This window comes from Blautia marasmi (assembly GCF_900258535.1).
In the GTDB taxonomy this organism is placed as follows: Bacteria; Bacillota; Clostridia; order Lachnospirales; family Lachnospiraceae; genus Blautia; species Blautia hominis.
Genome location: NZ_OIWX01000001.1, coordinates 1 through 57671 on the forward strand (window position 1 = coordinate 1; position 57671 = coordinate 57671).

Here is a 57671-nt window from a genome sequence, read left to right on the forward strand (position 1 = left end):
AAACTCCGCTTTAGGGGGAATGGCAATACAAATCGGTAGGGTTACACTAACACCAAAACCCAATGTACCCACCAAGGAGAAGGTAACGTTCCCAAAACCATTCAAAAGTCAGCCTGGCGTTGTACTCACTCCAATAACATCGGTACCTGGTACTTTTATACTAGGGTGTGGTACGAGTAATAATACATTAAATGGATTTGATGCTTATGTCACAAGGAAAGATGATATAGAGACTATCTTGGTCTGGATCGCAATAGGGCAAATGTAACCAATACTCTATACAGGCCCGATAGCGGTCCAAGCAATTACAGTCTCTGTGGTTTCCGTTCTCGTTAAAATAACATCACATCCATCACTGGTGTTATTTAATGTACCTACGCCAAGCACCTTTTGACCTGGTACTCCTGAAACAGGGGTCAACAAGACTATCGCCTGCCCTTTAAAGGGTTTTGGAAAAGTCAAATGCTTTGTAGTAGGCGTATTTGCTTTAGGTGTAATGCTTATTCTTCCTACCTGGATTCCCATTTCCCCTAAAGCGGAGTTTAGTACATTTTCTACCGTGGTTTCTGTGCCGTCGCTCTTTTTGTGCTTTACCTGGGTACTATCTGTCTCAAAATGATAAGTGTCCCAATCCGTCCCATTGTTAATCTTAAACTGTGATTTTTTTGTTGTAGCCATATTCTATTCTCCTTTCAGACTTTGATCCACACTTCGCCCTTTGCTGGGCTGCTCGGTGCGGCAGTTGCTGCAGTTATCTTCGTTCCGTTACCATCTGTGATTTTTTGGTCTACCTGGGCCTTTGTGTATGTTCCAACGTCTGCAGCGGTCGGCTTATCACCAGCATGGTAGACCTTATATCCATTGTAGGTGAACTCCTTGCCAAATATCCTCATAGCCGCCTCCTATCCGGTCACCGTAACCCTGTACTTCCCTGCCGCAGGAGCTGTCGCGAACAGTAGTGTCACCACATTAACACCTGTCACCTGTATGTCGCACAATACGACATTATAGGGGCTTGCCTTCTCACGTACAGTAACAGTCACATCCTGGGTATTCAGATTGTGCGTGATAGCTGCTGAAGCGCTGGCCGGCACATCCGCACTGTACTTCTTCGGCCTGGCATTCCAAGCTGCTTTTTCCGTATCAGTTGTGAACCGATGTGTGGCATCCTGTGTTATCATACTGGCTGCATGGGTAGACGGGTGTGTGTATACCACCGTCTCAGTCCCATTGATCTTCACGTTTCCATTTGTGGTAGATTTCTCTGTTTTAGTGGCGTCTGTCCTGGCATGGGCGCTCTGACTATGGTCATACGCAATTTTTCCTCTGTCACCGCGATAGGCAGTGGATGCAGTTTCACCAAGGGCTATCGTATCGGAAATGACTACATATGCTGTGCCTGACCACCGGTATGTCTTGTTTGAGGGAATATCCACATATATTTTTCCGGTCTCCCCGGCAATTTCAGTGGTGTGCGCAGCCTCTTTATAAAACTTGCTGCTATAGTAATACCCTTCCAGAACGTCATCCACAAAGGACGGTAACTGTGCCGCCGGAACCTTTCCTGCACTGTCCAGTTCCGCCAGGCCATTGGCCGCACCTTTCAGTGAGGTGTTAAGCTTCAAGTTCAAAGCGGCCTGCTGTGCTGAAGAAACAGGCTTATTTGCATCCGATGTATTGTCCACGCTCCCCAGACCTACCTGGGCTTTCGTGACGCCGTGTGGATTTGATTTGTTTGCGATATGTGCTATCAGGTCCGTGACTGCCTTAGATATCTTACCAAATGCTACAGACAGCTTTTCTCCAGATGTCAGTTTTGCAAGGGCCGTAGCCTCAGTAAACGTAGGCGTTTGGTCATTGGTGGCAACGTTGGGCACATTTCCCAGACCAACATCAGATTTTGTGGTCCCGTGCGGGTTCGTTCCACTGCCAGGATGAACATATTTATTTGCGCCCTCTGCGATACCATCCAGTTTCTTTTTATCGGCTGCTGATTCCAGACCAGCAGCCGACTGTGTTGCAACTGGTAAAGGATCTGCCCCTCCAGATAAATGCTCCGAAGCATGCACCGGATACGGCTCTACATTTATCAGCTCCACGTATTCTGCAAGGACCGTATCACCTAATGACACACCCGTTTTAAGAGTAAATACTGTCTGGGATGTCTCAGTCACGATCTCATTGCTGACTTTAGCTCCATTCAAAAAGACAGCTAAGGCCCCTATTCCTGGGCGATATTTCCCACCGGTCAGGGTAAAAGCTGTCTGTCCTGCTGTCGCTGTGAACCGCTGCTGTTTTACGATGTAACTCGTAGGGTCATCATTCGCGTTTAGTGTTCCATCCGCCGCGATGCTCAGATTGTCCCCCACCTTGATACCACCTAATATCGTAGCGCTTGCCACAGGTGGCGTAAAAGTAGATGGTTTCCCGCTTACACCCGGCCAGGTAACACTGTCAGCAACAGCAGCACTTTTGGCTTTGGCATTGATCCCAAGATATACACTGTCGTGGTTATGTGCTGCCGGTGGGAACGTGGATGGTTTTTCAGTCACATTCACCCACGCGATCGTATCCTGCCCGCCAACCTGCAGCCAGGCATTGGCGGCGTTATCAAGCCAGATCTTTTTTGTATCCGTAGCGATGTATAATGCTTTGCTGCCGGAGGCTGTACCTTTATCAGCATCCGGCCCAACGGTTATCTTTGTGGGTGTAAATCCCAGCTTCTCCGCTATCTTTGCTTTTGTAAGCTCATTCAGTATCGTGGCCGCTGATTTATTTTCTACATTCCCCAAGCCAAGGTCCGCTTTTGTAGTCCCGTGTGGGTTTGTCCCACTGCCTGGATGGGTATAGACCACAGTCTCAGCACCATTGATCTTCACATTACCGTTAGTGGTTGACTTTTCAACCTTTGTTGCCCCTGTGGCAATACCATCAAGTTTTGTTTTCAAGGCTGACGTAAATATTTCACCCGTATAAGCATAAATGATATTCTTCCATGCCCCATTAACATACACATATACAACATGGTCTGTCGTATTGCAGTATATCTGCCCCTCTACAGGACTGGTTGGAGCGGTTGCAAGATTCTGTATCCGTGCATTCTGCAGCTCATTCTTGTTTAAATTTAGGTTTGTTAATAAATCCATGCTCTCCTCCTAATTTAGGTATGCAGTACCAGCAAATCCGGCCGTGAAGCTCACCGTCAGATTATTGCGGTCTATATACCGGATATCTCCCATGACCACGGAACCGGCGCTATCCACGATATCCACACTGGGAAACTTATTAAGGCTATGGGTGATCTGCCACACTGCCTGCGCCTGCATTTGCGTGTGCACATAGGTGATGCTCATACCGTCTTTTCCGTCCTGCCCATCTTTTCCGGCAGGCCCCTGAAGGTTTGTATACTTATAAGCACCTTCATCCTCTCGTTTAATCCCCAGTTTTGTGCCATCCCAGCGGTATTGTATGCTGTATCCCTGCGGCCCCTGTTTTCCCTCTGGTCCTGGTGTATTCTCGTTTCTTGCTGTATCCCCGCTGACTGCATTGACCTTCTCAATAATAGTCTTCGTTGCAGTGCCGAATGTCGGCTCCACAACATATCCGTCCGAATCGAGTGTTTCCATCACCTCCGTGATACGCTCATGGAGGAGCAGGGACCATTCTGCATCTTTCGTTGTGATCACATCCCCCAGATCCCACTTTCTTTGATACAGTGAAGCATCAGCTTCACAGGTATAGGAGGCAATCTTTTCGCATTCAGCCAGCTTTACTTTCCCTCGGTCCGGGAGATTCGCTTCATCCTCCACGTCCCTTGCATCTACAAACAGCTCATACCGGTCAAGCCCTGTCTTTTCGCTGCCGATCACCTTTATCACCCGGTTTACTCCGTCCCCCTGCCCACCAGTATAAGCACAGTTTTTGTATTCGCTACTGTCGCGGATATATTCCCGGTTTTGTATATTGTCATAATTGACATTAAATATCATCGGTGGTCTATCAGATTGGTTTACGGACCTGTCTATACCTTCCAGGACCTCAAACACGAACTGCTTATTCACCGGATCCAAGGATATGCAGACACCCATACCAGATGCACTGCATAACTCCTCCAGGCAGTCAGTGAGCACGTCGTACCTTGTCTGATAGGTCAGCCGGTCACCCCTGCCAGCACTCTGCTTTATTACAAGTTTGGGGATCTTCCTCTTGCTGTCCGTAGGGGAGACTGCATTTGTGTTTACAAGAGCTGTCATAATATCTTCGGCTGCAGACTTGCTAAACTCATGATGTGCCTTTCCTTTTGGAGGAACTGTAATCCGTTGTGTCAACATATGGAGTAGGGAAAAGCCCTTCAGTTCCACGGAACTGCCTTCTTCATCATCCACACCGATGTACTTTATGATTCCGGACTTTCTCCTGTCATTGTCCAGCATGATAATGTTCCCATCCCGGAAGAGCTTGTCATACATCACAGAGGAATGGATCTCGAAGTCCCCATAGCTTTTCCACTTGCTCACGTGGATCAGGGCCGTGTAGTCCGTAATCTCCCCGATAAAATTGATATCCGGATCAAAGAACCGGATATTTATCCGTTTATCCATATGGCTCCTGTCACCGCCCCTCCAGGCTCTGTAGCCTGTGCAAAAATGTTACGCCAGCCAGTGCCTTGCACATTTTTAAACCACGCCTGGAACTGCCGGTCATACTCTTCCACCATCTCTTTGTATCCGGCCAAATTCTTCGGCCGTATCTCGCCGCATACTGCTGTATTAAATCTCTCGTCAGTTATGGTTATCTGACCGGTCACAGGGACATCAATGCGATACAGGGATAGTTCATATCGTGATGCATCTCTTGTGAGTGCCGGCACTGTGGGTGTACTGCCGGCAGTACCTGCTTTGAGCACGGCCTGTATTGTTTTACTCTCATAATCAAGACGCAGAACAAGACGATAAATCACCTTATAACTGCTGTTACGGGTAAGCGGGATACTCTTATTACTGTCATTGTAGTAAAAAAAACCCTGCATAATAGCAAAACCGGGCGTTAAAATCACCGATTCGCCGCTTAGTGAGGCAGACAAAGTAAGGCTGCCGTTACTCCCTCTACTCAAGCCATCCTCATATATATTTTTGAAATACCGGTTGAACTCGTCCTGTCCGTACTCGTTATCTCCATTAAAAAAACCATAGCTTTCCATGTATTCCTCCTATACTCCCAGGTACCTTTTCTTATACCGGATGATGACACTCTGCGGATTCAGGTCGTTCTGGGTGCTGTATTCCAGCAGGTTATCCCCCAACCGCAGGGAAAAGAAGGTCGAGCCCAGGTCTATATAATCAAAGGCGTCCTCCCTGACACCGTTTCTTTCGATCTCCACAGTCTTGTTACGGAACGCGGTGTTGATGAACAGGGTATCATCACTGGTAAGTGTCCTGTTCACCTGTACATATTCCCCTGTAGTCAGGTTTGACACCCTGGGATTTTCTGCAGGGCCGTGGAACTCAACCTCTATAGGCGTCTCCACATGGCCGTCATTCACGATGTTCACTTCCGGATCTCCCCGGCGTTTCATATGAAAGGGCAGCTTAAATTTCCACTTCCACCCGTCCACCCACGTGCTGATTGCCTCCATAAGGTGATACGGCGTCTGAAAATCCGGATCCACACAGATAAGTTCTAAGAGACAGGAGATTGGCTCAAAAATATTCTGGTTCCCGAATCTCAGTTTCTGCACCTCGTACTCTATTGATCGCTCTGTCCCCATAAAATCAACTGTCAGGTCCCCGCTGCTGTATGGCGAAAAGAACCCTATCAGCCGCTGTCTCGTTTCCGGTATATCATCGTACCTAAGATATTCAAATTCAATGGATATCGGACGCTTGAGGATCTTCATCCGCTTTTTCCGCTCACCCGCATATCCAACATTCTCCTCTGTCAGCAGGTCATAATCCGTTGATTCTATTCCTTCATAGGCCACAACAGAAAAAGAGGAATCGTCCAGGACGAGTTCCTCTTCTCCTTTCCGGAATTTAAATATTATCTTTTCCATTATCCAAATGCCAGCTCCCTTCCTACTCTCCGCAGTTCTCTCGCTGTTTCTACCGGGGATTTGACCGGCTGGTATATATTTACTGTCTGCTCTACTTTCGATGGCTCCTGCAGCTCCGGTGCGGTTACAGAGGTCATGTATTTTTGTGCCAGGTGGTTGCCAGCGATCCTGTTCAGGTTGCTGTCAAAGTCACCCCGCATCTTGGCCAACATTGCACTGGGGTCAAACGTCAATTTATCAGATAACCGGTCAACGGCTTTTTCAACGCCCTTCGTATTCTCCCGTATCCCAACTTCAAGGCCTTTGTCATACCAACGGCCTATTGCGCGCATCACTCTGGACGGAGATGCTACTTTAAGGTTTCGCTGTGCGGCTGCTACCGCTTGATTTGCGACGTCTGCCGCCGCTGCGGCAACTCCGCCACCACCGGCTCTGATACCAGACGCAAAGCCTGCAGAGAATTGGACACCTATATCGTATCCACTGCCAGAATAGCCGCTTAGGCTGCTTAATGCACTGCTTCCCACCGCCCTGGCAGATGCGGATGCAGAACTGCTACCGGAATTGATACCAGAAGAAAATGAACTTGCAAACTGTGAACCCTGTGTCTTTCCTGCAGTGGACAGATTACACTCACTCAGCCCTCGTATACTGCTGGTCCCCAACGCTCTTGCAGCACTTACTGCTGACGATGTAAGCCCACGAATCCCGGCACAAAACATATTAACGGCAGATCGGGCCTGGGACTGGAAATTGCTGCCCAAATTCACACCCTTCAAAGCAGATGCAGACGAGCGCCCTAGATTTGATGTTGCTGATGATATAGTCCCCTGACTCCCTTGAATGGTACTATTCAGGGTATTTGTTGCGATAGTGGCTGTACCCAGGAATCCCGCAACGATACCCGAATTCTGTAGACCCGTTCCCGCAGCATTGCCTACGGCCGCTGCCGCACCACTGGCCTGGCCTGCTCCTGATAGCATACCATTTGCAAAATTGAATGATGCGCCATTTGCCTGTCCCGCAAATACGCCAGGCATGTTTGAGGCTGTAAGCCCGGCAATTGTTGAATAGCCAAAATTTGCACCGTAGGTACCTGCCTGTGCTGCCCCATTCATGAGAGTAAGATTTGCCGTATCTGTAGCCGCCTGCGCATTTGTGCCAAATACTGTAGGCATATTAGCTGAAGCAATACCCGCATTCGCCGCCGAACCTATGCTTGCAGAAGTTAACTGAACAGTGTCTTTCAGGCCATTTATTGCATCTATAAGAGCTTGCACCGCATTTGTACCTGTTTCAGAAGCTTCCGTTGTTGTATCGACTGAACTGGCTCCATTGTTCACCTCTTCGGTCACTTCAGTCATTGCTGCATTTACTGGCTCTTTTCCAGCGTCAGCTGATTCTGTCATTGCTTCTATAGATTCTTCAGTTTTTTCTGCAGGGACCGTAGTTGTGTCAACCCCGGATGCACCTTCTGGAATTTCTTCCATCAGGTCTGCACCAGCTTCATTTACCTCCGATTTGCCCTCGTTGATAGTTTGCACAGTTTCTTCAACAATTTCTTCAGCCTTTTCTCCTGCCGATTCCTTTGCCGTCTGGCCACCATCTAAGATTTTACCGGAAAGAATGTCCATCATGTCTTTTCCAGTACCTTCCAATGCTCCACTATCAACCAGGTATCCGCGGAAAGCGTCTAAAATTTCTTCAGATGTCATAACAGATGCATCTTTAAAGGCCGGGATTTCTCCACTCATCCCTTCCAGCATCTCTCCCATTGAGCGCTGCATCTGCTCTTTTCCTTCGCCGCCAAGTTCACCAACTGCCAATAAAGCTTGTAAAATAGAAGATCTCAAGCTCTTTGGTATTTCACCACCGGATTCTTCTATCTGCATAATAGCAAGATGAAATCCCTCAGTCATGGTAGTATAGTCTGTAGAACCGAGTGCCTGTTGAATGACTTCCTGGCTTACGGCTACTCCATCGGCTGCATTTCTTGCTTCTACAGGGATTTGAGAATACATATTCAGAGCTTCTTGTACACTTTCCGGTGTACCTTCCGCCAGCTTATTCATGACTGCATCTAACCCCTGTATCTCTGTGCCAGCATCGACTGCAGCTTTACTTGCTTCGGATAATTTTTCCCTGGTATTCTCTAAATTTGTCTGTGCTTTTTCAAAAGCCTCTTCGTCATGAGACTCGGTATATTCCTTAACCGCCTTTGAATACGCTTCTAATGCTTCATTATACCTTTTCTGAGCCTCATTCAGTTCTCCTTGTGCTTCCCCCTGTTTTTGTAGTGCTTCTGTGTACTGGCTAGATGTTGCCTCCTGCAAAGATTTCTGTTTAAGATTACGAACATATTCATCTATGGAGCTGTTTATATCTTTTAGAGATTGCTGAACCCCTTCATTATTCTGTATAAACCCTTCTGCTGTCAGTTCATAACCGGTCCCCATTGCATCATTTAATTGCCCCAAGATATAGCTTGCCATATCTTCGCAGCCTTCTCTTACATGACCGGTTTCATCAAAAGCCTCTTCAAGTTTTCCTCTCCATTTTTCAATGGGAGCACTTGACGCTTCTATAGATGAGCTGGTATTTGACATGGAGTCTTTTAAAGTATCTAAGTCATTCTGTGTCTTTTCAATGGAAGCTCCCAGTTCATCCATTTTTCTATTAAAAGCGTCTTGTTGTTCATCAGCCCTACCAGAAGTGACTATATAAGAAGCCAAACCACCTACAAGAAGAGCTATGGCACCTGCTATAAGTGTTGCCGGATTTGCGGCCATAATAGCATTTAGTGCGGCCGTTGCAATCTCCGCGCCTTTCATATTTCCTGTCAACTCTTTTACTACACCCACTATAGACGATATAGGTCCAGATACAGATTTAAAAGTCTTAAATGCAGTCACGACACTGACAACTTTCGGAATCACCGTATCCATGTTACCTCCGAGTGCGTTAAACAGTGCTCCTATTGGATTGAGAACTGACTGCGCAATGCTCATAAGGTTCTGTGTACCTGCCTTAAAGGTCCGCACTAGGGAACCCAGCGCTTTCTGTGCGGGTTCCTGCATTTCATTAGGCAGGAGTTTCACCAACCCGTCACACAATGATTTTATTATATCATTTGCAGCAACTTTTAATTGTTCTTTATTATTCCCTATCCCCTTTATAAAGGATTTTACGACGGATACAGACGCATCTATCATTTTGGGTGCAGACTGTGCCACCTTTGATGCAAGCCCGGCGAGAATACCTCCAGCCTCTTCTACAGCCGCCTCAAATCCTCCCTGCTTAAAGGCATCCGTCAGCCTGTTGACGTCCTCTATTGCACAATCAGCAGCATTTTTAAGCGGCTCCTGCATACCCTCATAAACCTCAAGCCCCAAGCCTTCCAGCGATGATTTAAGGATTGTAATACTCCCCTGCAGATTATCCAGCATAGTCTCTGCCATACGCCCAGATGCACCATCACAGTTTTCAATGGCATTTTGAAGCTTTTTATACTCTTCAGGAGACGCGCCAACAATAGCCAACAGCCCGGACATGGCCTCCTGGCCGCCTAAAGCTGCTGCTGCCGCGGCCTTCTCATCATCACTCAAACCGGAAAATCCCTCTCGTAATTCCTGCATAATGGTATCCAGGGACTTCATATTCCCCTCCGAATCCGTAAGGGAAATACCCAAGGTATCCATTGCCCCCTGCACTTCCTTTGTAGGCTTGGCGAGTCTAGTTATGATACCTCTCAGGGATACACCAGCCTGGCTAGCCTTAATACCCTTGTTTGCCATCAGGCCTATCGCCAGGGCAGTATCCTCTGCAGAATATCCCATAGCTCCGGCCACAGATGCAGTATGCTTAAATGTCTCGCCCATCATAGCAGCATTAGTATCCGCATTACTAGAAGCAGCCGCAAGGATATCCGCAAAATGGCCACTATCACTGGCTTGCAGACCGAAGGCACTCAAAGCATCTGTCACGATATCCGATGTGGTTGCAAGGTCTTCTCCAGATACTGCGGCGAGGTTCATAATACCTTCAACACCCGACAGCATCTCTTCTGTCTCCCAACCCGCCGCAGCCATATAGTACATTGCTTCTGCCGCCTCAGAGGCGGAGAACTTTGTCTTTCCGCCCATCTCTTTGGCTTTTTCTGACAGCCTTGCAATATCAGAAGCGGCAGCACCCGAAACAGCCACAACTGTGGACATAGCCGCCTCAAAATCGGATCCCACTTTTATTGCAGATCCGCCCGCTGTGGTCAAAGTCCTCCCTATACCCGCTAAAGCCGTAGCAGCCATTGCTGCAGAATGCTTCGCTGCGGAACCAATTTTAGCAAATGCACTTGATACCGCTTCTGCTGCAGTATTACTTTGCTGACTAACAATACTTGTCAGTTTTTTGAAGTCTTTTAGTGCACCGGCATTATCAATACTTGTATCAATTGTAATCTTGCCATCAGCCAATTAATCCACCTGCCTTTTCTGGCTGTTATGTAAACGGGTCCCTTCCTTCCAGGAGTGCCTGTACAATCACTTCGTCCTCTCGTGTACGTTTTTCCTGTATACGAAAATATCTCTGCAGAGCAGTGTAAGCTTTCTTCTGCTCCTTGGATAGATTCTTATTTTTGGTATCAATTGTCCGATATTCTATAACTTTAGATAATCGACACAAAGAAGAAATATCCTCCAACATCCAGTTAAATTTCCACCAATGCAAATATGAAATGTCATATAAATCAATTTTGTATGTCTGGAGGAATGCAGTATAAATCAATGCAGCATCTTTCCTAAAATCCATAGGTATTGCATTATTTAATCCCAACGAAGCCCTTGGCAGCGTGTTTTTCTGTTCACTTTCGCCCCGTTGTACGAACCAGCCAACTGCATCCACAACCATATCCACACTTATGTCTGCTTTTTGCAGTATATCATCACCCAAAAGCATGCTGATCGCCTTTAAAACCATACTTCCGTCATCCTGTCCCCTGATTAGCTCGTCATACCGGAGGATATCCCGAAAATCAGTCTTGATTGCATACAATTCTCCTACAATCTCCACTGATGTGGGGAGATGCTCTGTCAGTTTCAATCTATATCAACAACCTTCCTCTGCACATTCATATCTGCATTTCTTTTGTCGGATTTTTCCTGCACTGCATCCAATGCAGTTACAAGGGCTGCATTAGCTTTATTTTGTTCTTGCATCTGGCGTTTGTATTCCTCTACCAGTTCTCTAAATGCATTTGTGCAAATTTTTAAAGAATCTTTTTTTCCGCATATTTTTTCTCCTACACCGGCACCAAAGATGTCATCATAACAAGTTTTTACGGATTTACAGAGACCTCGATACTGTTCTGGTAATTCCATTTCCGCATTATTCGCGCTGGCTCTTGCTGATACTGCTTTTGTAGCCTCAAGATATTTTTTAAGTGTGTCCGCATCCGTTGCATCAAAGTTCAATTCGTCAAAATTAACGTACATGTTATTTTCCTCCATAAAAAGAGCCAGGGCTATTCAGCCCCAGCCTCTTACTAAACAGTTTTTACACCCATCTTCTTCACGGCCATTTTGGTCGGTGCTGCGGCTGCCGTTATTACCGGAGCACCCATTAATTTCCCGCCGGCGCAGATACTGCCACATCAAACTTTAAGGCAATTGTATCATCCTTTGTAAAGGCTTTTGTTTCAACATCAAAGGTCCCATATTCCCAATCTGTCTTTCCCAAAAGACTACCGGACCCTACCATTGTTCCATCATTATCCGAATTGGAATCCGGAGATATTGTTACTCTCCTTTTTCTTGCCGGATATCCCTTACTTGCCTCTTTCACCATATACAGAGATACAACTACAAGGTCCGTCTCCGCCTCAGAGCCCACTTTCTCCTTCTTGGCTACCGAATCAATCATTTTCACTGCCTTCTCTGACGGAATATTTTCATACTCATATCCGATAGAGTATCCATATCCTGTGATACTCTGAGAAGTTGATTTCTGATTAATGTAACGACTTTCTTTTGTTTTCGTGTCAAAACTTTCATCCGCCTTTGTAACCCCTGTGCCGAACAACTCAAATACATTAGCTCCTGCTGCTCCAACATTGATATACAGGGCTTCCTGGTATCTCTGTACCGCTTCGGTATCTGCAAATCTCTGCAAGTTTAATCTTTCCATATACTTATCCTACCTTTCTTTTTTGATAATATTGTAATTCACACTGTATCTGGTACTGGGCATAGGTTGCCTCAGTATCGTTGATGTATCCATGCGTATTGGCCTTTATGGACCTTACCGTCTGTCCCTCACTTAAAACAGGGAGCTGTTTAGTCCGAGTGCACGCTTCCAGCCAATCCGCAAAATTCTCATAAAACTGACTGGTATCCAGGTTCTCCTCTGCCCCATATATGTTCCTTGAGCACAGATAGAATGTCACTCTGCGTATGCTGTCTCCATTGATGCATCTTTTTACAATCGGGTCAGATGGAATACTTTCAATGCTGTATGACGGCTCTGACTCCAGTTTATCCACATTAACCTGCGGAAACATAGTATCCAGCTCATCTATAGATGGGCAAGTCGCTATAAAATCTCTGATTGATTCAATTACACTCATCTTGTTACCCTGCAATCGCAGAACTGTGCAACACTGTCAACGATTTCCTTTCCTCTGTCACGCCACATTTTAATATGCCACAAGCTTTTTGCCTTGTTTTCGTAGAATTGACGTCTTGCATACAGAGTATTCCAGGATACGCCATTATGATCTACCTTTACGCTATTCTGAAAGTTTCCATTTTGACTTGAAATGTAAGAAAGACATTTATCAGCAATATTCTTCGATAAAAAGAGCTGTGCCTGTCCGTTAACTCCCATCTTACGCTTGCCCAGTATTTTATCAGCAGGGTCTATCCTTAGTACAAATCCTGACTGTCCCATTATCTACAACCTCCAAATCTTATGTGAGGGATTCCACCTTTCCTGTTATCCCCATAGTTGTCCACGCAGCCGTATGGACGGAGTGTTTTCTGCAGGTCACTGATCCCTTTTATTCGCAAATTATGCTCACCTAAAATAAACAAATCTCCCTTGTCCACTGTCCATGCAGTCATTTTCGTATTATATGACAGCTTCATATATTCATCCGGTGGGACATACCCCTCCAGGTATACTTCCGGTATGCGGATTTTATAGACATCTGCATATTTTAACCCGCCACCCTCCTTATCACTTATTATCACCTTATTTTCACAATAATAGTGACAGGAGGATACATGGCCCCAATATTCTACCTTCTTAGTGTCGGGGTTGATTCTCCGATTGTAAATGGTCACCTTTGCATTAATAATCATGAAACACCCCCGGATACAAAAGCGCAGTATCCTCCAAATAAAGACGCGCCTCAGAATAGCATTTCTGGTATAGAGTATCCTCCTCTGTCTGCTCTGTTGGAGTATCCGCATATGTCACGGATTCCCCATCTGTATTGATACCTTTAGCTAAACGACCGCCGGTTGCCTCTCTCATTTTAAAATTCTCTGCTTGTATTTCCGTCACAGCACATATAGCCGCCTTCACAGCTTCCAGGTCATTCGTACATAATTCCATTTCATGGATACGGCCATAAGTCATCTTATTTATTAAAAGTTCTCCTTTCTTGGCAAACCTGTTGAATCTGGCTTCATCCAGTACATCTCCCTTAAAAATTTCTGTATAATACTGATAGTCTACATTTATCCGTAACACACATTCACCTCTATTCCGCCACTGTTAAACTTGTAATACCTGCACCAATGCAGCGATTGTTTAAATCCACCTCAACAACAACTATTTTTTGACCTGCTGCCGCTGTAATATCTGCTGTCCCATTCCATGCAGTATATCCGCTCTTACACTCCTGGCCTGTGTTTGGCAGAGTGGGGTTTGCTGCCACTTTATATTTGTAGCTATTGCCGCTTGACAGCGCCGGCTCTACCGTTATTTTAGTAGAACCGCTCGTGTTACCTGCTACTGAAGTAACCGTCAATCTTGTCAAGCTCCGTGTTTTTTTATCACAGCATAATCTGCATCACCAAGACGGTATCCCGTACAAATCTCCACCTGTGCTAAAGTTCCATTAAAGTTCTCTGAATCTTTCAGCCGTGCCATTGACAACAGGTCAACAATATGCAGACCTCTCCAATCATACATAATGTAATCAACTTTGGTAAGGTCAACTGTCTTCAGTGTACCAGTAAAATCATAGTATTTAGCCTCATTTGCTAAGTCCATCATATTACACTCCACCCACAGCATACCAAGCCAATATCCCATCTGGCCAGTCCTTACAATCTCATCATTGATTACCGGAGTGAACTTATCCCCTGCCTGTTCAAGCATTGTGCTATAGGTCTCGACTGACGCAAGTACCACATTCGCAGATGCTTTCTGCTTACGAACGTACTTCCTGCCGGCAATAATTTTGGAGATTATATTTGTATTTGTAATTGCTTCAGTATCCTCCAACACAGTCCCTTCATTTACCAGGCATGCAAGACCGGACATCTGCCATCCTTCACGGCATACCTGCACAGACTGGGAAAGATGTGCATCTGCCATATCATACGGCACCGCATCTGCCTGAACATTGTAAATTTTTGTAGATTCCTGCTGCAGGTTATTTAAAAGCAGTGGGATCAGGTCATTATCTGCATTTCCGTGCTCGAAATCGGAAGCCGGACTTTTTGGTGCTTTCGCAGCCTTAGCCGCTAATTTGAAAATCTTTACTGCTCCTGCACCTTCCGCATCACCCTGATACTGGTCACTATAAGTCAATCCTGGCTGAAAAACCGCATCAAAATAAAAATTAGGTGCTACAATTGGACTATATTTCTCATTAACGTTATATCCACCATATTCCATATGTCATATCTCCTTTACTACTTATAATATTTGTTTTTATTATACTTCTGTTGTCTGTATGCTTCTTCCGAAGATACTGTCGCCGGTTTGAACGTTCCTGATGTTCCTCTCACCCAAGTACTTTTTTTCAGAGGCACTTCCTTTTGCTCAGCTTCAAAGTCATCCGGATACTGTTTCTTTACCTTCTTCATGTATTCATCCGCACCTACAAAAGTGCCGTCCTTAAACTCAAGATTCTGGGACATAAATTCCGAAAAGATGCTTTTTCTCGCAAGAGGGGACTTGATTTTCTGACTATCTAGGTACTTCTCGGCCGCGAAGCTCCTCTTCTGGGTCTCAATCAGTTGTGTCAACGCCGCTGTGTCAGTATCGTATTTCTGCTTCCACTCATCCGCTGATTTTTTAATGCCCTCTATATCCATACCTTTATAAGATTCAATAGCAGCATTGGCATCTGTAAGCTGTTTTTTATAGCCATCTGCTTCTGTTTTCAGGTTTGCATATTTCTCTTTGCCAACGTAAGCTCCCTCTGACAAGTCAACAAATTTTACGGGGTTTTCTTTCCTACTGTCTGCATCATTCACCTCCGTAATTCTCGCATCTACCTGGGCATAAAGCTCTTCTCCTAATAGTTCCTTTAAATCCATACTCTTCCTTTCCGCCTGCGTTTTTATATCCGGTGTCTTCCGGGGGCTATACAGTTTAAATGACTTGTCGGTCAATTTCCGAGACATTTTAAACGTCTTAACCGGTATTGGACAATAAAAAGCACCCAGGTCTCCCTACGCGCTTATTTTCCATATTTGATTTGCACACCTGGATACTCCCTCTCTATGGCACATATGCCGAGGAAAAAGGAATCAATCAGTATCCTGCCTATCTCTGAAAGGTTATTCCAGATAATGGCTGTATATCCCTGTCGTTCTTCTGCATATACCCCATCAGACGATAGGGCCTCCAAGGATCGTATAAGGTTATATGTGAGAATTGATACCGCAGCACATACGATATCCCGGCCTTGTTTATCATATCCTGCATGGCCGCTGATATCTACTCCGGTACGTCCTATAGTTACTATAATCAAACAACATCACCTCTCCTAAATGGCCCCCAAATAACACTTTCCCATATTAAATGATTCTATTAATATCACAACACATAGTATGTCGTATATGATATTTACCCCGTTTTTATTAACCCTGCTAACCAGATCAGACATAATACTCTCCTAGAGCCTGTTAAATATTTTTCTTATCTAAGGATAGTTTCCCATTTCCTTCGGCTTCATCTATTATATGACCCTGATCCACTTTCAGAAACTGTATCTTTTCAAGTGCCTCTTTTGCCTGCTCCTCAGTCTCTCCAAAACGCTTCATCCTGAATTCTACAGGACCAATGATCCCGGCAGCCAGGTCGGCTCTGAGTTGCTCCAGCTCATACTTTTTATCTACTATCAAGGAATCATCCCAGTCACAGGACACCTCGACTTTGCCGGGCGGTGCAAGATTCCCCCAGTCTATCCAAACCTCTATAGACCTGACAAGTGAGCGGATGGCCTCCTCTGTACTATTCTGGATATCCTTTACCGTGGAATATGACCTCTGTCTGCTCGCCTTGATTTCCTCCGCAGTCTTCTCCACACTCTGCGGATCGGAAAGGGTCCCGTATGCCAAACCACAGTTAAACTCTACCTTCTGAATAATCCGGTTATACCCATTAAAAAAGCTCTGGTCCCGGATATCGGGGGAGTAAACATTGAATAGAGGTTTACCTGTTGCAGGGTCCGTAATCCCATTCCCCATTGGATAATATAAGCGTTCCTGTCCTTTTGGAAGGAGCACATCGCCTTGCCGATTCTTTTTAAAGTATTCATTTGACGCCTGAATTGCTGTCTCTTTCGATTTGTATTCCCATAGTGTTGCCCCGTATACCTCATCCGCATCCTGTATCTGCCTCTCGGATCTAGAATAAACAGCAACACCTAACGGAGAATCCGGGTCTATGTTATTTGCCATAGGGATTTTGAGGTATGAAAACAGTGTACAGTCTGCATTATGAAATTCCTCATATGGAGAAATGTCCGCCCATTCGTCTATATCCTCTAACCTTATCTCCATGCCAAGCTGTACAATTTCATCGGTTTTGATAATAGCCTTTGTGCTCACAAAAGCCCGATTTACTATGATGTATCTCCCCCTCTGTAAGCTATGGTATTCAAGTCTTGTATACAATTTTTTGCCTTTACGTCTGAATTCCGGAAAGATTGCTCCTGTCATTGACCCAGCTGAATCAAATTCTGTTGGATAACAGTTACCAGCTCTAACCACATCCACGGCAACTGTATTTCCAGTGGGGTATGGCTTAAAACAAATTCCCCCTGTAGCGCCGGCAAATTCCACATATTTGCGAAGATTCCCTTTAAATCCCTCAAGCAGCCTATTGATAAACGCTGCCCTTGTACTGCCGCTGACTTCTATCTTTACCTCATTTGTAACAAGGCGGGCGTACTCAGAGCTGATTGCCGCAGGAAGATTTAACCCTCTTACATCCTTACTAAGCCAAGGTGGTTTATTGCGGTACATACGCTGCCAGCGATATATTGCCTCTGCCATCTCCGGGGATACCGCTATGTCTACACCCAAGGCTTTCTTAATGCCTTCGTACTGTATCAATGCTATCACTCTCTTTCTGTCATAGGTAGGAACTCAGCTATCAGGCCCCACATCCCGCACACCAGATACCTTGCAGCATCTGCTGCATGGTCATTAACCTTCAGCACTTCTTCCCTGCCTTTTTCTATACTTTTGGGGTCATACTGGTATAACCCTAATTCTTTGATCAGTAGTTTCTGTCTATTCTGATGAATCAAAATTCTTTGGAAGGAAAAGAACTTCTGTACTCTACTGATCCCCAGCTTCACATCATTGAATGCCGGAATAACATCTATGTGTGGTATGATTCGCCGCACTTCCTCGATAAGGCCTGCTGCGGAAGGGTCAATGAATACCCAGCTCACAACACGATCATATTCTTTCTCCAACTGCTCACAAAAATCTTTTAGCTTCTTTGCATATTCGGACGGGGACTTTTGCCCTTCATCTCTTCCACAGTGGCACCATTCATCCAAACCACATAGAACCTGCCGCCCATAGCTTATGCCAAACGCCTCAAATACAGTTGGATTCTTCTGCCCATAATCGACACCGACACCGATTTCTCCCATTGACCTTTTCTCTTCTTCCAGGAGTCCATCATAAAAATGCAGTTCCGGTCTAACCATGTAATATATCAGGTCATCTACACCGGTGCTTTTGCCAAGCCATACCCAACGATACATCTTGTAGTCAGACTGCTCCAAAACTTTTGCAGCATCTATTAGGTCAGGCCCTAACCAGCTATCAGGTACATCTCTGTAATCCGTATGGATATGTATGCAGTCTTTCCGCTTAACCATTTTTTGGCACCACTCGTTAATAGGCGCATTTGGATTCTTCGGCGGATTATAAAGATAAATCATTTGAAATCCGCCTTGATTACCACGTACAAATGTGGCCTCAATATTGGCCAGTTCCGCTTCTCCTTCACCATCATCGAAGAATTCTGTCAGTTCATCTAAGACAACCAGTTTAATTGGCTTATCCTCGTCGATGATTCCCTTTGTATCGTCCACTCCATCAGAGCCAGAAAAATAAATGGTATTGCCATTCTTTTTATATGTTATCTCCATCGGCGATTTTCCGATTTTAAACATCTTTTTGCTAACCCCAAGTCGACTGATTCCACGAATCATTTCCTTATATACCGTTTTACGCAACTTATTGTGGTGCTTGCGTAAGACTACACAGGATGTGTTTGCTTCATCCATAATCCTAAAATCAGTCGCAATACTAACATAGCTGGATTTTGTTCCGGCACGGCCTGATGTAAGGATTATGTGACGGTGCTTTCGATCATTAAACAGCGGAAGATATTTAGAAATTATAACGTCTGATATCTTAACTTGTTTCTTTTGGTGCATCATTAATAATCTCCACCCCGTTCTCTCCGTCATCATCATGTCTCTCTCGTGTGAGCCTTTCGGTCTGAGCTTTAAGCAGCTTAAGACGAGCGTCATCAAAATTAAACTTATGCAATGTTTCAATAGCTCTTTGCTGTTTAGCCTGCACCCTAGTAAGTGCCTCTTCAATGACTTGTATCAATTGAATATTATCATTACATTCTTCCTGCGCTCTTATCTCATTTATTCTTTTCAACATCCTATATTCTCTAACTGTCAAGAGTTTTATTTCCTGCATAAGCAGCTGCTTTTTATTTGGCTGTATCACATCCAGCAACTGGTGCTCCTCTTGATTTAAACCATCAAAAAAGAGAGTCTCAAACTCTCCCGTCTTAACAGCATTTTTATTTCCAGGCGGCCCTGTTCCACCATGCCCAATAGCATTTTTATTCCCTGGCTGACCGCCTCTTCTTCTTTGCGAGCATCCAATAGCCTTTTCCGAATGTTCAAACTCCCACTTATACGTGCTCTTCCAACGCCGGATAGTCCCTTCCGACAGATTTAGTTGACTTGCAATCTCAACTAATTTCTTGCCATTCAAAAACATATCTTTTGCCTGGCTTGCTCTCTCATCTGGTTTTCTTGGCATCTATCACCACCTCTCAATCGTTTCGTTTTCTTGACTGTAAAAAGAGACAGCCAAAGCTGCCTCTCATAATATCTTTTCATTTTTCAATCTCAACATCTAAGGCTGCAGATATTCTTTTTAAAATCATAAGTAAATTAATTACCATAAGTAAAGAAAAATAATAAATAAGTACGCTTTGAATCAATGTATATTCCGCCACAAAAACATTGATCAAACATAGCACTAGTAATAGTATGCTAATAAGAATTTCAAACATTATAGTATAATATGTTTCTTTTAAAGCATCTTTAATAGTATCCGCTTCATTCGCCGAATATTTTTTATTTGCCTTTACCTTTTCTTTCATATCCATAACTACAGTCAACAAAGTAAATAACATAGCTGTTAAAATAGATATGATTATTGTTATAAGATTCAATATATCACCATTAATCACTTTATTCTTTGCAATACAAATAGCTATTAAAAAAGGCAGTATTATATACATAAATACTGGTACAAATAATAATTTCCCTTGTGGATTTCTAAAACAGTTTACATGATTTATAACAATATCTTTTATGGACAAATATTTTATCTTTAATACACAGCGAATAAAAAGCACCATCACCAGTAAAATGCATAATACTCCATTAGAGCTTGTAATAAAAGCTACCAATTGCTTCATTTTATCATCTCTTTCATACAACACCCATTCCATGCAAATAATCTGTAGCTGTCCTTTTCATTTCATCCTTAAGAATCAAATACGATGGATGTCCTTTATTTACACCAGCAGTTTCTGTTATATCTTCAACAATTACGATCGAATCTATATTTGACATATTAATAGTCTTATTTGTCTTTCCTTTTGTAAAATTGAATTTCAACACATCATAATCAAAATCCGGAATCTCAACAATACTTGTATATATTCTCTGGCTTCTCAATGTTTCCCTTATTTTATCAGCTCCTTTATCCAAAAATCCTAATGGGTTATGAATTATTCTCTCCTCATACACATTATCCTCCGGTTTTTTAGAAATTCCATTTCTTTCTGAAACATCATTTGGTATCCCATATTTAATCATTTTAATTTCTTTTAAAAATCCATCTCTTAAATATCTCTCAATATATTCAACAGGTGCTATTGTCCCCATTGTAAAGCTCAAATCCGGGTAAAGATTCTGCATATATTTTTTTAATCTTTTCTCAAAGCTGCCTTTCATTCCATAGCGGCCTTCTGTTTGAAAAATAATGATGCCTTTCTTGGTATTTCCATGAGGAGTTGCTACATAAAACGCGAACGGTATTACCTCAGCCTCATCTATTGTTTTATTATGTGTAACTTTTTTGGTTTTTCTATTAACCAATTCTGATTCTGTTCCATATTCACCGGTCTTCACAACCCCTGAAATATATGAATACATCTTTTGTCCGTTTTCATTATAGATTTCATCTCTCTCAATTCTTTCTACTTTAAAAACTGTTTCATTATAATTGTCAGTATCAAATTGTTGTTGACTGCTATGTAAAAACAAATCCATTATATCTAAAAAATCAACTCTACTATTAACAGTATTCAATCTTTTCTTTTTACGCCGAGTTTGATATATCTCTAATCCATATACTGCCAATCCTATCTTATTCATTTGTTAACCCTCCAATACATTGAATATGTTACCATTTTAAGCCATTTACTGACCTATTTCAACAATTCCATGTAAAGAAGTTATATTTCCATAATAGAACATATGTTCGCATTTGTCTATAGAACTATTATCTAAAAAATACCCTACAATTTTGTAAGGTATTTTTAAATAAAATGTATTGGGGGAGTATCGCCTTACGGCGAAACGGAACATCCGGAATCGGACCGGAACCCAGGGCGTGACCCTGCCCATCTACCATTGATGGTATATTCCACATATAGCACCGCTACGGCGGTGCTGTTATCCCAGACCTGGGACATTGCAGCTTAAAGTATATACACTGCTGACTTATGCCGGTATGTGCCCTGCAGCGTTGCCCCGTTATAGTATACAAACCCGTCTTATGAGAGATTACAATATCGGCAAATCAGCCACCGGGCCATAACACCCGGCAGACGAACAACAAGAGGAGGATAGTCAACATCCAAAGGAGCCGTTTGCTTTCGCCCACTGGCTCTATGATAATAATATCACTTATTTTTGCTAATTGTGCTAATCTTTTAGATACTGGTTGATAATCTGTGGTATCCTTCCCCTACTATATCCAAGTTCATCTGCTATCTCATGCTGTTTTCTTCCATCAATGTATGCCATCTCAAATATCTGCCGTGCATCACTATCCGGAATTTCTGCTATGTACTGCTCAATCTCTATTACCGCCGACCTGATCTGCTCCTGTCTCTCCTTCCTGATCCGCAACCTCCGCTCAATCTCATCAGCCTCTTTCGGTTCATCCATCTGGACTGATGACCTTACCTCAATATAGGGAAAGTCATGGCTGGAGCCTACCACCTTCCCCATAACAGTAGGAACCTGTGTCGCACGGTCATACAGCCTGTCTATCGCCTTGTCATTCAGTATCTGCTCGTTCAACAACGCTCTGTACTGTCTCAATGTTTTCTTGTCCACTGGTATTGCCTCCCTCCGTCGCTTACACCATGTTTCCTTAATTCTGGTGTAAACTGTTAACACGTGTATCCGTAAAAATCACTTTATCCATTTCTGGGAAATAAGTAACAGATTTGATTATCCTCCACCGCTTTACCCGGTTACTCCATATATGTCTTTCTATATAAATTTTCAATCCATCCACTTTTATGTACAATCGCCCAATTCCTCATTTTTTTAACATTTCCATAATGTCAATTTAGAAATCTCTTTCGCAAATCCAAGACTCTTTACCCTCATAAATCTCCCCGCCCATATCCTGATGATACTGAATCGGAAACTATATAGTCTCCACACTGTCTCGGCTTCTGTATTTATTACCTCTAACATTTACGGGGTTACGGCACCCCGTAATCCACTGCCACCAATACTCTGTTATCTCCCTTTTCTCTCATTTGTAGCTTATACAAACCTGCAGCCTCTACATGTAAGCCACTCGGCAAAATATTTCTCTATTATACCTTAAAGATATACACCATACGATGTAGTATTCCTGGATGATTAGTCTTATGCATCCGTACTGCCTGTTAATCATGATTTACGGCTATATCTATCTGACGGTGCTATTTCTATACTACCCGATTTCTACCTCCGATGTTTATATTCATAAGTCCACTATACTTTTTGTCTGCCTTTTTTCTCTTCACTGTAGATTTGATCATTTAACTTTTTACTCCTTAAATATTAATCTTCATCTATTGCATATTGCGTCAATAGCTGACAAGCGATTGTACAATCTTCCATTACCTCCATATCCATTCTTCCACGGTCAGGTCTTAGTTCGTCAAGATACACTCCATTGATACAGCTACACCCGATTTCTCTTTCTTGCTTAGCCCTGCGCTCGAAAACTTCTGGAAAATCGACACGTATTTTATTCCAATACCCCATACCTCCTTTCACACACCCAATACAATTATTATTGGGATATCCCATATCATACATAATTGGACGTCTCAATCCGAGATTATCCGCTATTCCGTGACATTCTGCTTTTGACAGACCATGTTCTATCAATGGAAACTCGTGATCGAAATCTGTCATAGCCTCTAAAACCCTATCAACCCTATTCTTTTCATTTATATCATACCCCCACACATAGGTATGATGTTCACAGTGTTTTTTTTCCCACTCTTTACGAACTTGCCTCTTAAGATACCGAGTGCATGGTGCCCCATAGGGTGTATTAACGCACTTTTTTTTGCTTATCACATCATCCACACCTTTATATTCAGTAGACTGTAAAATTTCAATTTCTCGTCCAAGAAGTTTTTCACAATCATGTAAGAATCTCAGGCTATCTGGATGCTGGTCAGGTATATGTGTATATATAATTTTATCTATATCTCTTGCAAGATAACATGCCACAAAAGATGACACACCACAGCTAAACCAACAAACTTTCATTTTTTAGGAGCCCGGTATACCCTTGCCCGGCCGGAGGCTGACTCCTTTCTTAACCTTCTGGTAAATCATATCTACAGTTTTTATTTTCTATCCTTTTACTTTATCCTACTGGACACAAAAATATACATATTAAGATTATACTACTTGTTCCACCGTATCTGCATCTCTATGTTTAGTTCTTCTTTTATGGTCTGTATGTAATCTTCCCACGTACAAAGATCGTCAACCATGCACTCTGCTTTTTGATCCATCCTGTCCAGATAACGCTGGCATCTTTTTTCACCGAACCCGAATTCATCATGGAGGACTGCAACTGTCAGTATGGAAAAAGTGTCCATTGTTATCTCTTTTATCTTTTCACTTGCCTTGTTCAAGTCCTTCCTGGACAGATTTAGGGAGATCCCGGTCAGGTTCCTGGACCTTATCTCCTTTTCAAGCTCCTCGATCCCCTTTTCTTTTGCTATCCTAAACGCATAAGCCATCCCCTCTGTCCTGGCCTGCATTTCTTTATTAAGGCTGCTCATATCATCCCTGCCTCCCGCATCCGCCGTATCTGCCGGTCGGTCTTCTCATCTATGTACTCCTGCACTGCCTCCTGTATATCCAGGAGATATTCTACTTGTTTTATCATGATACGGACATCCGCCATCTCTTCTGCCAGATGGTCTGTCGTAATACAGTCATCCTGATCATGTTTAGCTGCGGCGGCCACTAACTCGCCGCATTCCTCCATCAGTTTCCGGATCTGTCTCTCCGGGCCATAGGTATTGGCTATAGTCCTCAGCTTCTCCTCCTGGGAAGGGGCTGCTTTTACTGCCTCTTCTATCTTCTCTATATTTATCATGCTCATCCTGCCTCTGTTCTATCTATTTTCCATGTTTGATACGTCTTTTCCTTTTCTTGCTGCCGCAGAAGATGAACCTGTTCATGTTCCCGGCCTTTCCGTTTGTGTTCATCTGTATCCTTCCGCTGCTGTATATGTATCTCATGATCGGTCCTCCACTCCATCCTACTCTTTCCCTGGTTTCAATGGAAGCCTCCAGCACTGTTCACATTCATTCATGCAGTCCTTATCCATCAGCCGCTCTACTCCCATTTCACGTGCCAGCCACGGTATATCATATGGACAGAGCTGCTCTACGATCCGGATCCGCTCTGACTCCAGATACCTGTCCAATATCGTTAGCTCTGTATCCACATATCTCATCCCCGGTACCCGCAGCGCTCTGGGCGTACCTGCTTCATCATCTGTCTCTAACATCCCATCGGTCAGCATCCTGTCTATATGACTCTGTACAGAGGATGTGGACTTAAGTCCTACACCATCCCCTATTTCCTTACGGCTGGGCGGATACCCGTGCTCATAAAGGTACTGTCTGATAAATTCCAGCATCTCTCCCCGTGTTCTTTCTCCACGGGCCTTATTGTTTTCTTTAAATATCATAATATCCTCTCCCTCCTATTCCAATGGCAGTTCCATCTCAGAGGGGACCATTTCTGCCTTAATCTCCAAGCAGATATCCTGTACCGGACACTGTGCACATTTGCTCCGGTCCTGTTCACAGATTTCTTTCATAGTCCGGAACCCCTGCAAAACAGTTTCTCTATTTCTTTCCATTATGGCCTCCTCCCGGCAGCCTCTTACCGCCGTTAGCAGTAAGCAAGGCCGCTTCTAACTTGCCCATGTCGTAGTTGCGTGGCAAAAAGTTTGCAAAACGATTGTTTTTCTTCGCCCTGCCTGCTATCTCCGCAATAGTGGGCGCAAATTTATTTGTTATGATGTGCTTGTCGAGTGCCCGTCTTGCATCGCTATACTCAATATGCTGCATATAATTCCACCACAGTTTGACCGCCCTCTCATCCCCGGATATGCGCTCGTTAGGATATGCTGCATGTATCGCCGCAAGGATCACTGTAAATTCCTGCTTTGTCATCTCCTGCCTCCTCCGCAGCCAGAAAGGCCTTTAGGCCCGCCATCTGGTTATCAGTACCGGTATATGCCTTTTGTGGACTGTCATCTCTCTGGTTTCTCCAGCCCTTGTCCTGCTCCTTTGACAGCCAGCCGTTCACGAACCTAAGGATCCCTCTCTTGGTCTTTCGTCTACTTTGGTTGCTGTCGAGCCATGATCTCATTTTTCGGAGCTCCTGCATCACATCCACAGCAGGAAACAACTCCTTCCACTCAGCTATCTGGTCCTCAAATATCCAATACTCTGTTTTGTCGTTCAAGATAAGGCTGATCGCCTTCTTCCGGTCCGGTGCCGTTTCCGGCTCCAGGCATACAGTCTTTTCTATCCTTTTCTTATCTATACTATCCTTACCTATACTTACCTGGGTTACACACTGGTTGTCATCTGGTATACCAACCTGGATACCATTGGTTTTTTCCAGTGTATAAGCGCCATTTTCCTTGACTTTCAGCATAGATAATTCATCCTGATATACAGTAGGCGTGTACCTGTCTTTCCTCAGGTAATTGTTCATCCTCCAGTGCTTAATGACAAGGATCCCGTCCTCAAACCCTATGACAAAGCGCTTCATCAGGAGCAGCCTCAGGTCATCGTCTGAAGCCCCCACGAGCCGCTGTATCTTCCGGGCGTTGTTCAAAAAACCGTCATCATCCGCTCTCATGGACAAGTGGAAATACAGCGCCTGGGTGGATAAGGGCATGTCCAGGAACGCATCCGAGTCTATGATCACTTTTGAGAACATCCTCCTCTCAGCCATCCCTGCCTCCTTCCTCCACCAGGACCACCTCTATCCGCGGATCGTGCCTGTCCACATGGAACTCATCGGTAAATCCCCTGATATACTGCCACCCATCATTTTCTAATACCCGGCTGCTGACCAGTGCGTCCTGGATGAACTTGTGGGCCACAGCCGCGATGTTATCCAGGTCCCGGCGCCGGTCTGGCTCATAGAAGGCATAATGAATCGTGACAGGGGCTTTTACCCTGGCATGCCCCAGGTCTTTCCTGACAGCTTCTGACACGACTGCCTGCCATCTCTGTTTCATATCATTGCCGCAGCTGTGCCCCCGCCGGAAACTCCGCTCCGCCTTCAGGTACTCGTTCAGCCCCGGCAGCCTCCCTTTTATCACGAATCTGTGCTGCATACCCTGCCTCCCTTCTCCGGTTCTCAAAGGCCATGTCCATCATGTGGTTCTTTATGATGATGTCATGTACCCGGGAATCCTCCATATTCCTATACGTCTTATACTCCAGGGCGTCTATTGGATCTGATGGGATCGGACGATAATAGCCTGTATCACCACAGATGATACAGCCACCATTCTTATTCTCACGATTGATCATCCTGCGCAGATGCTGGTCCACTCTTTCCATATGTGGCTGTTTCCTATCCGGCCTGTGAACACCATTTTCATGACCGTCTCCGATCCTTATAAAGTAAGATTCTGCTAATTTATGTACTTCTTCTCTTGTCATTTGACCTCCTTTCTCCCCCGGCCATAGCCAGGGGCGGTCATGGCTTACAAAGTTACAAATTGTGATATATCATTCATCGTTTCCAGCATAGGCAAACGCGAATCCTCTGGTATTACAATACCGTATACATGGTACATCTGTGCGAATGCCTTCATGCCCCTTTTGTGGGCAGCGGAATGGTGTTCCCGGCACAGGCATATCTTCCGGCTGCATCTGTCATCCACAGACTTCCGGTCCCGCCCCATCCCTATGGCATCCACATGATGTATCTCCCCTTCCCTGCCGCACACAGCACATTTTCTGTGACGGATGCAGGCATACAGGTAGTCTCCCGCATCATCTGTCCGTTCCATGCCCGGCTCAGAAAGAGGGATGCCGTTCTCTATGGCATGATTCAGGATAGTGTTCAAGAACCCTCTCGCGGTGTCCATCGAACATCTGGAAAGGCTGAAATACTCCTCCCCGGTCCTTATGATATGCAGGTATTTCAGCCATTCCTTCTCCTCTTCCGGAAGATAGCCTGTAAAATCCGCGATATCCCGAATGGTCGCATAGGCTTTCCGCCGCTGAGCTGCTGTGATGTGACGACCGTCATCCAGCCGCAGCTCTCCACTTTCCACTCTCTTATGAGATAGGAGATACCCAAGCTTCATCCCAGGCAGGTGCACGAGCAGATCGGTCCCCTCTGTGTCCTCCCGGTATCCCCTGATCTGTACTTCCATCTTCATTTAGTCATCCCCGTACTTATTTTTGATGGCCTTCAGCATATGAGCTGCCTGCTCCCTGGTCAGGGTATCCCAGGATACATGGTTTAGAGCCAGCCAGTCTTCCAGTTTTAAGTTTGGATGAATATCTCCTAAAAGTCTTATCTGTTTTATCTGGGCATCCGTGGCTTTGTCACTGTCTGTCGTAGGGATGGCATTCTCAAATTTATTAAACTCCTCTTTCAGCCACAGGTTGAACCCCAGCCCGGTATGTATAGCCACACACTTCACGAAAGAGCGACACATGCTGTTCCAGACACGCTGCTGTGACATGGAATTGTCCTTTACGGGATTGGTACCGTTCATGACCGGGGACTGCATCCGGTATGTATTATCATCTATCACTACCTCGATCAATGTCTCGTAGCACCTGTTCGTTACCCCATTCTTGTCCGAAAATACGGTATCGGTCATCCTCAGGCTGCTGCCCGTCTTAGGGTCCGGTACCGGGATCCAGTATACTTTCTCTGCACCGTTCTCATGAAGAAGTTCGATGCACTTGGCCCAGTTCAGGTATAGTTTCCCCTCCCTGTCCTCGCAGTAAGGGCGGACGTCTATCTTCCGCATCTCTTCATATGCTTTCAACATCTCTTTTACCCCCTATAAGTTCTCTGTCCAAAAATACAGGTTATCCGAATCCCGGTCATATGTGATCCTGTCCAGGAAATCGTCCTTCGGATTATCCCCGTCGATCACTTTTACCCCACTGCTGTAGAGCATAGTCAGCAGCTTATTTATGATCCCGCAGATCTCCACATGGTTCTTGTCCGATGTGAGTAAATCGATGATATCGGCGCTGGTGTCACAGTCAGCGTCTATTCCGTAATTTACGTTCTGCATACTTGACATTTCCTCCTTACACCATCTATAATAGAGTTATTATAATTTTTCATTGCCCCTGTTTGCTTGCCGGCGTCAGGGACTTTTGCTTTTTACAAACTCTTAACTGCCAATCTCGTGCCGTTTCCAGTAAAGAAATTAAAATCATAAATATAACCATGTAGCAAAACAAAGCTTCAAAGGCACTGTATGGCTTCCAAAATCCTGATAAAATGGCCAACGCAGTACCAAAAGCAGCATCCCGGATTGTATTATAATGCATATTGCTTGTCCCTCCTCTTTACCGCCCTCAGGCGGTTCCTTTCCTTTCGTACTTCAGACCAGCCATTGCCAGGTCTATTTTTTCTGTAACGATCTCCCGGATTTTTTCTTCTGTCAGCTGGTCTGCCGTATAGTATTTCCCGTCTATACGGAAACGGGGCACCACTTCTATTTTCATGACACCACCTCTCTGATTATGATACGTGGGTATGCTTGTCTGGGTTCCTTGCTGCCATCTCATCGACTTCGCTTAACCATGTTCTGATAGATACTACCCGGTAGGTTTGTTGCAATCATTACAAAAACAGCAGTCAATTTCTACCTTACCTTCTTCTCATATTCCCATTGACTCAAACATATATTCGTAGTATATTTATTATATCGAACATAAGTTCGTATCATTGGCGTTTAAACAGATACTCCATATCATATTTTGGAAAAAAAACTTTATGGATTTTAGAAGCATCATCGAAATAAAAACCCTTTTTTGTCACACCATTAACAGTGTCGCTAACAGTTTGGTATCTGCAATCCAATAATTCTCCCATTTGAGCAAAAGTCACTTTTTCAGTTTTCATTGCCTCGAGAAGATTTAAATACATAAATTTTCACACCTCCATTTTAATTCGTAATTCCGAATTTAATAATTGAATTATATTCTTTATTCAGTATTTTGTCAATATAAAACATACCCTATTACGAATTTATTCGGTTTAACGAATATTTATCATTTACACAATCCCATTTTTCGTATATAATATAACTATACAGAAATGAGGTGAAAATACGTGGAAAAAGCTAAAATACTTGAACAGTTAATCAAAGCGCAGGGGTATAGTTTAAAGGCTTTTGCTGAAAAGTGTGGAATCCCCTATACCACTTTATATGGAATCTTAAAAAAAGGTGTGGGGCGTGCAAGTGTTGATAACGTTATACAAATATGTCAGAATCTTGGCATTACTGTTGAAGAGCTTGAAGAAATGGCTACTGGTGAGAAGCAAAAATGTGAACCGTCCTATGACGATGTGGAACGCCTCATTGCAAGAAATGGAAAGCAGATGTCAAAAGAGCAGAAATTACGTCTGATACAACTTTTGTCCGAAATAGTAGAATAATTCAGGAGGACAAAATGAGAAAAATTACATCAAAAAATCTTGGAAGTCTGTAAAGAATGCAGTATTAAAAATTATATCCTCTGTTCCGGGGAATGTCCGACGATACATTTTCAGATAAAATTCTAAAAGTCGTATTATGCAATGATAAAATATGCCCGCAGAGGATACACTTCTCTCTAATGCATGAACTGGGTCATTTCATATTAAGGCATATTGCTTTGGTATCTTAGTAAATTATTTCAAAGGAGGTTATCATGAAAAGCCAATGTAAGATTATTGCAATTGTGGAGTTGATTTTAGGTGTAATAGGCAGCTTTATCCTGGCCAAAAGCGCAGGGATCAATGTCTATGCAGGGGGGCGAAACTGGACCACGACCATTTTTACTTTTTTAATAGGTGTCGTAGTTTCCTATGTATTTTTTGTTGTTCTTTATTCAATTTCAGAAATAATGGACAATCAAGAATACATAATGAAGCAGTTGGAAAAGCATCAAGAAAATCCAGACGCCTCTTCACCCGCCCCACCTACAAAGATTTCTCGTTCCAACAGTTCTGCATCCCTGTTAGGAGAGACCAAGTCAGGACCTACAGACGAAGAAGGATGGTTGTGTCCTAAATGCGGCAGATTAAATCAAAATAGTGCTTCTGTATGTAGCTGCGGAAAGCATAGATTTTAAAGCTCAAAAAAAACATGTATCTATGTCTACTCGTTTAATCCGCTTCGGCGTATTAATAAATATTATAATGTACTGGGGGAAAACTTATGAAGAAAAAGATGGCAGCACTATTACTTGCAATGTCAATGTCCTTGACATTCACATCATGTGGAATCAGTGAAGCTGATTATAACTCAGCTAAAGAGAAAAACAGCACACTGGAATCTCAATTAGAGGATTCAAAAGATGAACTTGAAAAATCAAAATCTGACCTTATTGCATTGCAGTCTGATTATGACTCATTAAAATCAGATTTTGATAAGTACAAGGAGAAAATGAAGCCATTTGAAGAAATGGAAGCGGCCGAAGCTGAACAGAAAAAGGCTGAAGCTGAAGCAGTTCAAAAGGAAACACAAAATCAAACTGCCGCTAATGATGCCGTAAATAAAATATGGGACTTTGCTAATGGTACACTGGTATCCGGAGCTACTAGAGAACTATATAATGACGCCTTAGCCAAGGTTAATGCTTTAACTGATGAAACCAAAAAAAATGAACTTATGCAGGCAGTTCAAGCAGCTGATGCCTCATTATCCGCGCAGGAACAGGCCGCTGCTGAGGAGGAGGCACAAGGTTACGAAACCGGTATCTCGTATGACCAGTTAGCCAGAACTCCTGATGATTATCTTTCAAAAAAAGTCAAATTTTCAGGTAAAGTAATTCAAGTTATGGAAGGTGATACCAGTACCCAGATCCGCCTAGCGGTCAACGATGATTATGATACCGTTCTACTTGCAGAATATTCAAAAAGCATAGTTTCCTCCAGGATATTAGAAGATGACCATATAACAATATATGGAACTTCTGTTGGTACAATCAGCTATAAATCAACTTTAGGAGGAACCATTACCATCCCTGGAGTATATGTTGACAAAATTGACCAATGATCCCGTTATTAACAGTATAAATTAAGGAGGAAATCTTTATGGCTAAAGGAGGAAAAAAGAAAGGGAGCTGTCTTAAAACATTACTTATAATCGTCCTTGCATTCGTAGTAATAGGAGGAATTGGTTCCGCAATTGGCGGTGACAAAGACAAAGCCCAAAATACAACCAAGAAAACTGCAGCATCAACGGAAAAGACTGAAGAACAAGATAAATCCACTGAACCCAAAGAAGAACAGGCTGCTCCAGATAATTCCGAAGATGATCAGGTCCCCAAGGAATACAAATCTGCACTTAATAAAGCAAACAGCTATAGCGAAACCATGCATATGTCCAAAGCAGGGCTTTATAACCAGCTTACATCTGAGTATGGTGAACAGTTTTCTGCAGAAGCAGCGCAGTATGCGATCGACAATGTGCAGGCTGACTGGAATTCAAACGCATTGGAAAAAGCAAAAGATTACAGCGATACAATGTATATGTCTAAAATGGGAATTTATAACCAGCTTATTTCCGAATACGGAGAACAATTTACTGCCGAAGAAGCTCAATATGCGATAGATCATGTGGAAGTTGATTGGAATGCAAACGCGTTAAAAAAGGCCAAGGATTATCAAGATACAATGGATATGTCCCCAGAAGCAATTCGGGACCAGCTTGTTTCCGAATATGGTGAACAATTTACTGCCGAAGAAGCCGAATACGCCATAGCAAATCTTAGTTAATACATAATTACATAAAACCAGCCTCTGCTCTAACAGGCAGAGGCTGAATCAAAATAATATATTTACCCAGGCCGCCGAGGGACGTGCTCCCACAAAAGGGGTGGTGCTTATGACTATAAGGAATTTATGGTCATCTTTACCGCTGGCATTTTGCTGGCAGCAATTCTGACTTATGTGCATAGAAAATAGCCGTCCTGCGCTGGAATGCGTTTAAAAATTGCTTTCGGCAAGCTGTGCGTCACAGTTTATGCTTATTGAGTTCTGCTATTTTTTAGCTCAAAACTTCGCCGGGACGGGTGACATGCACTCATCTTTCGGCTGTAAAACCGCCACAGGGATGGCACCTTGGCAACAATATATTTACCCAGGGAACCGAAGAGGGTGCATACACCAGCTGCCAATTCTTTACGGAAAGGAGCTGGTCGCGAATGGTTACATATGACGAATTATTCACTTTTGTAACAATGCTTTGTGCGGTCGTTACTCTTGTTGTTACTCTTACACAACACAAAAAGTAGCGCCCTCGTCCTGGTAAGATAAGGCGCTACTTTTAGCAAATTACTCTACCGGCAGCTGGACATCACCCAGCTTTCGGTTCTCTTGTTAAGTATATTATAGCAAAATATGCTGAAATGTCAAATAGAAAAAACGCCCCAGTGCTACCAACACCAGGGCGACCGATACATCCGGAGATGCATACATATTACATAAGCAATAATATTGTATCATCTCCGGAGCAGCCATGCAAGCGGAACAAAAGTTCGCTGGCTGTTATTTTTGTACCCCAAAATCAATATGATATATAAGAGGTGATAAAATAATGTCCGAAAATGATACAAAACAACTGCAGACCGGCGCCCTCTACATCCGCGTCAGTACCGCAGATCAGGCAGAACTGTCCCCGGACGCGCAGAAACGTCTCCTTCTGGATTATGCTAAAAAGAACAACATTATCATATCCAATGATTTTATATACATGGAAAGTGTTTCCGGCCGCCGAGCCCAGAAGAGGCCAGAGTTTCAGAAGATGATTGCCACTGCCAAACAGGAAAGCCACCCCATTGACGTCATTTTAGTATGGAAATACAGCCGTTTTGCCAGAAACCAGGAAGAATCCATTGTCTACAAAAGTATGCTGAAAAAGGATGGTGTAGAGGTTATCAGTGTTTCCGAGCCGCTCATAGATGGCCCATTCGGAACACTCATAGAAAGGATCATTGAATGGATGGATGAATACTATTCCATCCGTTTATCCGGCGAAGTTCTCCGTGGTATGAAGGAAAAAGCCTTAAAGAATGGATATCAGGCCACTCCATGCCTTGGATATGACGCCGTGGGAAGCGGACAGCCATTCGTCATTAACGAAGAAGAATACCGAATCATAGATTACATTATGGATCAGTACGACCATTACAATGTTGACGCCACGGCAATCGCCAGAAAATGCAATGACCTGGGATATCGGACCAAGAGAGGAAATCCCTTTGAACGAAGGAACATTGACTTTATTTTAAGAAACCCTTTTTATACCGGGACTGTGGTCTGGAATGGGACGGAATTTGAAGGTGCCCACGAATCACGTCTCTCAAAAGAACGCTATGAAGAGCGCATCAGGCTCATGAACGCCCGCAAACGCCCTGCAAAGCACCGAAATGTATCTACCTGCAAGCATTGGCTGTCCGGTCTGCTAAAGTGCTCTATTTGCGGTTCTACCCTCTCCTACACCGGCAATCAGACCTGTCCCTACTTTCAGTGCTGGAAATATGCCAAAGGATTCCATAATACATCTGTCAGTCTTTCTGTGAAGAAAGCAGAAGAGGCTGTATTAGAATATTTTAAAAAGATACTGGACGGCGCAGATTTTTCTTATGTATACAAAGGGGAGGCTCCCTCTGAAAAGGACATTTCCCAAATAGAATCCCTGCAGCAAGAGCTGGAACACATTGCTGTGAAAGAGCAGCGCGTCCGTGCCGCTTATGAAAATGAAATTGACACTCTGGAGGAATACCGTGAAAACCGCCGGCGGCTGAGCATACAAAGAGAAGAATTGTCAAATGAAATATACCGGCTGGAATCTCAGCAAAACAATATTGAACCCTCACCACAAGACGTATTAAAAGAAATCCAAACTGTTTACGATATCATTCAGAATTCGGATATCACCTACGAGACAAAGGGTATGTTTATCCGTACAGTGCTAGATCAAATTATCTACGACAAGGAATCCGGCTGCCTGTATTTTGATATCATCATTTCCTAGACAATTGGATACTATCCAAATCTTCATATTTCCGTAATACTTTATTTTTGTCAAAAAGCCTGAAATCCCGCTGTTTATGCGGGCTTCAGGCACAATTATAGGTTACTGCACTCCGGTGGACCTGATGGAGAAATCGCCGCTTCTATGCGTTATCTGTCACAACGTTTCGCAATGCCTAACCGCATCGCCATGGGTACCCTGAATGATATAGGTATATCGTTACCGCTTTGCCCCCTTTTACATTTCCACCAACATGTCATTATTCATATTTTTCTTAACAAGACACACATCCAGGACTTCTGTAGTATAATTTTCCCGTTTGCCACTGGTTTGTATCCGCATTTTTATCCCAAACGGCAAATCTTTCAGCCATACACAAACAATCTGTCCAGGATACACGACAGCTTTATCAAGTATTTCTCGGTAAAGGACATCTTCCTTCTCCTGAAAACGCAAGATATCATTGATCGTTTTTATGTATTTTTCCGGACACTTACTTTCTTTCTCCTCAATTTCCTTCTCCTTTTCTATTTTTAGCAGCCTTCTTTCCAGTCTTTTGATCTGCCCGTCGTACCAATCTTTCTGTTCAGCCAATTCTTGGGCATTTAAGATTCCCTCCAACGCCAAATCCACACATTTTTTCTTTTTGGACTGAATTTCTCCTATCCTTTTCTCAATAAAAGAGTCATCGTACGTGTATAGCTCTGTCCGTTTCAGCCTTTTAATACTCTGTAAAAGTTCTGCCGCTATAGTATCCTTTTCAATCTTTACCTGCTTTACCGCATAAGACACACAAGCGCGCAGCGCCAAGTCACTGACTGCTGTGTTTTGGCAGCAGGAATTACCATGATTTGCATGATTATAGCATCTCCAGCTTTTGTAGATACTTCCATCGCTGCGTTTTTTTGTACGGATCACGAAACTTCCTCCGCATTCCCCGCATTTTACTTTTCCACTGCACCAGTAATGACTGCATTGCCCAGCAACTTTTTGCTGCGATGAGGATCTTACTTTCAGCTCTTTCTGTGTTCTGTCCCACAGTTCCCTGTCAATGACCGGTGTGTGATGGTTTTTTAAATAAACCATTTCCTCCTCCCCCTCATTTCTTTTTTTTCTGTGGGACAAGAAATCCGGGGTGATTGTTTTTTTCTGGCACAGATCCCCCGCGTACTTCTCGTTTTTCAGAACTTTTAAAATCATAGTATTAGACCATCTCTCTCCCTGTTTAGGCGGTATCCCCTCCTCCGTAAGCTCTCTGGCAATAACATGCGTGCCTTTTTGTTCATTTGTATATTTGTGGAATATGGCTTTGACGATTCCTGCCTCCTCCTCATTGACAAATAAATTGCCCGCCTTCACCGTATACCCAAGCAGGTCCCTGCCAAATACCACTCCCTGTTCCATCCTGCGTTTCTGTCCCCATTTCACACGTTCCGATGTCTTTCTGCTCTCATCCTGGGCAAGGGTTGCCATGATAGACAGACGTAGTTCTCCATCTCCATCCATGGTATCAATATTATCAATGGTAAAAATAACGCGGACTCCATTTTTCTTCAGTTTTCTTATATAAGAAAGAGTATCCACCGTGTTTCTGGCAAATCTTGATACTTCTTTTGTAAGGATTAAATCTATTTTTCCTGCCATGGCATCCTGAATCATCCGGTTAAACCCTCTTCGGTTTGCAGTCTGGGTTCCGCTGATACCTTCATCATAATAAATACCGGTCAATTCCCACTCTTCGTGCTGACGGATGTAATCAGAAAAATACTCCCGCTGGCTTATGAGGGAATTGACCTGATCATCCTTCTCTGTGGATACTCTTCCGTACGCAGCTGCCCTTACTTTCTTTTTCATCCGGAAAGCCTCCAAACTTATCATATAAAATATATGACCCGGAAAATGATTCCGGCAGCCATATGATTTCATGGTTCCAGTTCATTCAGCAGCTGACTGAGCTGCTCATCTGTCAGCAGGCCGCTTCCATGAAGCTCTTTACAGATTCCCCGTTTTAACTGCCTGCAAAAATGCATCTGTTGTTTTGGCGTCAGCACAATATTCTCCATATCATTCTGCTGCATACAGATATCCTTCTCATTATAATTTCCCACATGGCATCCCCTGCTTTGTCATTATAATAGAATATGCAGAAACAAAACTTTTGCCATTCTGTCCCAGAGTGTGTTTGAAAATTCATTCCGACAATTCGCACGCCCCACTTCGCGGTATATTTGCCCTCAATTCGGTCAACGTAGCCCGCTGCGCCTCCCTCATCGAGGTCAAATCTCCCACATCATATTGAACAGAGCTCAATATGCATAAACTGTAACGCACATCTTGCCGAAAGCAATTTTCAATCACACTTTAAGATCCGTTACTTCTCGGAACGTTTCCTGTCAACTATAAATACCTTCTTTCTTGCTTGGCTGCAGAATGATTTTTACAGTCAGCGTAACAAATACGCAAATCTGTTGAATAATCACCTTAAAACTAATGTCCTGGACGCTGTACAAATATACGGGCAGGATAACAGACAAAAAAGCACCTAAAAGCGGCCGCTTTTCTCTGCCGCTTTTAGGTACTTACTGTCATACATTTCTTATTTTTCTTACTTTACAAGATATCCTCCATCCACAGGAATTATGGCTCCGCCCAAATAATCACTGGCATGTGATGCCAGGAAAATACAGGCTCCTTTCATATCCTCCCCGGTCCCCCACCGATTTGCTGGAATCCGGTCTGTGATCTGCTGGTATCTTGGATTTTCCCGGTCCAAAAGAGCCGCATTCATTTCTGTCGCCATATATCCAGGTGCAATAGCATTTACATTGATCCCTCTTGCGATCCAATCATTACTCAGCTCTTTTGTAAGCTGTGTCACCCCACCTTTTGCCGCAGTATAGGCTGGAACTGTCTGTCCGCCAAACCAGGATACCATGGAGGCAATATTGATGATCTTACCATATCCCTTTTCCAGCATGACTTTTGCCGCTTCCTGACACAGGATAAATACCGAATTTAGATTGACATTCAAAACCTCATCCCATTCCTCAATCGGAAAAACCTCTGCACTGTGGCGTCTCTGGATCCCATGGGCAGTCACAAGGATATCCAGATCCTTTCCAAGCTTTTCCACACATTCCTGAAAGCAGCGGTACACCTCCTCGCGTACGGCAAGATTGGCTTTTATGCCATGGCATTTAAAACCTTTCCCGCAAAAATGCTCTGCTGCCTCGTGTACCTTATCAGATGTCCCTACAATGGCCACCTCACACCCGGCTTCCATAAGTCCCTCTGCCATCCCATATCCCAGACCTCTTGTCCCGCCTGTCACGATTGCCTTTTTTCCTTCAATATTAAATAATTCATTTCCCTTCATACATGTACTGCAGGATTTATATCCTGCCCTCCTTTCGAGAATCTCTAATGTAAATGCTTATACCAAGCAAAAACCTTTGCAGACTTACCTTTACCATTGGATACCAGTCTGCTGAGGATATTTCCCCGGGACATTCTTATCTTGTGCGCGGTAAATACACAAATCTTTTGGATCATTTCCCCTGTCTGCCTGAATTAAAACATGATAACCATTTTCTTTACCGCAGGCTCCGGGTTGTCCATATAATGGAACACTTTATCTATTTCACTGAAGTTTATAAATGTAGTTGCAATTCCCTTTGTATCAAACTTCTTATTTTCCATACCGGAAATAGTCGGCTCAAATTTATAACATGACATTCTGGTTCCAATAATATCCAGTTCTCTCTGGTTGATCATAGCCTGTGTGATTTCTTCCGGTTTTGTACAGAATCCCAGGGGAACCACACGCCCTGCATTGCAGATGATCCCCGGCTGCATGACCATAGTGAGGGATCCCGGGAAGCAGGCTGAATCAAATGCGATCGTCACTCCATGGCCCTCTGTGATCCTCTGTACTGCTTCTGCCAGGTTTTCCTTCTTTGTATTGATTACATAGTCTGCACCGTATCCCCTGGCCCGTTCCAGGGAACTGTCGCTGATATCACAGCAGATGACGGTTTTACATCCTTTTGCCTTGCAGGTCTGCAGTATAATAGCTCCGATCGTTCCCATCCCAAGTATCAGGACTGTATCCTCAGGCACCACCCTGCCTCTTGCCGTACAATGTGCACCGATTGCGTAAGGCTCCACAAGCGCAGCATCCTCCCATGTCACGCTGTCAGCAATCCTGTAGACCTCCTTTGCAGGCGCTGTAAAATATTCCCTCCAGCCGCCGTCCATACCAGAACCCCTGACCATTACCTTCTCACATACATTCTTTCTTCCAATCCTGCACTGATAGCACTCTTGGCAGGTATGGATCAGGTCCACGATCACATGGTCGCCCTCTTTTATATCTGCTATATCTGCCACATTTTTTCCTGTTTTCACCACAATTCCTGCATTTTCATGACCCGGAATACGGGGATATGTGGAGCAGGGATTCGCACCGTGATAAATATGATGGTCACTTCCGCATACACCTGCAGCTTTCATCTGGATCAGGACTTCATCATCACCGGGAACGGGAACAGGGACTTCACGCACTTCCACCTGATGAGGCTTTACTACAACTACTTCCTTCATGGTATTCTTCATTTTCTTTCCTTTCCGGGTAATTCCCTCTGCCCGGAAAAATACCCGGACAGTATCTATTTTCACAAATTAAAATCTAACCATATCACTCTTTCAGGAAACCAGGTTAGGCAGCAGTGTGGATAGTGCGGGAACATAAGCAAAAATAACAGCACACACAACTTCCACTGCCACAAAAGGAATCAGATTCTTAGCCACTTTACTGACCGGCTGCTCCGAGAATCCACATGCCACAAACATGGTGGTCCCAAAAGGCGGTGTAGCCTGTCCAAGTGCCAGCAGAAATACAAACAGCATACCAAAATGAACCGGGTCCACCCCAAATGCCACAGCGATAGGTGCCAGAATGGGACCGAGAATCAGGTTGGTGGCTCCTACTTCCAGAAACATACCGCAGATGAGGAGCAGAACAATGATCAGTGCTAGGAACACATATTTATTACTTGCCACTGCCATAAATGCATTGGTCACTGCAACCGGAATCTTATAATACGTGATCAGATATCCGAACATCTGTGCCGTTACCACCAGAAACATAAGATTCGCGGTGCTTACAGCGGTTCCTTTCAATATCTCCCACACATCTTTTCCGCTGATTTCTCTGTAAATAGCAATACAAACCAGAAAACCATAGAACACGGCAACCACAGCCGACTCCGTGGGCGTAAAAATTCCCGCGTAAATGCCGCCCAAAATAACGATTGGCATGATCAATGCCCAGATTGCATCTTTGAAGGAGAACAGAAACCTTTTGAAAGAAAATCCAGCTTCTTTTGGAAAATTACATTTCTTCGCTTTGTAAAATGCATATACACAGAGCAGTATTCCGCATAATATCCCCGGCAGGACACCTGCCATCAGCAGTTTTGCCACCGATACACCTGTAATATTACCATATATAACAAAGACTGTGGACGGCGGGATCACGATTCCCAGTGTTCCGCCGATTGCCTGTACGGCTGCCGCATAATCCTTCGGATATCCACGTTTTACCATTTCCGGATACATCAAACCGCCAATCGCCGCTGTTGTGGCAACAGATGAACCGGAAATTGCCGCAAAAAAGGTACATGCCACTATGGATACCAGGGAGATTCCCCCTGAGATCCACCCCACAAAGGAATCCGCAAAAGCCACCAGCCGTTTGGACAAGCCGCCTTTTGACATAATATCCCCTGCTAGGAAGAAAGCCGGAAGAGCCAGCATAGAAAAGTTATCACACCCCGTAAAAATCTTCTGAGTGATCATGGCAAAAGATAACGCCGGGTCTAAAAATATAGCACAGATACATGCCCCTCCCAAAGCCCAGGTAATAGGAAGGCCAAGAAGCATGAGAACCATCAGTACGACGATCAAAGCAACTGCGGAAGCTGACATCATTGATTTCCCCCTTTCTTTTCTGTAATTTTCATCATTATGGTTTCCTGCAGTTTAAAGATGACGGAAACCACTGCAAGCCCAAACCCCAGACATAAAATTCCATACATTACATTCATGGGAATCCTCATGGCCGGGCTCATCTGATATCCTCCGATGCGCAGCATACCAAAGGTGCTGTAAAAAAACACGGCTGATATGCCAAGGGCCAGAACCTGTCTTCCTATCTCAAAAGCCTTCCTCATCCTGCCCGGAAGAAAATTATCTATAATGTCTATGCGGACCATAAGGTTCTGGGAAATACCTATATTGATCCCCAGCAGAATCATTGCTACAAACAGATATCTGGATGCCTCCTCAGACCAGGGTATGCTGTAAAAAATCACATATCTGGTAAAGGTCTGCACCAGGATGATCACCATGATTGCCACCAGTATGACTGCAGTCAATGCATTCACAGCATTCTGCAGCCTGTTAAAAACCTGCTTTGCTTTCTCCATTTCCTTCTCCTCCACTATTTTGCCGCTGCTATTTTGTCCAGAGTCTCTTTATAATCCGCACCGTAAGTATCCCTGACACTCTGTGTCTCTGCGATCAGCTCTGTCTTGTCCGGGTAAGTCACTGCCATCCCCTGTTCCTCCAGTGTAGAAATAGCCTCCTTATCCATCTGTCTGCTCAGTTCACGCTCCGCCAGGTTGGCTTCCTCCATACATTCCGTAATGATCTGCCGATCCTCATCTGAAAGGGCATCCCATGTCTTTGGTGCCATCAGAACATACACGGTGGAATACACATGCTCTGTGATCGCCATATATTTATTCACTTCCACCACGTTGTTTTTATCAATAACCGTGGCTGGATTTTCCTGCCCGTCAATGGCCCCCTGCTGCATAGCTGTGTAAGCTTCACTCCAGGCCATGGGCACCGGATCAGCTCCCAGGGCTTTCCACAGCTTCTGATGAATCTCATTTTCCATAACACGGATTCTAAGCCCTTTCACATCCCCCGCACTACCGATATCCCTCTTGGAATTTGTCAGATTACGGAAGCCGGATTCCCAAATACCAAGACCCTTTAGTTCCACTTTTTCCAGTCTTTTGAGAAAATCCTGTCCAATCTCTCCCATAAATACCTGATCCGCATGTTCTGTTCCCTCTATCACATACGGCAGGTCAAAGGCGGCGATCTCAGGAATGAAGTTTGCCAGCACACTTTGATTTACCACCGCCATGTCCAGGTTTCCAAGTTCACATGCCTCGATATTATCTCTCTCTGAACCAAGCTGTCCGTTATGGAAAACAGAGATTTCAATTCTTCCTTCTGACTTTTCCTTGACATCTTCCGCAAAAGTCTCCATGGAGATTCCAATTGCCCCGTCCGCTGCTGATGTCTGCGCCATTCTAAGGCTCACTTTACCATTTTCGTCGTAAATATTGCTGTTTTTGCCGCATCCCCCCACAGCCAGCGCCAGTATTATTCCTGCCATGGACAATGCTGCCAGTCTTTTTACCTTCATGTTACCCTCCCTTTACGGTGTCTGAAGAGAACCGTCTCTCAATCTTGTCTGTGTCCATGTAGTGATCGTCTTCTCACATGGATATTTTTCTGCCTCCTTCTCATCCACATCCACGCCAAGTCCCGGTTTGTCATTGGCATATACATAGCCTTCGTAAAATTGTGGCAGTCCCGGAAATACGTCCAGCAGGGCACCGTGGGGCCCCTTCAAATCCTGTATCACAAAATTAGGCGGCTCAATCCCGGACCATTCCTGCACCCCAAAGTTAGGTGCTGCCAGATCAATATGAATGTTTGCCGCATGAGCCAGAGGAGACATATCCCCGGGTCCGTGCCACGCAGTTCGCACACCAAACTGTTCCGCAAAAATCTGCAGCTTTCTGGCCGGTGTGATTCCCCCAATCTGGCTGATATGTACACGAATGAAATCAATCAGCTGTTCCGCAATGAGCTGTTTCCACTCTCTGGGATTATTGAAAAGCTCTCCCTGGGCAATGGGGATGCTGGTCTGCTCCCGCATATTTTTCAGCCAGTTTGTCTGTTCCAGGGGTACCGGGTCCTCCAAGAAAAACAAATCAAAGGGCTCCAGTTCTTTAGCCAGTTTGATGGCTTCCACAGGAGCGATCCGCTCATGTACATCATGTACCAATTCCATGTCATACCCGATCCTGTCACGGATTTCCCCAAAAAGCTTGACTGTGTCGCGAACATATTTTCTGGAATCCAGATACATGCCGTCATGCGCCCCCACAGGTGCTGTCTTAGGTGTCTGTCCGTAAGGGGTCCCACCGTAGCCGCCGCACTGGCAGCGCAGATGTGTAATGCCCATCTCTTGAAATCTATGGATATTATCGCAGATTTCCTCGATATCTCTCCCGTCCACATGGCGGTAAACCGGTATCCCTTCTCTCATCCTGCCTCCGAATAGCTGATACAGCGGCATATTTGCCATCTTTCCTTTGATATCCCACAAGGCCATATCAATACCGGATATGGCGTTATTTTCAATGGGACCGTTCCTCCAGTAGCCGTTTTGATGCATGAGCTGCCATAATTCCTCAATGTTCTCCGCATCACGCCCCAGAAGAAGCGGTTTCAAATACTCCTCAATCAAATGTTTGACCGTCAAATGACGGTATGCAAATGTGGCACATCCCAAACCGTACAATCCCGGCTGATTTGTCTCCACCCTGACCACAACAAGGTTGATACCCTCCGGCGCCGTACATATGACCCGAATGTCCTGAATTTTAACTGACATCTTTCTCCTCCTATCACTTGTCACTCGTCATACAAGTTAGCGTATGAAATCATGACCGCTCCTGTCTTTTCCCCATATAACTGCCTGTTCCATTATCAAAACAGGCAGTAATCCAACTTTCATATCTGCCGCTCTGAAATGCACAACGTTTCCCATCCGGCAGAACTACTTACAGTTTTTTCATGGCAGCATCCAGATGCTCATACATAATATCATGGGCCACATCTGCATCCCTGTTTTTGAACGCATCCAGAATCTGAGTGTGATAATGAATACCTGAATCATAACCAAACAGTTCATTCATCTGTTCATGATTCTGCCTTGTCTCCTGAAAAACTTTGTGAAGACTTTTTTCCAGTAAAGGATTGCCGGTTGAACGGCAGATGACCTCATGGAACTTCAGGTCTGCATTTACAAACTTTTCCCGGTTTCCCTGAAACATCTGCATCTGCTCCAGATATGTCTCCAGAGCGGTCATAATCTCAGGGGTAGACTTTTCCACCGCCAGTCTGCAGGCATCCGGCTCCAGTATCTTTCTGAATTCCAGCACTTTTTCAATATCCCTGCAGTCCTCCGATGTGATTTTGTTCTCAGTCTCATCCCAGTTTTCCACACGGCTGTTGATCAGATAGGTGCCTTTTCCATGCACACTTTCCAGAACACCCAGGCCAATCAGGTACTGCAGCGCGGTTCTGATGCTGGAACGGCTCACACCCAGTTCTTCTGTCATCTGATTCTCTGATGGTATCTTCTCCCCAACGGCCCAGTTTCCGGATTCAATATTCTTCTTTAGATAATCCACCACCTGGCTGGTTACATTGACACGTTTTATCTTCATATCTCTTCCCTTCGCCTTAACTTGTAGGACAAGTGATGAGTTCATTATAATCCTTTTTCCTTTTCTGTCAATATTATTCGGAGATAATTTTACCACAGCACTATGTTTTCGTAAATAATAGACAAAAGCAGCCAGCACAACTTAGTGAAATTGACGTAACCGCTCGGTGAGCCGAACGGTTACAAACTGATTTTACTTCTCTTTATTTATACAGCAGCAGTCTCCCGGATGCTCTCCCTTCTTCAGCACCCTGTCTTCCTTCGGCACCCTCAGTGCACGTACTGCGTTTAAGATGGCAATGACAGATACGCCTACATCCGCAAAAACAGCTGCCCACATGGACGCAATTCCACAAGCTCCCAGAAGCAGCATAATGCCTTTGACTCCCAGGGCAAATATTATATTCTGGCGGACAATCCGCAGTGTTTTTCTTGAAATGCCCATAGCTGAAGCGATTTTTAACGGCTCATCTGTCATAATGACAATGTCTGCCGCTTCGATGGCCGCATCAGACCCCAGACCTCCCATGGCAATTCCGATGTCAGCCCTGGCAAGTACAGGGGCATCGTTGATTCCGTCCCCAACAAAGGCCAGCCTGCCCTTTTCGCTTGTCTCTGCCAGCAGTCTCTCCATATGCTCCACTTTATCCGCAGGAAGCAGTTCTGTATAAGCCAGATCCAGCCCCAGTTTTTCTGCCACTTTTTCTCCCACAGCTTTCGCGTCTCCGGTGAGCATAACGGTTTTCCGGACACCGGCTTTTTTCAGTTCCCTGACTGCAAACGCTGCATCCTCCTTGATCTCATCCTCAATCAGGACAGCCCCCCGGTATTTCCCATCTTCGGCAACATACACAACTGTACCTGCTTCGGCAATAGGCTGAAACGGTATGTTTTTTAATCTCATCAGCTTTGTATTTCCGGCCAGTACCTTTTTCCCATCCAGAGAGACAGAGATGCCATGGCCCGCGATTTCCTGCACATCGGTAACCCCAAACCGCTCTGTGTCTTTTCCGTATGCTTTCACAATAGACCTGGAAATGGGATGGCTGGAGTCTTTTTCCGCACAGGCGGCCAGTTCCAGCAGTCTTTCACCAGAAATCCCCTGGGGATAACATCTTGTCACAGCAAAGGACCCTTTTGTCAGTGTTCCTGTTTTATCAAACACCACGGTCTCTGCTTTTGCAAGAGCTTCCAGATAATTGCTTCCCTTGATCAGCACACCACATTTTGAAGCACCGCCGATTCCTCCAAAGAAACTCAGTGGAACAGAGATCACAAGGGCACACGGGCAGGAAATCACAAGGAATGCAAGGGCTCTGTGTATCCATGGTGTAAATGCCTGCCCCATAAGCAGAGGAGGTAAAACAGCCAGCAGCGCGGCCGCGGCTACGACAGAAGGCGTATAATATTTTGCAAATCTTGTGATAAATGCCTCGGATCTTGACTTCTTACTGCTGGCATTCTCTACCAAATCCAGTATTTTAGATACCGTTGATTCTCCGTAAGGCCTGCCTACACGGATTCTCAGCGTTCCTGTCTGGTTAATACACCCACTGATAACTTCTGCGCCGGCTCCGATTTCCCTGGGCATGGATTCCCCGGTGAGCGCGGAGGTATCTAAAGTGGAATTTCCCTCCAGAACCGTTCCGTCAAGAGGTACCCGTTCTCCCGGCTTCACCAGTATCACATCTCCTACAAGAACTTCGTCCGGGTCAACTCTGGTTTCTTTTCCTTCCCGCACCACATTGGCATAGTCAGGCCGGATATCCATCAGCCCCGCAATCGAACGGCGTGATCTGCTGACAGCGTAAGACTGAAATAACTCTCCCACCTGATAAAACAACATAACTGCAACGCCCTCTTTGTAGTCTCCCAGGCACATAGCACCCACAGTGGCTACTGTCATCAGGAAATTTTCATCAAACACCTGACCGTGGAGAATATTGGAAATGGCTTTCCAGATAATGTCCCACCCGATCACTGCATAACAGACCAGAAATCCTATAAATTTCCCTGTTTCATTCATGGGAATCCATAAAACCGGAAGGAAAATAAGAACAGCCGTCAGAATCCTGTATAATTGTTTTTTCTGTTTTTTGGTCATTTTTCTCATCCTTTCTTTGAATAGACAGCGGCAGTCCCGCAGGCCTGCCGCCACTGACTTAGATTTTCTTTACTGTGATATCCGGTTCGATTTTTCGGATCAATGTAACCGCTTTCTCTGCAATCTCCTGAAAGTGCTCCTGATCTGCCTCTAAAACCATTTTTTGATTCAAAAAATTCACTTCAGCACCGGCTACCCCCTCTATCTTTCTCACGGAGTCCTCAATTTTTGCGGCACAGTGTGCACAGTCTAAATCTAACAGCTTAAATGTTTTTTTCATAACTTTATTCTCCCTATTAAATATTTTTTCCTTCATATGAACACTTATTCATATATTCATATATAATATACAAAGTATTTTCGGTTCTGTCAATACTTTTCTTTAAAAGACAATTAAAAAACAGAGCGGTCAGCGCTCATTACAAGCTGCTGCCGCTCTGTTTCAGGTTAAAACTTATTTAATAGTGCTCATTGTCTTCACTCTCACCGGCAAAGATCCACACCGGTTTGCCGCCCTACTTGTTTCTTTTTCTTCTGGATGCCAAAAGATAAGTAATCCCGGCAAGCGCAATCCCTCCAGTTCCTATAAACAGAGCAATGGGGGTGGAATCTCCTGTTTTTACGCCGCCTGTTTTTATCTTAGCTGCATTTCCCGCATTGGCCTTTGGATTCTTCTTATTCCCTGTGTCTGTGCCGTTATTCGTATTTTTTTCCTTATCAGATGACTCTTTCTTGTCTGCCGCCTTCAAACCTTTCACTGCTTTATCAAGAGCATCCGCAGCGGTATCGACTTCTTCCTGGGATGCCTCTTCGGAGGCCAGCAGACTTTTTGCCGATTCCATCGCTGCCTGCAGTGCCTTCCAGGATTCCTCTGTAAAGTCTTCCTTATTAAGCTTTGACGCTGCATTGAACAATTGCTGCAGACTGCTCTTATCCGCAATCTGAGGCTGCTCCGCTTGTACAAGGCCTTTGATTGCTGTGAGAAGTGTATCTTTTGCCTGGTCGATTTCCGCCTGACTGGCGTCTTCTTTCTGAAGTACCACACCGGCCTGTTCTTTTGCCGCTTTAAATGCCTCCCAGCTCTCTTTTGTGTAATTCTCCTCCAGATATCCTGCACACACATCGTACACATTCTGAAGGGATGTCTTATCTGCCTGTTTTGCAGCATCCTCTTCCCTTACCAGTTCTTTTGCCGCCTGAAGGAGTGCGTTTGCTGCCTCATCTGTCTTCTGCTGGTCAGCCAGCTCAGAATCCAGGACCACTTTGGCTGCCTCCTGCGCCTTTACAAGCTTTTCCCAGCTTTCTGCTGTATAATCACTCTCTGACAGAATGCCCGTCATCTTATAAAGATTCTGCAGTCCTGTCTTGTCCGCCAGATTTTCCTTCTGGATCTTCACCAGGCCTTTCATGGCGCTGTAAAGTTCCGCGGCGGCAGCATCTATCTCTGCCTGGCTTATATCCGCTGCCGTATCCTCGGATTCCTCCTTTTCTGCTACAATTTCTGTAACTGAAAGCTTCTGAAGAAGTGCCTCTGCTGCCTGCTTTTTCTCAGAATAAATGCTCCAGTTGTCCTGTGTATAATTTTCCTCTCTGTACTGTACACAAAGCTCCAGAAGATTGGAAAGCCCTATAATCGTTCCACCTTCACCTATTTCCTGAAGTTCCAGCCCGGCCACTGCATCTGTCACTGCCTCTGCTGCTCTATCCACATCTGCCTGAACAGCCGAGTCATTTTCCAAGACTGTCTGCATATTGTCAAAAGCTGCCTGGCAGATATCCCTGGTTTCTCTTGTATAAATGCTTAAATCCTTTTCCTCAAATACGGAAGCGAGAGCCTGCAGATCGGTTTTATCCGCCTTTGCGGAAGCAGTCAGCTTTCCTGCTGCCTCCAAAATTGCATTGGCAGCTTCATCCACAGATACCTGTGTATATTCTCCCTGTTCCAGGAGATTTACGGCTGCTGAAAGTGTCTGCTCAAAGGCAGCCCAGCTATCTTTCGTATATTCTTCCGGATTCTTGCTCTTATTCAGACCAATCAATGTTTCCAGCACATCTGTATGTACGGATTTATCAACTCTTAAGTTCAGTACAGCCTCTACCAATGAATTTTTTGCGTTCTTCACCATTTCCGCATCTGCTTCCTCATTTCTGATGACTGCATCTGCCCGGTCAAGGGCTTCCTGAAAGGCCCGCCAGCTCTCCTCTGTATATTTTTCGGATTCTTTATCCTTGTTTGCTTCATACAGACGGATAAGTTCTCCCTTGTCGGGTTTTTCACCGATCTTTGCAATACCCAGAAATGTAATGACTGCCCCTTGATTTGTGGAAGCGTAGACATTAAGCTGTACCTCTGTCTTTTCCTCCAGGGTGAGCCTACCGCTGCCTATTGCATTGGGGCTGTAGCCATTTCCCACAGACAGTCCTTCCGCGATCATAACGGACTGTGACTCACCGGCTGCTGTTGTATAAACAGCTTCAAAATTACTGGTACGCGGGCCTGACCACCACTCATGGGACTGCACTGTAATATCATATTCCCCTGCATCCAATGTAAATTTGTAGGCATAGCCTTTCTCTTTTCCTGCTGCATTGACTCCATAGTATCCGGTAGTGAATTTATCAGCATGTTCCCCTGTCTTTGCTCCATCATATCCACTTAAGATACCCCAGCCGCTCTCCTCAGAATAGGCCTGGTCAGATACCTGATTCTTCAGCACAATTCCTGACGCAGCTACTGCATTGAGTGCCCCGGAGCCTGTTCCCTGTGTACCGCAGTCAATAAAATAGATCAGGTTATCCGGAATCACTTCCACACTGCAGCTCACTTTCAAATCCGTATTTCTCACTACTCCCTCTACAGAAACTGTACTGTAAGTGGAGGTGAACTGTTCTTTTGAAATATTCCAGTCAATCTCTGCCTCTGCGGACAGACCTTCCTGTGTCTCCACCATCACTACAGGCGCCAATGCCGGAAGTGTGCCCGCTGTAGTTGCCGTATCACTGACCGCTCCCGTCACTTTCACCGGAGTCCCGGCACCCTTTTTCAACCCCTCGTATGCAGTCTTGAGCGCTTTTACAGCATCTTTATATTCCGACTCTGCCGCTTCCCCTTTTTCCAGAATTTCTTTTGCTGTCTTCAGTGCTTTCTGGAATTCTTTATAGGAAGCTCTGGTGTAATAGCCCTGCTCAACGGATTTGTACTGTTCATATAAAATATCCAGGACTTCATGGGAAGCCGTTTTTTGAGAGGCATAGACTTCCACCTCTACCAGTCCCGCTGCCCAGGCCGCCCCATTGCCGTTATGTGCATTGACCACATTGTCCACGGTCAGTCTCACATAACGGTAGGACCCGCTTACAGGATTGCTTCTAAAGGCAGCAGTTGTATTGGAGGACTCATCCAGAATCTGTTCCCAGTTTACTTTGTCATTGCTTCCCTCCACACGGTACTGGTAATAAGTCTCGGAGCCGTTGCACAGACGTGTGGAAAGGTCAAATCTGTTTAGATCATATACCTCTTCCAGGTCAATCGTGTAGGAAAAGGGCACGGATGCAGGCGCAAAATAGTTGCTGTTCCCCCATTCCGAGGTCGTGTCACAAATGCCGTCCACAGCCTGCTCTACCGGATGAGCATCACTACCTGCCACGCTGGCCTCCGCTGTTTTTCCCTGTGATACCAGTTCGCTGTCCGGAAGCTCAACTTTACCGCTTTCTGCATTAAATGACCACTCATCCACATAATCCATGGATGCGGCAACCCCATCCTCCCCGGCTTCTATATTGAGCGGAAGCCATACGAATGTGGATTTTCCCAACGCACCGGGATTCCAGCGGTCACCCATATAAATGTACTGTCCGTCCCCAATCGCAGCGATATTGGTTGGCTGGCTGTAAAAGGTTGAATTGTTTCCAATGGTTTTCAGTTCATCTGCCGGTGTCCATCCGTTGGGATCTGTGATATCTTTTGTATACCCGTACATGGACTGATTGGGATACCAGCCGGACTGGCCTGAAGTCACCAGCACGTAATAATCCCCGGATTTTACAAGGGCAGGAGCCTCCCTTCCTGCTCCCATCCAAAACTGGTAACTCTCCTCAGGAATTACATCCATACAATCCTGGGTCAGCTTATAAAGTGCCATATTATGACCATTGGCGGAAATCAGATATGCCTGGTTATGTATCGTTCCATCCGCATCAGTTTCCGTATCATTGTAAATAGTCATATCCAGGGAACGGTTGGTAGTTATCTCATATTCACCGGTTTCCGCATTATAAGTTCTGGACTTGGGATTGAATCGATCTACAAATTCGTAATCACCGTTGACCGTATCACATTTGGCTACGATCAATTTTGATTCTCCATAATCTTTGCCATTTTCCCAATGTGCCCACAGTACAAATTCCGATCCATTATAAATCAACTTTGGACGCTCTATGGTACAGAAGCCTATGGTACCGTCATCATCCGGCGTATCCGGTGTCAGAATCATGTTCTCAAACTTCCAGTCTGCCAGGTCTGAGGACGAATAAAGGGCAATGCCGCTGAAATTGGCGTTCTCCTTGTACTCCCCTACCCAGTAATATCTGCCCCCATACTCCAGGATATTGCCGCCGTGTCCCTGAATGTTCTCTCCACGGTCATCATACCACAATGCTCCGTTTACAATGGTGTTCTGCTCCGTCTGTTCTGCATCCGCCTGCACCGGAACTGTCATTCCGCCGCCTGGGAATACTACGCAGACCGCCAGCAGGGCACTCAGGAATTTTGAGCGCCGCTTTCTCTTCGCCTTTGTCTGTTCCATAACTCTCTCCTTAAAAATTTATTCAAGCACATCCTGTCCCAAGGCTTCGGATGACCGGATGATCACTTGCTATGTACAGTATGGGGACGCCCTTCCCCTTTGAAATCGGTTTCAAGATATACAAAAAAATAGTGCTGGAATATATAAGATTTTTCCTTGTATTTCTGCATTTTATTTCCGAATTATTTTTGAAACCCATTTCAAGCAAAATTATACTATCCCAAGTAATTTTTTGTCAAGCTTCTTTATGCAATCTAACCCTTTTTTTTAATTTTATATTGGATTTCTCCTCAAAATCGCTTAAAATAAAACTAGAAAGGATGGAGTTATTTTATGGAGAACACACAACAGATAAAAGAAAACCCTTTGGGATTCAGTCCCATTGGTAAATTACTGCCCAAATTCGCAGTGCCGGCCATTATCAGTATGCTGGTAAATGCACTTTATAACATTGTGGACCAGATCTTCATCGGGCAGGGTGTCGGTATGTACGGAAACGCCGCAACCAATGTGGCTTTCCCTATCACCACCATAACCACGGCGATCGCTCTTCTTATAGGGATCGGAGGAGCATCCAACTTTAATCTGGAACTTGGACGCAAGCATGAAGAAAAGGCAAAGCATATTGCAGGCACCGGGTTTGGCAGTCTGATACTGTGCGGCATTGTCCTGATAATCATTATCCGCCTGTTTTTAAAACCGCTGATCCTGGCCTTCGGTGCTACCCCCAAAGTTCTGCCTTATGCCATGACTTATGTGGGTATCACTACCTGGGGTATCCCCTTTTTTATGCTGACAACCGGAGGCAACCATTTAATCCGGGCAGACGGCAGTCCCACATATTCCATGATCTCCATGGTCTCCGGCGCACTGATCAACACAGTGCTGGACCCTCTGTTTATCTTTACCTTTGGCTGGGGGATCGCCGGTGCTGCATGGGCAACCGTGATCGGTCAGGTTTTTTCTGCCTGTATGGTCCTCTTCTATCTTCCGCGGTATAAGACCGTACATTTGAAGCTGAAGAATCTCATTCCCAGGATGTCCTGTGTGCAGGCTATCGCCTCCCTTGGAATGGCCTCCTGCTTTAACCAGCTGGCCCTCACTGTGGTACAGATAACCATGAACAATGTCCTGCGCCACTATGGTTCACATTCCGTTTACGGAAGCGACATACCTCTGGCTGTGGTAGGGATCGTGGCCAAAGTAAACATGGTGTTTCTGTCCATTGTCATTGGGATTGCCCAAGGATCCCAGCCTATTGTGGGGTTCAATTACGGAGCCAAAAACTATACCCGTGTAAAAAAGACCTATCTGTGTGCTGCCGGAACTGCAACCATACTGGCTGTTGCCGCCTTTATATGTTTCCAGCTTTTCCCCCGGCAGATCGTGGGACTTTTCGGTTCCGGAGATAAACTCTATTATCAATTTGCCCAGAAGTATTTCCGCATTTTTATGTTCTGTACTTTTTTAAACGGCCTGCAGCCGGTGACAGCAAACTTTTTCACCTCCATCGGCAAAGCTGCCAGAGGCATCGTGCTCTCCATGACCAGGCAGATCCTGTTTCTGATTCCGCTGATCCTGATCTTCCCGCTCTTTATGGGAATTGACGGAGTCATGTACGCAGGTCCTATCGCAGATGGGGCTGCCGGTATTCTGGCTGTTCTTCTGGTTCGGAAAGAGATAAAGCGGATGCCTGCGGACGGGGAACTGCCGGCATGAGAAACATTCGGTTTGTCAAGTATCCTGTACCGGGCGGTCACTCTTGTCAACATTGAGCTTTTTGTACTGTTTCGGCGTTATATGGTGGTACTGCTTAAAAATTTTCCCAAAGTAGCTGCTGGTCCCAAAGCCGGTCTCCACAGCCACCTCCAGGACACTTTTATCCGTATAGCGCAGAAGCTCCTGCGCCTTCTGAAGGCGCAGGGAAACCATAAATTCCCCGGGTGTCTCCCCAAGACTTGTCTGGAACAAGCGGTAGCACTCCCGCTGACTGATATGTATGCTGGAAGCAATGTCCTCTACTGTTATCTTCTCACTGTAATGTTCCTGGATATAGGACAGCATCTGTTTGATCCGTTCGTCCTCCAGGGTATTGTACCCTGTTCCCTTCTTATTCTCATCCATGGCCCAGGAATACACAATCTCCCAGAGTTCTGAAAAAAGGCTTCTGAGGCGCAGCTCAAAAAAACGCTCCCCTTTGATGCTCAGCTCTGCGCCTTCTCTCATTTTTTCTAGAAATTTGGCGCTCCCCGCATCGTAACAGTAAAGCGGCACTGCATCAAGCTGTCTCTGTTCCAACACCGGAGCTATATATTTAATGTCCAGTATACTTCCGGAAGCACCCGCCAAAAAAGACCGGTCAAAGAACTGGGACTGCAGTCTTACATCCTCCACAGGCTTTAGGGGATGGAGATAATGCAGGACACCGGAATTGATAAAGATCCCGTCTCCTTCATGCAGTATAAATTCGTGATGATTGGTTTTATACTGCATACTTCCCCCTAAAATATGCCCGAACTCAAATTCATCGTGCCAATGCCAGGGAATATCCCCAAAGAAATACGCCTCCGGCCTTGGCACATACAGTCCATAGTGAAGCATCTGGTTTTGAAATACGATTTTCTCTTTTTTTCTTCCATCTATATCAAATTTTCTGAATTGTACCATAGGCCCCTCCGTAAATGGCAGGATTTTTATATTTTCAGGCAGTATGATTATTTTTATATACCTAAATCCACAGTATAATTATATTATTGCAAGACCGAAAAGGTCAATAGAAAATACGCTTAACACGATCAAAGGAGGATACACCTATGATTTATTATGTAGCCGCAAATGCTCCGAGAAACGGATGCGGTACAAAAGAAAAACCGTTCCAGACCATCAGCGAGGCAGCTAAGATCGCTTGTGCAGGTGATGAAGTCCTGGTAGCCCCCGGTATCTACCGGGAATATGTAAATCCGGCAAACGGCGGTACAGATGACCAGAACCGCATTGTATACCGCTCTGAGGAGCCGCTGGCCGCTGTCATAACCGGTGCAGAACCTGTAAAAAACTGGACGCAGCACCAAGGCAATGTATGGATGGCCCGCATCCCTAATGGAATCTTCGGCAGCTACAATCCCTACACCACAGTGATCGCAGGTGACTGGTACCGCGCTCAAGAACCGGTCCATACCGGAGAAGTATACATAAACGGCAAATCCATGTACGAGACATTTTCACTGGAAGACGTGGCAAACCCGACCGTATACAAAGGCTCCTGGGACCCGGATTTTACCCTCTACAAATGGTATACCGAACAGGACGGTGCCTTCACGGTAATCTACGCCAATTTCCAGGGCGCTGACCCTAATGAGGAAACTGTTGAGATCAATGTGCGCCGAAACTGTTTCTATCCGGATAAGACAGGTGTAAATTACATCACCCTGTCCGGATTTACCGTAAAACAGGCAGCTACTACCTGGGCGCCGCCCACTGCTTACCAGGAAGGCATGATTGGCCCTCACTGGTCAAAAGGCTGGATCATCGAGGACTGTGAAGTCTCTGATTCCAAATGCTCCGGTATTTCCCTCGGAAAATATCTGCAGCCCAACAATGAAAACAAGTGGACCACCAAATTCTATAAAGACGGCACCCAGACAGAACGTGATGCTATCTGCCAGGCACAGACAGAGGGATGGACCAAAGAGAACATCGGCTCTCACACAGTCCGCCGCTGTAACATCCATGACTGTGGGCAGACCGGAATTGTAGGACATTTAGGCGGTGTGTTCTCTGTCATAGAGGACAACCATATTCACCATATCAATAACAAACAGGACCTGGCCGGTGCGGAAATCGGCGGTATCAAAATGCATGCTGCCATTGATGTGATCATCCGCCGCAACCATTTCCACCACTGCACCCGTGGTCTGTGGCTTGACTGGCAGGCACAGGGAACCCGTGTCACACAGAACCTGTTCCACGACAATGTTCCGCCAAAAGGTACCAAGATCGCCAATGGACTGGCTCTGGCTGAGGATATTTTTATAGAGGTTTCCCATGGTCCCACACTGGTTGACAACAACCTGCTCCTGTCCGACTGCGCATGCCGCATCAGCACACAGGGCACTGCTCTTGTACACAACCTGATCGCAGGCTCCTTTACCTGGGTAGGCGCCGGAGTGGATAACGGCGGTCAACATCTGCCTACCCCAAGATATACACCATACCACGTTCCGCACCGCACAGAGGTTGCCGGTTTCATGACCATCCTCCACGGTGATGCACGCTTCTACAACAACATATTTGTACAGAAGGAAATCCGCCGGGACCTGGTTGCCTATGCAGAGGCTGAAGGCATGGGAACCATGGATAAATACCAGTTTATCTGCGGTACGAAACCGTACGACGGATATCCCACGGCAGAGACATACTTTGGACGTTTCAACGCAGAGACTGCTGTGGACCACGACAACAAAGACATCTATTATGACCATCTTCCTATCTACACCGGAGGCAACGTATACTTTAACGGCGCGAAACCGTGCGATGCAGAGGAAAATTATAAAGTGGATGAGGAACACAAGATCACACTGGAATTGAAAGAAGAAGGCGGCGAATACCGCCTGGAGACGAATCTGTATGAATTCCTTCCAAAATTTGAGACCCCGTTTGTGAGCACGGAAATGCTGGGTGAGGCTTTTGAGCCGGAACAGAAATTTGAAGCGCCTGACGGAACTCCTATTGTGTTTGACCAGGATTATTTCGGTAAAAAACGCGATATGATGCCTCTTGCAGGACCTTTTGCCTGCGGATGTGAAGCAGAGGATGTATTATAAGCACTTCCCGCACCTGACCGGACAGCCTGTTCTATAAAAGAACAGGCTGCCTCAGTAAGGGGCTTTTTTTCATTTCCGACAGGAGTTTTTCGTCACTCCACAGGGCGTTGTGGCCGCCCAGCCTGATATTTGGCTTATGTCTGCCATGAAAATCACTGCCGCAGGTAACAAGAAGACCGCCCTGTATGGCAGCTTCCAGATAATGCCCCGCTTCTGCCCTGCTGTGATAAGAAGAAAATGCCTCAATCCCGTCAATCTTCTCCTCCATTATTCCAGCCAGCAGTTCATCATCCCCTTTCAGGTTTTGGCCCGGATGCGCAAGAACCGCCATGCCGCCGGCGCTGTGTATCAGAGCTGCGGCATCAGGAAGGGAAAGATAAGAGATCTCCACATAGGCAGGCTTTCCTTTGGAGAAAAAATCCCAGTAGAACCGCACATTGGGCATATCACTTTTCTGTCCGCCGGGAAGATAAGGTACCAGTCTCTCATCTCTCTCTGCTTCCTTCCGTCCCAGGACATACGCAGCGATCTGCTCTCCTGTCACAACACCATTTTCTGAGTCTGCAAGAATCTTATCTGCATCAACATAAATGCCGGATGCCTGCGAAAACAGCCGGATCTTTTCCTCTGCTGCCCTTCTCTCCTGGTTGAGGATATCCTGTTCTATCTCCCAAAATTCCTCCCGGGACACATCAATGCCATATCCCAAAAGGTGAAAATCATGCCCCCTGTACACACAATCCAGCTCCACACCGGATATGACCCGGACAGAAACAGCTTCCTCCATAGCTTTTGACACGCCACGGACAGAATTATGGTCTGTAACAGCAATCCACTCCATCCCGCCGGCCTCACACTGTCTGACAATCTCTCCCGGAGAAAATTCTCCGTCATCACTAAACTTGGTATGGATATGGAAATCAACCTTTGACATGGACACACACCTCCCTTTTTCCCTGCAGATGGTAGTAAATCACCTGCAGAAGCAAAATACCCGCTGTGGATATCAGATATAGACCACGTATCCCGTTCATAGCGGCAGCAGATCTCACGGCAGCACCTGACTCCAGAATGCCTTTTACGGCCCCACCGATCATTGGCCCCAAAATAAATCCAAGCCCGATCATTGCTGTATAAAAGTTGTCATACAGAATTCTGTTTCCTTTTGGCATCAGCTCATATCTCCTGTTAAAAACCGCAACCACAAAACCGGCATTCGCGGCGGAGGACACGAGAAACGCCGCCGGTATAAACAAGAACCAGTTTTTTGGCGCTGCAAAAGACATGAACAGTGTCTCCCCGGCAAACAGCCACACCGAGGTTTTCAAAACAAACGCATGCCCCCGATTATCACTGATCCTTCCCCAAAAGCCCAGCAGCACAATCTGGGGCAGAGAAATGATCATATACATTGCTGTCACTGTTTTATAAGGCAGCGCCAGATATTTTATCATATACACCATGGTAAAACTGTCTGAAATATTAAGAAGCAGATAGAATGCCAGAATATAGATCACAAACCCCATAAAAGTCCGGTCTCTAAGGGGAACCTTCAGCGCGTCCCGAAGTCTGCACCCCATCCCGGCAGGCCGGTACGGGGCACCATCCGGTGTCCGCAAAAGCAGTATGATCTCAAAGACACTCATCAGGGCTGCCGCGCCAAATAAAACAACAAATCCCAG

64 protein-coding genes and 1 pseudogene (1 of these 65 running past the window's edge) are annotated in these 57671 nt (G+C 45.0%); 10 read left to right on the plus strand and 55 right to left on the minus strand.

The window, feature by feature from the left end:
• The coding region (locus C6P39_RS27725) for a hypothetical protein (protein WP_242986827.1) at positions 1-268 on the plus strand (268 nt) is incomplete at its 5' end.
• 8 nt (positions 269-276) lie between these two features.
• On the opposite strand, the gene C6P39_RS27795 is transcribed toward C6P39_RS27725, so the two are convergent.
• The 40 genes from C6P39_RS27795 to C6P39_RS00190 all read right to left on the minus strand — a co-directional run bounded on the left by C6P39_RS27795 (position 277) and on the right by C6P39_RS00190 (position 29558).
• On the minus strand, positions 277-678 hold the full coding sequence (locus C6P39_RS27795; RefSeq protein WP_242986829.1) for a hypothetical protein: 402 nt from the start codon (positions 676-678) through the stop codon (positions 277-279).
• Between the two features lie 14 nt (positions 679-692).
• A complete protein-coding gene (locus tag C6P39_RS00015) occupies positions 693-893 on the minus strand; it encodes a hypothetical protein (protein WP_104802339.1) in 201 nt (66 codons plus the stop codon).
• Between the two features lie 9 nt (positions 894-902).
• Complete coding sequence (locus C6P39_RS00020) at positions 903-3146, minus strand: hypothetical protein (protein WP_104802340.1); 2244 nt, start codon at positions 3144-3146, stop codon at positions 903-905.
• A gap of 9 nt (positions 3147-3155) precedes the next feature.
• On the minus strand, positions 3156-4601 hold the full coding sequence (locus C6P39_RS00025; protein WP_104802341.1) for a siphovirus ReqiPepy6 Gp37-like family protein: 1446 nt from the start codon (positions 4599-4601) through the stop codon (positions 3156-3158).
• Positions 4586-5200, minus strand: a complete 615-nt coding sequence (locus C6P39_RS00030) for a hypothetical protein (RefSeq protein WP_104802342.1) — start codon at positions 5198-5200, stop codon at positions 4586-4588. Before C6P39_RS00030 ends, C6P39_RS00025 begins: the two co-directional genes overlap by 16 nt.
• 9 nt (positions 5201-5209) lie before the next feature.
• The gene (locus C6P39_RS00035; protein WP_104802343.1) at positions 5210-6052 is read right to left on the minus strand and encodes a phage distal tail protein; all 843 of its coding nucleotides are present in this window, start codon (positions 6050-6052) and stop codon (positions 5210-5212) included.
• Positions 6052-10521: a phage tail tape measure protein gene (locus tag C6P39_RS00040; protein WP_242986831.1), complete on the minus strand. Its 4470-nt coding sequence runs from the start codon at positions 10519-10521 to the stop codon at positions 6052-6054. Before C6P39_RS00040 ends, C6P39_RS00035 begins: the two co-directional genes overlap by 1 nt.
• Before the next feature lie 25 nt (positions 10522-10546).
• Complete coding sequence (locus tag C6P39_RS00045; protein WP_104802344.1) at positions 10547-11146, minus strand: Gp15 family bacteriophage protein; 600 nt, start codon at positions 11144-11146, stop codon at positions 10547-10549.
• On the minus strand, positions 11143-11538 hold the full coding sequence (locus C6P39_RS00050; protein ID WP_104802345.1) for a DUF6673 family protein: 396 nt from the start codon (positions 11536-11538) through the stop codon (positions 11143-11145). Before C6P39_RS00050 ends, C6P39_RS00045 begins: the two co-directional genes overlap by 4 nt.
• Before the next feature lie 127 nt (positions 11539-11665).
• Complete coding sequence (locus C6P39_RS00055) at positions 11666-12229, minus strand: hypothetical protein (RefSeq protein WP_104802346.1); 564 nt, start codon at positions 12227-12229, stop codon at positions 11666-11668.
• Positions 12230-12233: 4 nt separating this feature from the next.
• Complete coding sequence (locus C6P39_RS00060) at positions 12234-12668, minus strand: hypothetical protein (RefSeq protein ID WP_104802347.1); 435 nt, start codon at positions 12666-12668, stop codon at positions 12234-12236.
• Positions 12665-12991, minus strand: coding sequence for a minor capsid protein (locus C6P39_RS00065; protein WP_104802348.1), 327 nt, complete (start codon positions 12989-12991; stop codon positions 12665-12667). The genes C6P39_RS00060 and C6P39_RS00065 overlap by 4 nt, the downstream gene beginning before the upstream one ends.
• Positions 12991-13404 (minus strand): DUF6751 family protein, encoded by a 414-nt coding sequence (locus tag C6P39_RS00070; RefSeq protein WP_104802349.1) that lies wholly within the window; start codon positions 13402-13404, stop codon positions 12991-12993. Before C6P39_RS00070 ends, C6P39_RS00065 begins: the two co-directional genes overlap by 1 nt.
• Positions 13394-13798, minus strand: coding sequence for a head-tail connector protein (locus C6P39_RS00075; protein WP_104802350.1), 405 nt, complete (start codon positions 13796-13798; stop codon positions 13394-13396). The genes C6P39_RS00070 and C6P39_RS00075 overlap by 11 nt, the downstream gene beginning before the upstream one ends.
• 10 nt (positions 13799-13808) lie before the next feature.
• A complete protein-coding gene (locus C6P39_RS00080) occupies positions 13809-14078 on the minus strand; it encodes a hypothetical protein (RefSeq protein WP_104802351.1) in 270 nt (89 codons plus the stop codon).
• 5 nt (positions 14079-14083) lie between these two features.
• Entirely contained in the window at positions 14084-14953 is an 870-nt protein-coding gene (locus C6P39_RS00085) for a hypothetical protein (protein ID WP_104802352.1), read from the minus strand.
• A gap of 17 nt (positions 14954-14970) precedes the next feature.
• Positions 14971-15600, minus strand: coding sequence for a phage scaffolding protein (locus C6P39_RS00090; protein WP_158661409.1), 630 nt, complete (start codon positions 15598-15600; stop codon positions 14971-14973).
• 143 nt (positions 15601-15743) lie between these two features.
• The gene (locus C6P39_RS00095) at positions 15744-16037 is read right to left on the minus strand and encodes a ribosomal-processing cysteine protease Prp (protein ID WP_242986833.1); all 294 of its coding nucleotides are present in this window, start codon (positions 16035-16037) and stop codon (positions 15744-15746) included.
• A gap of 154 nt (positions 16038-16191) precedes the next feature.
• Entirely contained in the window at positions 16192-17625 is a 1434-nt protein-coding gene (locus C6P39_RS00100; RefSeq protein ID WP_104802354.1) for a phage portal protein, read from the minus strand.
• Between the two features lie 5 nt (positions 17626-17630).
• On the minus strand, positions 17631-18974 hold the full coding sequence (locus C6P39_RS00105; RefSeq protein WP_104802355.1) for a PBSX family phage terminase large subunit: 1344 nt from the start codon (positions 18972-18974) through the stop codon (positions 17631-17633).
• The gene (gene terS / locus C6P39_RS00110) at positions 18949-19599 is read right to left on the minus strand and encodes a phage terminase small subunit (protein ID WP_104802356.1); all 651 of its coding nucleotides are present in this window, start codon (positions 19597-19599) and stop codon (positions 18949-18951) included. The genes C6P39_RS00105 and terS overlap by 26 nt, the downstream gene beginning before the upstream one ends.
• 76 nt (positions 19600-19675) lie before the next feature.
• On the minus strand, positions 19676-20266 hold the full coding sequence (locus tag C6P39_RS00115; RefSeq protein WP_104802357.1) for a hypothetical protein: 591 nt from the start codon (positions 20264-20266) through the stop codon (positions 19676-19678).
• 13 nt (positions 20267-20279) lie between these two features.
• Positions 20280-21230, minus strand: a complete 951-nt coding sequence (locus C6P39_RS00120; RefSeq protein ID WP_104802358.1) for a hypothetical protein — start codon at positions 21228-21230, stop codon at positions 20280-20282.
• 552 nt (positions 21231-21782) lie between these two features.
• Positions 21783-22199: a sigma factor-like helix-turn-helix DNA-binding protein gene (locus C6P39_RS00125; protein ID WP_104802359.1), complete on the minus strand. Its 417-nt coding sequence runs from the start codon at positions 22197-22199 to the stop codon at positions 21783-21785.
• 723 nt (positions 22200-22922) lie between these two features.
• The gene (locus C6P39_RS00130; RefSeq protein ID WP_242986835.1) at positions 22923-23606 is read right to left on the minus strand and encodes a phosphoadenosine phosphosulfate reductase; all 684 of its coding nucleotides are present in this window, start codon (positions 23604-23606) and stop codon (positions 22923-22925) included.
• A 179-nt stretch (positions 23607-23785) separates the two neighbouring features.
• Positions 23786-24169 carry a hypothetical protein gene (locus C6P39_RS00135; protein ID WP_104802361.1) on the minus strand — a complete coding sequence of 128 codons (384 nt, stop codon included), beginning with the start codon at positions 24167-24169 and terminating at the stop codon, positions 23786-23788.
• Positions 24166-24489, minus strand: coding sequence for a nucleoside triphosphate pyrophosphohydrolase family protein (locus tag C6P39_RS00140; RefSeq protein WP_104802362.1), 324 nt, complete (start codon positions 24487-24489; stop codon positions 24166-24168). Before C6P39_RS00140 ends, C6P39_RS00135 begins: the two co-directional genes overlap by 4 nt.
• A 22-nt stretch (positions 24490-24511) precedes the next feature.
• The gene (locus tag C6P39_RS28100) at positions 24512-24634 is read right to left on the minus strand and encodes a hypothetical protein (RefSeq protein WP_278277938.1); all 123 of its coding nucleotides are present in this window, start codon (positions 24632-24634) and stop codon (positions 24512-24514) included.
• Between the two features lie 20 nt (positions 24635-24654).
• A complete protein-coding gene (locus C6P39_RS00145; RefSeq protein WP_104802363.1) occupies positions 24655-25089 on the minus strand; it encodes a LexA family protein in 435 nt (144 codons plus the stop codon).
• A 15-nt stretch (positions 25090-25104) separates the two neighbouring features.
• Positions 25105-25263 (minus strand): hypothetical protein, encoded by a 159-nt coding sequence (locus C6P39_RS27320; protein ID WP_158661410.1) that lies wholly within the window; start codon positions 25261-25263, stop codon positions 25105-25107.
• Complete coding sequence (locus C6P39_RS00150) at positions 25250-25579, minus strand: replicative helicase loader/inhibitor (protein ID WP_104802364.1); 330 nt, start codon at positions 25577-25579, stop codon at positions 25250-25252. Before C6P39_RS00150 ends, C6P39_RS27320 begins: the two co-directional genes overlap by 14 nt.
• Positions 25524-26372: a replisome organizer gene (locus tag C6P39_RS27800; RefSeq protein WP_242986837.1), complete on the minus strand. Its 849-nt coding sequence runs from the start codon at positions 26370-26372 to the stop codon at positions 25524-25526. The genes C6P39_RS00150 and C6P39_RS27800 overlap by 56 nt, the downstream gene beginning before the upstream one ends.
• Positions 26365-26760 carry a RusA family crossover junction endodeoxyribonuclease gene (locus tag C6P39_RS00160; protein WP_104802365.1) on the minus strand — a complete coding sequence of 132 codons (396 nt, stop codon included), beginning with the start codon at positions 26758-26760 and terminating at the stop codon, positions 26365-26367. The genes C6P39_RS27800 and C6P39_RS00160 overlap by 8 nt, the downstream gene beginning before the upstream one ends.
• Positions 26663-27091 (minus strand): hypothetical protein, encoded by a 429-nt coding sequence (locus C6P39_RS00165; RefSeq protein WP_104802366.1) that lies wholly within the window; start codon positions 27089-27091, stop codon positions 26663-26665. Before C6P39_RS00165 ends, C6P39_RS00160 begins: the two co-directional genes overlap by 98 nt.
• 44 nt (positions 27092-27135) lie before the next feature.
• Entirely contained in the window at positions 27136-27819 is a 684-nt protein-coding gene (locus C6P39_RS00170) for a putative HNHc nuclease (protein WP_104802367.1), read from the minus strand.
• Positions 27820-28443 (minus strand): Sak single strand annealing protein, encoded by a 624-nt coding sequence (locus C6P39_RS00175; protein WP_104802368.1) that lies wholly within the window; start codon positions 28441-28443, stop codon positions 27820-27822. It abuts the gene before it with no gap.
• A gap of 12 nt (positions 28444-28455) precedes the next feature.
• Positions 28456-28695: a hypothetical protein gene (locus C6P39_RS00180; protein ID WP_104802369.1), complete on the minus strand. Its 240-nt coding sequence runs from the start codon at positions 28693-28695 to the stop codon at positions 28456-28458.
• Positions 28696-28744: 49 nt separating this feature from the next.
• Positions 28745-28957 carry a hypothetical protein gene (locus C6P39_RS00185; RefSeq protein WP_095176315.1) on the minus strand — a complete coding sequence of 71 codons (213 nt, stop codon included), beginning with the start codon at positions 28955-28957 and terminating at the stop codon, positions 28745-28747.
• A gap of 27 nt (positions 28958-28984) precedes the next feature.
• A complete protein-coding gene (locus C6P39_RS27325) occupies positions 28985-29134 on the minus strand; it encodes a hypothetical protein (protein ID WP_156087485.1) in 150 nt (49 codons plus the stop codon).
• A 220-nt stretch (positions 29135-29354) separates the two neighbouring features.
• Positions 29355-29558 carry a DNA-binding protein gene (locus C6P39_RS00190; RefSeq protein ID WP_095176314.1) on the minus strand — a complete coding sequence of 68 codons (204 nt, stop codon included), beginning with the start codon at positions 29556-29558 and terminating at the stop codon, positions 29355-29357.
• A gap of 186 nt (positions 29559-29744) precedes the next feature.
• On the opposite strand from C6P39_RS00190, the gene C6P39_RS00195 reads away from it, so the two are divergent.
• The 6 genes and pseudogenes from C6P39_RS00195 to C6P39_RS28825 form a co-directional block, all read left to right on the plus strand.
• Entirely contained in the window at positions 29745-30071 is a 327-nt protein-coding gene (locus tag C6P39_RS00195; protein WP_095176313.1) for a helix-turn-helix domain-containing protein, read from the plus strand.
• Between the two features lie 254 nt (positions 30072-30325).
• Entirely contained in the window at positions 30326-30748 is a 423-nt protein-coding gene (locus C6P39_RS00200) for a hypothetical protein (protein ID WP_104802370.1), read from the plus strand.
• An 86-nt stretch (positions 30749-30834) separates the two neighbouring features.
• Positions 30835-31674 carry a toxin regulator gene (locus C6P39_RS28105; RefSeq protein ID WP_095176311.1) on the plus strand — a complete coding sequence of 280 codons (840 nt, stop codon included), beginning with the start codon at positions 30835-30837 and terminating at the stop codon, positions 31672-31674.
• Between the two features lie 38 nt (positions 31675-31712).
• The gene (locus tag C6P39_RS00210) at positions 31713-32396 is read left to right on the plus strand and encodes an Ltp family lipoprotein (protein ID WP_104802371.1); all 684 of its coding nucleotides are present in this window, start codon (positions 31713-31715) and stop codon (positions 32394-32396) included.
• An 820-nt stretch (positions 32397-33216) separates the two neighbouring features.
• Positions 33217-34656, plus strand: coding sequence for a recombinase family protein (locus C6P39_RS00215; RefSeq protein ID WP_104802372.1), 1440 nt, complete (start codon positions 33217-33219; stop codon positions 34654-34656).
• A 114-nt stretch (positions 34657-34770) separates the two neighbouring features.
• Positions 34771-34869 (plus strand): annotated as a pseudogene (locus C6P39_RS28825) (manganese catalase family protein); the annotation flags it as partial.
• A gap of 24 nt (positions 34870-34893) precedes the next feature.
• Here the strand turns inward: C6P39_RS28825 and C6P39_RS00225 are convergent.
• Both C6P39_RS00225 and C6P39_RS00230 read right to left on the minus strand, forming a co-directional pair.
• Positions 34894-36510: a recombinase family protein gene (locus tag C6P39_RS00225; RefSeq protein WP_104802373.1), complete on the minus strand. Its 1617-nt coding sequence runs from the start codon at positions 36508-36510 to the stop codon at positions 34894-34896.
• Between the two features lie 68 nt (positions 36511-36578).
• On the minus strand, positions 36579-36764 hold the full coding sequence (locus C6P39_RS00230) for a hypothetical protein (protein ID WP_104802374.1): 186 nt from the start codon (positions 36762-36764) through the stop codon (positions 36579-36581).
• 68 nt (positions 36765-36832) lie between these two features.
• On the opposite strand from C6P39_RS00230, the gene C6P39_RS28630 reads away from it, so the two are divergent.
• Positions 36833-36955 (plus strand): DUF6783 domain-containing protein, encoded by a 123-nt coding sequence (locus C6P39_RS28630; protein WP_369861427.1) that lies wholly within the window; start codon positions 36833-36835, stop codon positions 36953-36955.
• Between the two features lie 306 nt (positions 36956-37261).
• Here the strand turns inward: C6P39_RS28630 and C6P39_RS00235 are convergent, their stop codons facing one another.
• The 10 genes from C6P39_RS00235 to C6P39_RS00280 all read right to left on the minus strand — a co-directional run bounded on the left by C6P39_RS00235 (position 37262) and on the right by C6P39_RS00280 (position 51166).
• A complete protein-coding gene (locus tag C6P39_RS00235) occupies positions 37262-38032 on the minus strand; it encodes an SDR family oxidoreductase (RefSeq protein WP_104802375.1) in 771 nt (256 codons plus the stop codon).
• Between the two features lie 194 nt (positions 38033-38226).
• On the minus strand, positions 38227-39270 hold the full coding sequence (locus C6P39_RS00240; protein ID WP_104805818.1) for an alcohol dehydrogenase catalytic domain-containing protein: 1044 nt from the start codon (positions 39268-39270) through the stop codon (positions 38227-38229).
• Positions 39271-39360: 90 nt separating this feature from the next.
• Positions 39361-40647, minus strand: a complete 1287-nt coding sequence (locus C6P39_RS00245) for a TRAP transporter large permease (protein ID WP_242986839.1) — start codon at positions 40645-40647, stop codon at positions 39361-39363.
• Positions 40644-41144: a TRAP transporter small permease gene (locus C6P39_RS00250; protein ID WP_104802376.1), complete on the minus strand. Its 501-nt coding sequence runs from the start codon at positions 41142-41144 to the stop codon at positions 40644-40646. The genes C6P39_RS00245 and C6P39_RS00250 overlap by 4 nt, the downstream gene beginning before the upstream one ends.
• Positions 41145-41158: 14 nt before the next feature.
• Positions 41159-42160, minus strand: a complete 1002-nt coding sequence (locus tag C6P39_RS00255; protein WP_104802377.1) for a TRAP transporter substrate-binding protein — start codon at positions 42158-42160, stop codon at positions 41159-41161.
• A gap of 12 nt (positions 42161-42172) precedes the next feature.
• On the minus strand, positions 42173-43420 hold the full coding sequence (locus C6P39_RS00260; RefSeq protein WP_104802378.1) for an enolase C-terminal domain-like protein: 1248 nt from the start codon (positions 43418-43420) through the stop codon (positions 42173-42175).
• 169 nt (positions 43421-43589) lie between these two features.
• A complete protein-coding gene (locus C6P39_RS00265; protein ID WP_104802379.1) occupies positions 43590-44258 on the minus strand; it encodes a FadR/GntR family transcriptional regulator in 669 nt (222 codons plus the stop codon).
• Positions 44259-44450: 192 nt separating this feature from the next.
• Positions 44451-46361, minus strand: coding sequence for a heavy metal translocating P-type ATPase (locus C6P39_RS00270; RefSeq protein ID WP_104802380.1), 1911 nt, complete (start codon positions 46359-46361; stop codon positions 44451-44453).
• A 58-nt stretch (positions 46362-46419) separates the two neighbouring features.
• Positions 46420-46641, minus strand: a complete 222-nt coding sequence (locus tag C6P39_RS00275; protein ID WP_095174314.1) for a cation transporter — start codon at positions 46639-46641, stop codon at positions 46420-46422.
• A gap of 235 nt (positions 46642-46876) precedes the next feature.
• Positions 46877-51166 carry a discoidin domain-containing protein gene (locus tag C6P39_RS00280; RefSeq protein ID WP_104802381.1) on the minus strand — a complete coding sequence of 1430 codons (4290 nt, stop codon included), beginning with the start codon at positions 51164-51166 and terminating at the stop codon, positions 46877-46879.
• Between the two features lie 333 nt (positions 51167-51499).
• Between C6P39_RS00280 and C6P39_RS00285 the strand changes: the two genes are divergently transcribed.
• Positions 51500-52885: an MATE family efflux transporter gene (locus tag C6P39_RS00285; protein WP_095174312.1), complete on the plus strand. Its 1386-nt coding sequence runs from the start codon at positions 51500-51502 to the stop codon at positions 52883-52885.
• A gap of 15 nt (positions 52886-52900) precedes the next feature.
• On the opposite strand, the gene C6P39_RS00290 is transcribed toward C6P39_RS00285, so the two are convergent.
• Complete coding sequence (locus tag C6P39_RS00290) at positions 52901-53833, minus strand: AraC family transcriptional regulator (RefSeq protein WP_104802382.1); 933 nt, start codon at positions 53831-53833, stop codon at positions 52901-52903.
• A 146-nt stretch (positions 53834-53979) separates the two neighbouring features.
• Between C6P39_RS00290 and C6P39_RS00295 the strand changes: the two genes are divergently transcribed.
• Positions 53980-55989 (plus strand): right-handed parallel beta-helix repeat-containing protein, encoded by a 2010-nt coding sequence (locus tag C6P39_RS00295; RefSeq protein WP_104802383.1) that lies wholly within the window; start codon positions 53980-53982, stop codon positions 55987-55989.
• Between the two features lie 31 nt (positions 55990-56020).
• Here C6P39_RS00295 and C6P39_RS00300 read toward each other — a convergent pair whose 3' ends face one another.
• Entirely contained in the window at positions 56021-56923 is a 903-nt protein-coding gene (locus tag C6P39_RS00300; RefSeq protein ID WP_104802384.1) for a PHP domain-containing protein, read from the minus strand.
• On the minus strand, positions 56910-57671 hold the 3' portion of the coding sequence (locus C6P39_RS00305; protein ID WP_242986841.1) for an MFS transporter. Its footprint extends 522 nt past the window's final position; the window shows 762 of its 1284 coding nt (coding positions 523-1284); its start codon lies beyond the right edge, outside the window; it ends in the stop codon at positions 56910-56912. The genes C6P39_RS00300 and C6P39_RS00305 overlap by 14 nt, the downstream gene beginning before the upstream one ends.

Bases quoted from the DNA above. Each gene is read 5' to 3' on its own strand.
- C6P39_RS27320 (WP_158661410.1), bottom strand. From the start codon at position 25,263: ATGGAAAGAAATAGAGAAACTGTTTTGCAGGGGTTCCGGACTATGAAA.
- C6P39_RS00235 (WP_104802375.1), bottom strand. From the start codon at position 38,032: ATGAAGGGAAATGAATTATTTAATATTGAAGGAAAAAAGGCAATCGTG.
- C6P39_RS00065 (WP_104802348.1), bottom strand. From the start codon at position 12,991: ATGGGACAGTCAGGATTTGTACTAAGGATAGACCCTGCTGATAAAATA.
- C6P39_RS00135 (WP_104802361.1), bottom strand. From the start codon at position 24,169: ATGAGCAGCCTTAATAAAGAAATGCAGGCCAGGACAGAGGGGATGGCT.
- C6P39_RS00215 (WP_104802372.1), top strand. From the start codon at position 33,217: ATGTCCGAAAATGATACAAAACAACTGCAGACCGGCGCCCTCTACATC.
- C6P39_RS00190 (WP_095176314.1), bottom strand. From the start codon at position 29,558: ATGTATTTAAATCTTCTCGAGGCAATGAAAACTGAAAAAGTGACTTTT.
- C6P39_RS00210 (WP_104802371.1), top strand. From the start codon at position 31,713: ATGGCTAAAGGAGGAAAAAAGAAAGGGAGCTGTCTTAAAACATTACTT.
- C6P39_RS00145 (WP_104802363.1), bottom strand. From the start codon at position 25,089: ATGATATTTAAAGAAAACAATAAGGCCCGTGGAGAAAGAACACGGGGA.
- C6P39_RS00085 (WP_104802352.1), bottom strand. From the start codon at position 14,953: ATGGAATATGGTGGATATAACGTTAATGAGAAATATAGTCCAATTGTA.
- C6P39_RS00165 (WP_104802366.1), bottom strand. From the start codon at position 27,091: ATGACAAGAGAAGAAGTACATAAATTAGCAGAATCTTACTTTATAAGG.
- C6P39_RS27800 (WP_242986837.1), bottom strand. From the start codon at position 26,372: ATGGCTGAGAGGAGGATGTTCTCAAAAGTGATCATAGACTCGGATGCG.
- C6P39_RS00260 (WP_104802378.1), bottom strand. From the start codon at position 43,420: ATGTCAGTTAAAATTCAGGACATTCGGGTCATATGTACGGCGCCGGAG.
- C6P39_RS00105 (WP_104802355.1), bottom strand. From the start codon at position 18,974: ATGATGCACCAAAAGAAACAAGTTAAGATATCAGACGTTATAATTTCT.
- C6P39_RS00150 (WP_104802364.1), bottom strand. From the start codon at position 25,579: ATGACAAAGCAGGAATTTACAGTGATCCTTGCGGCGATACATGCAGCA.
- C6P39_RS00025 (WP_104802341.1), bottom strand. From the start codon at position 4,601: ATGGATAAACGGATAAATATCCGGTTCTTTGATCCGGATATCAATTTT.
- C6P39_RS28100 (WP_278277938.1), bottom strand. From the start codon at position 24,634: ATGAGATACATATACAGCAGCGGAAGGATACAGATGAACACAAACGGA.
- C6P39_RS00060 (WP_104802347.1), bottom strand. From the start codon at position 12,668: ATGAGTGTAATTGAATCAATCAGAGATTTTATAGCGACTTGCCCATCT.
- C6P39_RS00200 (WP_104802370.1), top strand. From the start codon at position 30,326: ATGAAAAGCCAATGTAAGATTATTGCAATTGTGGAGTTGATTTTAGGT.
- C6P39_RS00020 (WP_104802340.1), bottom strand. From the start codon at position 3,146: ATGGATTTATTAACAAACCTAAATTTAAACAAGAATGAGCTGCAGAAT.
- C6P39_RS00245 (WP_242986839.1), bottom strand. From the start codon at position 40,647: ATGATGTCAGCTTCCGCAGTTGCTTTGATCGTCGTACTGATGGTTCTC.
- C6P39_RS00120 (WP_104802358.1), bottom strand. From the start codon at position 21,230: ATGAATAAGATAGGATTGGCAGTATATGGATTAGAGATATATCAAACT.
- C6P39_RS00035 (WP_104802343.1), bottom strand. From the start codon at position 6,052: ATGGAAAAGATAATATTTAAATTCCGGAAAGGAGAAGAGGAACTCGTC.
- terS (WP_104802356.1), bottom strand. From the start codon at position 19,599: ATGCCAAGAAAACCAGATGAGAGAGCAAGCCAGGCAAAAGATATGTTT.
- C6P39_RS00255 (WP_104802377.1), bottom strand. From the start codon at position 42,160: ATGAAGGTAAAAAGACTGGCAGCATTGTCCATGGCAGGAATAATACTG.
- C6P39_RS00265 (WP_104802379.1), bottom strand. From the start codon at position 44,258: ATGAAGATAAAACGTGTCAATGTAACCAGCCAGGTGGTGGATTATCTA.
- C6P39_RS00180 (WP_104802369.1), bottom strand. From the start codon at position 28,695: ATGCAGAACGTAAATTACGGAATAGACGCTGACTGTGACACCAGCGCC.
- C6P39_RS00295 (WP_104802383.1), top strand. From the start codon at position 53,980: ATGATTTATTATGTAGCCGCAAATGCTCCGAGAAACGGATGCGGTACA.
- C6P39_RS27795 (WP_242986829.1), bottom strand. From the start codon at position 678: ATGGCTACAACAAAAAAATCACAGTTTAAGATTAACAATGGGACGGAT.
- C6P39_RS00090 (WP_158661409.1), bottom strand. From the start codon at position 15,600: ATGGATTTAAAGGAACTATTAGGAGAAGAGCTTTATGCCCAGGTAGAT.
- C6P39_RS00030 (WP_104802342.1), bottom strand. From the start codon at position 5,200: ATGGAAAGCTATGGTTTTTTTAATGGAGATAACGAGTACGGACAGGAC.
- C6P39_RS00050 (WP_104802345.1), bottom strand. From the start codon at position 11,538: ATGTACGTTAATTTTGACGAATTGAACTTTGATGCAACGGATGCGGAC.
- C6P39_RS00300 (WP_104802384.1), bottom strand. From the start codon at position 56,923: ATGTCAAAGGTTGATTTCCATATCCATACCAAGTTTAGTGATGACGGA.
- C6P39_RS00270 (WP_104802380.1), bottom strand. From the start codon at position 46,361: ATGACCAAAAAACAGAAAAAACAATTATACAGGATTCTGACGGCTGTT.
- C6P39_RS00290 (WP_104802382.1), bottom strand. From the start codon at position 53,833: ATGGTACAATTCAGAAAATTTGATATAGATGGAAGAAAAAAAGAGAAA.
- C6P39_RS00240 (WP_104805818.1), bottom strand. From the start codon at position 39,270: ATGAAGAATACCATGAAGGAAGTAGTTGTAGTAAAGCCTCATCAGGTG.
- C6P39_RS00175 (WP_104802368.1), bottom strand. From the start codon at position 28,443: ATGTTGAAAGCATATGAAGAGATGCGGAAGATAGACGTCCGCCCTTAC.
- C6P39_RS00015 (WP_104802339.1), bottom strand. From the start codon at position 893: ATGAGGATATTTGGCAAGGAGTTCACCTACAATGGATATAAGGTCTAC.
- C6P39_RS00115 (WP_104802357.1), bottom strand. From the start codon at position 20,266: ATGAAGCAATTGGTAGCTTTTATTACAAGCTCTAATGGAGTATTATGC.
- C6P39_RS00055 (WP_104802346.1), bottom strand. From the start codon at position 12,229: ATGGAAAGATTAAACTTGCAGAGATTTGCAGATACCGAAGCGGTACAG.
- C6P39_RS00285 (WP_095174312.1), top strand. From the start codon at position 51,500: ATGGAGAACACACAACAGATAAAAGAAAACCCTTTGGGATTCAGTCCC.
- C6P39_RS00275 (WP_095174314.1), bottom strand. From the start codon at position 46,641: ATGAAAAAAACATTTAAGCTGTTAGATTTAGACTGTGCACACTGTGCC.
- C6P39_RS00225 (WP_104802373.1), bottom strand. From the start codon at position 36,510: ATGAAAAAGAAAGTAAGGGCAGCTGCGTACGGAAGAGTATCCACAGAG.
- C6P39_RS00140 (WP_104802362.1), bottom strand. From the start codon at position 24,489: ATGATAAATATAGAGAAGATAGAAGAGGCAGTAAAAGCAGCCCCTTCC.
- C6P39_RS27325 (WP_156087485.1), bottom strand. From the start codon at position 29,134: ATGAAAATAGAAGTGGTGCCCCGTTTCCGTATAGACGGGAAATACTAT.
- C6P39_RS00280 (WP_104802381.1), bottom strand. From the start codon at position 51,166: ATGGAACAGACAAAGGCGAAGAGAAAGCGGCGCTCAAAATTCCTGAGT.
- C6P39_RS00185 (WP_095176315.1), bottom strand. From the start codon at position 28,957: ATGCATTATAATACAATCCGGGATGCTGCTTTTGGTACTGCGTTGGCC.
- C6P39_RS00070 (WP_104802349.1), bottom strand. From the start codon at position 13,404: ATGATTATTAATGCAAAGGTGACCATTTACAATCGGAGAATCAACCCC.
- C6P39_RS00250 (WP_104802376.1), bottom strand. From the start codon at position 41,144: ATGGAGAAAGCAAAGCAGGTTTTTAACAGGCTGCAGAATGCTGTGAAT.
- C6P39_RS28105 (WP_095176311.1), top strand. From the start codon at position 30,835: ATGAAGAAAAAGATGGCAGCACTATTACTTGCAATGTCAATGTCCTTG.
- C6P39_RS00160 (WP_104802365.1), bottom strand. From the start codon at position 26,760: ATGCAGCACAGATTCGTGATAAAAGGGAGGCTGCCGGGGCTGAACGAG.
- C6P39_RS00170 (WP_104802367.1), bottom strand. From the start codon at position 27,819: ATGAAGATGGAAGTACAGATCAGGGGATACCGGGAGGACACAGAGGGG.